Source organism: Christiangramia aquimixticola (assembly GCF_048285835.1).
Classification (GTDB): domain Bacteria; phylum Bacteroidota; class Bacteroidia; order Flavobacteriales; family Flavobacteriaceae; genus Christiangramia; species Christiangramia aquimixticola.
In genome coordinates, this window is record NZ_JBLVTL010000001.1 from 309,315 (window position 1) to 350,189 (window position 40,875).

At 38.6% G+C, this 40,875-nt stretch carries 37 protein-coding genes and 1 pseudogene; 19 read left to right on the plus strand and 19 right to left on the minus strand.

The features are described 5' to 3' along the window. On the minus strand, nucleotides 1–294 hold a 294-nt coding region (locus tag ACNKXV_RS01310), incomplete at its 3' end, for a PepSY-like domain-containing protein (protein WP_417905895.1). 194 nt (nucleotides 295–488) lie between these two features. Between ACNKXV_RS01310 and ACNKXV_RS01315 the strand changes: the two genes are divergently transcribed. The 8 genes from ACNKXV_RS01315 to ACNKXV_RS01350 all read left to right on the plus strand — a co-directional run bounded on the left by ACNKXV_RS01315 (nucleotide 489) and on the right by ACNKXV_RS01350 (nucleotide 7,315). Further along, nucleotides 489–1,295 (plus strand): alpha/beta hydrolase, encoded by an 807-nt coding sequence (locus ACNKXV_RS01315; RefSeq protein ID WP_417905896.1) that lies wholly within the window; start codon nucleotides 489–491, stop codon nucleotides 1,293–1,295. Between the two features lie 7 nt (nucleotides 1,296–1,302). After that, complete coding sequence (locus ACNKXV_RS01320; RefSeq protein WP_417905897.1) at nucleotides 1,303–1,767, plus strand: nuclear transport factor 2 family protein; 465 nt, start codon at nucleotides 1,303–1,305, stop codon at nucleotides 1,765–1,767. 27 nt (nucleotides 1,768–1,794) lie between these two features. Further along, on the plus strand, nucleotides 1,795–2,154 hold the full coding sequence (locus tag ACNKXV_RS01325; protein ID WP_417906338.1) for a cupin domain-containing protein: 360 nt from the start codon (nucleotides 1,795–1,797) through the stop codon (nucleotides 2,152–2,154). Nucleotides 2,155–2,239: 85 nt separating this feature from the next. After that, a complete protein-coding gene (locus ACNKXV_RS01330) occupies nucleotides 2,240–4,144 on the plus strand; it encodes a S9 family peptidase (protein WP_417905898.1) in 1,905 nt (634 codons plus the stop codon). A gap of 51 nt (nucleotides 4,145–4,195) precedes the next feature. After that, complete coding sequence (locus tag ACNKXV_RS01335) at nucleotides 4,196–5,380, plus strand: MFS transporter (RefSeq protein ID WP_417905899.1); 1,185 nt, start codon at nucleotides 4,196–4,198, stop codon at nucleotides 5,378–5,380. Nucleotides 5,381–5,436: 56 nt separating this feature from the next. Next, a complete protein-coding gene (locus ACNKXV_RS01340; RefSeq protein ID WP_417905900.1) occupies nucleotides 5,437–5,895 on the plus strand; it encodes a DUF1801 domain-containing protein in 459 nt (152 codons plus the stop codon). A 148-nt stretch (nucleotides 5,896–6,043) separates the two neighbouring features. Continuing rightward, nucleotides 6,044–6,505, plus strand: a complete 462-nt coding sequence (locus ACNKXV_RS01345) for a DUF4168 domain-containing protein (protein WP_417905901.1) — start codon at nucleotides 6,044–6,046, stop codon at nucleotides 6,503–6,505. Nucleotides 6,506–6,733: 228 nt separating this feature from the next. Then, complete coding sequence (locus ACNKXV_RS01350) at nucleotides 6,734–7,315, plus strand: hypothetical protein (protein WP_417906339.1); 582 nt, start codon at nucleotides 6,734–6,736, stop codon at nucleotides 7,313–7,315. On the opposite strand, the gene ACNKXV_RS01355 is transcribed toward ACNKXV_RS01350, so the two are convergent. Then, nucleotides 7,312–8,847, minus strand: coding sequence for a GH3 family acyl-acid amido synthetase (locus ACNKXV_RS01355; RefSeq protein WP_417905902.1), 1,536 nt, complete (start codon nucleotides 8,845–8,847; stop codon nucleotides 7,312–7,314). The two genes, ACNKXV_RS01350 and ACNKXV_RS01355, sit on opposite strands and share 4 nt — an antisense overlap. 323 nt (nucleotides 8,848–9,170) lie before the next feature. Here ACNKXV_RS01355 and ACNKXV_RS01360 point away from each other — a divergent pair, with 323 nt between their 5' ends. The 9 genes and pseudogenes from ACNKXV_RS01360 (at nucleotide 9,171) to ACNKXV_RS01400 (ending at nucleotide 18,502) form a co-directional block, all read left to right on the plus strand. Continuing rightward, nucleotides 9,171–9,539, plus strand: a complete 369-nt coding sequence (locus ACNKXV_RS01360) for a response regulator (protein WP_417905903.1) — start codon at nucleotides 9,171–9,173, stop codon at nucleotides 9,537–9,539. A gap of 1 nt (nucleotide 9,540) precedes the next feature. After that, nucleotides 9,541–9,783, plus strand: a complete 243-nt coding sequence (locus ACNKXV_RS01365; protein WP_417906340.1) for a DUF3820 family protein — start codon at nucleotides 9,541–9,543, stop codon at nucleotides 9,781–9,783. A 106-nt stretch (nucleotides 9,784–9,889) separates the two neighbouring features. After that, nucleotides 9,890–11,530, plus strand: a complete 1,641-nt coding sequence (locus ACNKXV_RS01370; RefSeq protein WP_417905904.1) for a CTP synthase — start codon at nucleotides 9,890–9,892, stop codon at nucleotides 11,528–11,530. A 45-nt stretch (nucleotides 11,531–11,575) separates the two neighbouring features. Then, nucleotides 11,576–13,426: a membrane protein insertase YidC gene (yidC, locus tag ACNKXV_RS01375; RefSeq protein WP_417905905.1), complete on the plus strand. Its 1,851-nt coding sequence runs from the start codon at nucleotides 11,576–11,578 to the stop codon at nucleotides 13,424–13,426. A gap of 121 nt (nucleotides 13,427–13,547) precedes the next feature. Next, nucleotides 13,548–14,213 (plus strand): toxin-antitoxin system YwqK family antitoxin, encoded by a 666-nt coding sequence (locus ACNKXV_RS01380; protein ID WP_417905906.1) that lies wholly within the window; start codon nucleotides 13,548–13,550, stop codon nucleotides 14,211–14,213. Between the two features lie 33 nt (nucleotides 14,214–14,246). Continuing rightward, complete coding sequence (locus tag ACNKXV_RS01385) at nucleotides 14,247–14,639, plus strand: lipocalin-like domain-containing protein (RefSeq protein ID WP_417905907.1); 393 nt, start codon at nucleotides 14,247–14,249, stop codon at nucleotides 14,637–14,639. A gap of 74 nt (nucleotides 14,640–14,713) precedes the next feature. Further along, nucleotides 14,714–15,937 (plus strand): annotated as a pseudogene (gene mnmA / locus ACNKXV_RS01390) (tRNA 2-thiouridine(34) synthase MnmA); the annotation flags it as partial. Nucleotides 15,938–15,947: 10 nt separating this feature from the next. Then, nucleotides 15,948–17,552: a S8 family serine peptidase gene (locus tag ACNKXV_RS01395; RefSeq protein WP_417905908.1), complete on the plus strand. Its 1,605-nt coding sequence runs from the start codon at nucleotides 15,948–15,950 to the stop codon at nucleotides 17,550–17,552. Then, entirely contained in the window at nucleotides 17,552–18,502 is a 951-nt protein-coding gene (locus ACNKXV_RS01400) for an NAD(P)H-dependent flavin oxidoreductase (RefSeq protein WP_417905909.1), read from the plus strand. The genes ACNKXV_RS01395 and ACNKXV_RS01400 overlap by 1 nt, the downstream gene beginning before the upstream one ends. Before the next feature lie 48 nt (nucleotides 18,503–18,550). Here the strand turns inward: ACNKXV_RS01400 and ACNKXV_RS01405 are convergent, their stop codons facing one another. The 5 genes from ACNKXV_RS01405 to bshC all read right to left on the minus strand — a co-directional run bounded on the left by ACNKXV_RS01405 (nucleotide 18,551) and on the right by bshC (nucleotide 25,704). Then, on the minus strand, nucleotides 18,551–18,952 hold the full coding sequence (locus ACNKXV_RS01405) for an OsmC family protein (protein WP_417905910.1): 402 nt from the start codon (nucleotides 18,950–18,952) through the stop codon (nucleotides 18,551–18,553). Next, entirely contained in the window at nucleotides 18,942–20,897 is a 1,956-nt protein-coding gene (locus ACNKXV_RS01410; RefSeq protein ID WP_417905911.1) for an amino acid ABC transporter substrate-binding protein, read from the minus strand. The genes ACNKXV_RS01405 and ACNKXV_RS01410 overlap by 11 nt, the downstream gene beginning before the upstream one ends. A gap of 31 nt (nucleotides 20,898–20,928) precedes the next feature. Beyond that, the gene (gene guaA / locus ACNKXV_RS01415) at nucleotides 20,929–22,458 is read right to left on the minus strand and encodes a glutamine-hydrolyzing GMP synthase (protein WP_417905912.1); all 1,530 of its coding nucleotides are present in this window, start codon (nucleotides 22,456–22,458) and stop codon (nucleotides 20,929–20,931) included. 266 nt (nucleotides 22,459–22,724) lie between these two features. Continuing rightward, nucleotides 22,725–24,086 (minus strand): pyridoxal phosphate-dependent decarboxylase family protein, encoded by a 1,362-nt coding sequence (locus ACNKXV_RS01420; protein ID WP_417906341.1) that lies wholly within the window; start codon nucleotides 24,084–24,086, stop codon nucleotides 22,725–22,727. A 1-nt stretch (nucleotide 24,087) separates the two neighbouring features. After that, nucleotides 24,088–25,704, minus strand: coding sequence for a bacillithiol biosynthesis cysteine-adding enzyme BshC (bshC, locus tag ACNKXV_RS01425; RefSeq protein ID WP_417905913.1), 1,617 nt, complete (start codon nucleotides 25,702–25,704; stop codon nucleotides 24,088–24,090). 242 nt (nucleotides 25,705–25,946) lie between these two features. On the opposite strand from bshC, the gene ACNKXV_RS01430 reads away from it, so the two are divergent. Both ACNKXV_RS01430 and ACNKXV_RS01435 read left to right on the plus strand, forming a co-directional pair. Then, complete coding sequence (locus ACNKXV_RS01430) at nucleotides 25,947–28,439, plus strand: M14 family metallopeptidase (RefSeq protein WP_417906342.1); 2,493 nt, start codon at nucleotides 25,947–25,949, stop codon at nucleotides 28,437–28,439. A 1-nt stretch (nucleotide 28,440) separates the two neighbouring features. Beyond that, nucleotides 28,441–31,254, plus strand: a complete 2,814-nt coding sequence (locus ACNKXV_RS01435) for a M16 family metallopeptidase (RefSeq protein ID WP_417905914.1) — start codon at nucleotides 28,441–28,443, stop codon at nucleotides 31,252–31,254. Between the two features lie 98 nt (nucleotides 31,255–31,352). Here the strand turns inward: ACNKXV_RS01435 and rimO are convergent, their stop codons facing one another. The 12 genes from rimO to ACNKXV_RS01495 form a co-directional block, all read right to left on the minus strand. After that, complete coding sequence (gene rimO, locus ACNKXV_RS01440) at nucleotides 31,353–32,705, minus strand: 30S ribosomal protein S12 methylthiotransferase RimO (RefSeq protein ID WP_417905915.1); 1,353 nt, start codon at nucleotides 32,703–32,705, stop codon at nucleotides 31,353–31,355. Between the two features lie 106 nt (nucleotides 32,706–32,811). Then, nucleotides 32,812–33,096 (minus strand): hypothetical protein, encoded by a 285-nt coding sequence (locus ACNKXV_RS01445; protein ID WP_417905916.1) that lies wholly within the window; start codon nucleotides 33,094–33,096, stop codon nucleotides 32,812–32,814. After that, nucleotides 33,089–34,717 carry an amidase family protein gene (locus ACNKXV_RS01450; protein WP_417905917.1) on the minus strand — a complete coding sequence of 543 codons (1,629 nt, stop codon included), beginning with the start codon at nucleotides 34,715–34,717 and terminating at the stop codon, nucleotides 33,089–33,091. The genes ACNKXV_RS01445 and ACNKXV_RS01450 overlap by 8 nt, the downstream gene beginning before the upstream one ends. A gap of 46 nt (nucleotides 34,718–34,763) precedes the next feature. Continuing rightward, nucleotides 34,764–35,726: a signal recognition particle-docking protein FtsY gene (gene ftsY, locus ACNKXV_RS01455; RefSeq protein ID WP_417905918.1), complete on the minus strand. Its 963-nt coding sequence runs from the start codon at nucleotides 35,724–35,726 to the stop codon at nucleotides 34,764–34,766. Nucleotides 35,727–35,867: 141 nt separating this feature from the next. Next, nucleotides 35,868–36,017 (minus strand): DUF4295 domain-containing protein, encoded by a 150-nt coding sequence (locus ACNKXV_RS01460; RefSeq protein ID WP_084509775.1) that lies wholly within the window; start codon nucleotides 36,015–36,017, stop codon nucleotides 35,868–35,870. 7 nt (nucleotides 36,018–36,024) lie between these two features. Further along, a complete protein-coding gene (rpmG, locus tag ACNKXV_RS01465; RefSeq protein WP_105004372.1) occupies nucleotides 36,025–36,207 on the minus strand; it encodes a 50S ribosomal protein L33 in 183 nt (60 codons plus the stop codon). Nucleotides 36,208–36,233: 26 nt separating this feature from the next. Further along, the gene (gene rpmB / locus ACNKXV_RS01470; protein ID WP_417905919.1) at nucleotides 36,234–36,473 is read right to left on the minus strand and encodes a 50S ribosomal protein L28; all 240 of its coding nucleotides are present in this window, start codon (nucleotides 36,471–36,473) and stop codon (nucleotides 36,234–36,236) included. Nucleotides 36,474–36,699: 226 nt separating this feature from the next. Further along, the gene (locus tag ACNKXV_RS01475; RefSeq protein ID WP_417905920.1) at nucleotides 36,700–37,959 is read right to left on the minus strand and encodes a competence/damage-inducible protein A; all 1,260 of its coding nucleotides are present in this window, start codon (nucleotides 37,957–37,959) and stop codon (nucleotides 36,700–36,702) included. Next, nucleotides 37,959–38,297 carry an Hpt domain-containing protein gene (locus tag ACNKXV_RS01480; RefSeq protein WP_417905921.1) on the minus strand — a complete coding sequence of 113 codons (339 nt, stop codon included), beginning with the start codon at nucleotides 38,295–38,297 and terminating at the stop codon, nucleotides 37,959–37,961. Before ACNKXV_RS01480 ends, ACNKXV_RS01475 begins: the two co-directional genes overlap by 1 nt. Nucleotides 38,298–38,303: 6 nt before the next feature. Further along, nucleotides 38,304–38,918: a fumarylacetoacetate hydrolase family protein gene (locus ACNKXV_RS01485; RefSeq protein ID WP_417905922.1), complete on the minus strand. Its 615-nt coding sequence runs from the start codon at nucleotides 38,916–38,918 to the stop codon at nucleotides 38,304–38,306. After that, complete coding sequence (locus ACNKXV_RS01490) at nucleotides 38,918–39,694, minus strand: exonuclease domain-containing protein (protein ID WP_417905923.1); 777 nt, start codon at nucleotides 39,692–39,694, stop codon at nucleotides 38,918–38,920. The genes ACNKXV_RS01485 and ACNKXV_RS01490 overlap by 1 nt, the downstream gene beginning before the upstream one ends. A gap of 136 nt (nucleotides 39,695–39,830) precedes the next feature. After that, nucleotides 39,831–40,875: dihydrolipoamide acetyltransferase family protein (locus ACNKXV_RS01495; protein WP_417905924.1), on the minus strand; the 1,045-nt coding region annotated here is incomplete at its 5' end.

A 40,875-nucleotide genomic window follows, 5' to 3' on the forward strand; every position in this document is an offset into this window, starting at 1 on the left:
TATTCCCAGGAAGTTCCCTTCAGAATCAAAGATCAATTCCAGTCCGTTACTCAAATAAACCTCATAGTTATTATTATCCTCGATCTCGGCCTTATGAATGGTTACATTGGGATAATTCAAACTAATATAATTAAGAATCCTCTGGGGAAGACTCGAAGTGCTTACCTGCACATCTGCCTTAACGAATTTTGAATTCAAATCCATCTCCAACTGGGTCACCCCTTCATCATCATTACATGATGCCAGCAACATTAAAGAGCTTAGCAACAGTCCATAGATTTTTAAATTTTTCATACTCCTTATTTTTAATTATTACTATCCTTTCTTTAAACGTAAAAGACTATTCAATTGTTTTCTCTTCAATCAAATTTTAACCTATAAATAAACATTACCTGATGGTTACAAAAAATTCAAATAGAATCTTTTCACATTATTGCAATTTAACCCAACTTAAACTTACTTTGAGTTCTTTAAACTAAAATTTCAGAATGCATCACAAAGTTTTAATTTCCATCCTCCTGTCTTTTCTCACATTTTATGCATTTTCTCAAAGTACCGCTTCTGTAAATGTGAATACTTTTGAGTTAGAAACCGGAGAAGATTGTTTTAAAAAAAAGATATGGATCTATCTACCGGCCGGATATGAGAAAACAGATAAGCACTATCCCGTGATCTACATGCACGATGCACAAAACCTTTTTGATAAAGAAACCTCCTATGTAGGAGAATGGCAGATTGATGAGAGTCTGGATAGCATCCAGGAGCCTAAAGCTATTATTGTGGGGATTGAACACGGTGGAGAAAAACGTATAGATGAATTAACTCCTTTTCCACATGAAAATTATGGTGGTGGCAAGGGTGATGCATATGTGAATTTTATTGTTAGAACATTAAAGCCTTATATAGACGAAAATTACCGAACGCTTAAAGACCAAAGCAACACCGGGATATTTGGCTCTTCCCTTGGTGGATTAATTTCTTATTATGCAGCATTGAAATATCCTGACATATTCGGTAAAGTTGGAGTTTACTCACCGTCTTTCTGGTTTAATGAAAAGATTTATGATTTAACCAAAGAAACTCAATTTGATAATACCACCAAATTCTATTTTCTTGTTGGGACTGAAGAATCTGACGAAATGGTCCCTGATCTAAAAAGAATGGTCAAAATTTTAAATGAGAAAGGTCTAGATCCCGCTCAAATTCAAACTAAAATTATTGAAGGAGGAAAACATAATGAAAGCATGTGGGCTGAAAATTTTACTGAATCCTATTTGTGGTTAATGAAAAATTAATGCCGATATGAAATACTTGCTCTTTCTAATTTGTGCATTTGCCCTGCATAACGGCAGTGCTCAGGTGAACCGGGAATCGGAATTATTCCAGCAATTAAAATCAAGGGATAGTTTACTTTTTGAACGTGGTTTCAATAGATGTGAAATTGATAAAATTGAGGACTTCATTAGTGAAGATCTTGAATTCTTTCACGATCAGGGCGGACTTACAACTAATAAAACCGATTTTTTGAATGCCTTAAAATCGAATATTTGTTCTAACCCTGATGCTAAACCTATTCGAAAACTCAATGATTCCAGCCTTGAGGTATATCCTTTATTTACCAATGGCAAATTATATGGAGCCATTCAAAAAGGTGAACACGAATTTTATATCCAGGAAAACGGAAAATCCTTACACCGTACCAGCATAGCCAAATTCACCCATATCTGGATATTACAAGAGAAAGAATGGATCTTAAAAGAGTATTAAGCTACGACCATAAAATCCCTCAAGATGATGAATAAAGTAAATTTAAAAGAAAAACTGAGTAAATTTTCTGACCATTGGAACCCCAGAATCGTGGGAGAACTGAATGGCCAGCAGGTCAAACTTGCAAAACTTAAAGGTGAATTTATCTGGCATTCGCACAAAGATGAAGATGAAATGTTCCTGATCATTAAGGGAAGGTTAAAGATAGAATTTCGCGACCGCATGGTTGAATTGAACGAAAATGAATTTTTTATAGTACCGCGTGGTGTTGAACACAAACCAATTGCAGAAGAGGAAGTGCACGTAATGTTATTTGAACCTGCTGCTACCAAACATACCGGTGAGGAAGTTCATGAACTTACCAATAACAATCAGAATTTCATCTAACCCCTAGATTTATGAAGGTATAAAAACGCCTGACTTTTTTCGTATATTTATCTGTTTTTCAACTATTAACCAATTTTTATCTCAGATGAAACAGATGAAATACCTCATCTTTTTGCTTACTGCAACTATGATTGCCCAGGAGCAAGAAGAACCGAAAAAATACAGCATTGAACAGTTCTATGAAAATACTCGAATAGGTGGTGGCCAGTTTTCAAACGATGAAACCAAATTACTTATAAGTTCAGATGAGTCGGGTATTTTCAATATATATGAGATAGATCTTTCCGAACAAACCATAAGACCAATTACCACTTCCAAGGATGAATCCCTTTTTGCCGTTGACTATGTTCCCGGAACAAATGACATCCTTTACTCTGCAGATAAAGGAGGGAATGAATTAGATCATTTATACCTGTTAAAACCAGACGGTTCTACCCAGGATCTAACTCCGGGTGAGAAGGAAAAAGCTAATTTCCTGGGGTGGAGCGTGGACAATCAATTTCTGTTTTACTTATCCAACAAAAGAGATTCACGTTACTTCGATCTTTACCGCGCGAAAATTGGAGATTGGGAGCCAGAATTGCTATATGAAAACTCAAATGGTCTTATGATTTCTGATGTATCACCGTCAGGAAAATATATTGTCTTAAATCAACCTATCACGACCAGTGAAAACAAGCTTTTTTTATATGATAAAGCTTCAGATAAATTAACTGAGATATCCAAACCAGGATCTTCCTATTCTCCTACTGGTTTTAATAAAGAAGAAACTGCATTATTCTTTACCACAGATCATGGAGGAGAATTTAATAAACTGATGTCATACGACATATCCACTGAAATTAAAGCTGTTGTCTTCGAAACAAATTGGGATGTGATGTACAGTACCCTAAGCAAAAATGATAAATACCGAGTGATTGCTATTAACGAAGATGGATCAAATAAACTAATCCTTAGAGATGAAAAGAACAATGAGCAATTGGATAGGCCAGAATTTTCAGATGGCAATATAGTAGCTGCAAAATTTTCAGATAGCGAGAATTTATTAAGGCTAACGGTTGGGACTTCTAAAACCCCTAACAACATTTACGTTTATAATTTGATAACTAAAGAGGTACAAAAACTTACCAGGACACTAAACCCGGAAATTGATCCTAATGACTTGGTTGCTGGAGAAGTGGTTCGCTATAAGTCATTTGATGATCTTGAAATCCCTGCGATCTTTTATAAGCCTAAAAATGCATCTCCAAACAATAAAAAACCGGCCCTGGTTTGGGTTCATGGTGGGCCCGGTGGTCAATCCCGGGTTAGTTATTTTGCCTTGATTCAATATTTAGTAAATCATGGATATGCAATACTGGCTGTAAATAACCGGGGAAGTAGCGGCTATGGAAAAAGTTTTTATAAAATGGATGACAAAAATCATGGAGAAAAAGATCTTCAGGATATTATCTATGGTAAAAAATGGCTGCAGTCTCAGGACTATATAAACAAAGATCAAATAGGAATCATAGGTGGTAGTTATGGCGGTTATATGACCATGGCAGCCATGACCTTTGCTCCGGATGAATTTGAAGTAGGGGTAAATATTTTTGGAGTAACTAACTGGATTCGTACATTGCGCTCGATTCCTCCTTTCTGGGAAGACTATAAAAAAGCGCTTTATGAAGAACTTGGTGATCCAAATACCCAAGATTCAATACGATTAAAAAAAATCTCTCCTTTATTTCATGCTGAAAAGGTTAAGAATCCGGTTATGGTGCTTCAAGGTGCTAATGACCCCAGAGTTTTACAAATAGAATCTGACGAAATTGTGGAAGCTGTCAGGGCTAATAATGTCCCCGTAGAATATGTGGTTTTTGAAGATGAAGGGCATGGTTTTATAAAAAAGGAAAATGAGATAAAGGGTTACAAACAGATCCTTCTTTTTCTGAATAAATATTTAAGAGATAAAGATTTGAACCTTAAGGAGGAAAATCTAAAAGATTAAATTAGCTTTCCAAACAATAATAATTAATATCTGAAACAGACTGAATTTCCATTGCCTAAGGTTCCTTTTCAGATATTACCCATTATTGTAATAGCACAATTTTGCTGTACTTCGCTGTGGTTCGCCGGAAATGCGGTAATGCCTGAGCTTATCCAGAATTTTGATCTGCCTGTCACAGCGATGGGGCATCTAACCTCAGCAGTTCAATTGGGTTTTATCCTTGGATCCCTGATTTTTGCATTTTTCACTTTATCAGACAGGTACTCACCTTCCAGATTATTTTTTTTTAGTGCATTAGCCGGGGCACTTTTTAATCTGGGAATTTTATGGCAGGATAATAATCTAATTTCATTGATCATTTTAAGGTTCCTTACCGGTTTAGCACTGGCCGGGATCTATCCCGTGGGTATGAAGATCGCGGCAGATTATTACCGGGAAGGTTTAGGCAGATCGCTGGGTTTTTTAGTAGGAGCTCTGGTTTTAGGAACTGCCTTTCCACATCTTATTAAAGAAGTAACCGGGAAAATTGAATTTAAATGGGATTACGTGATCTTAACTACCTCCCTCCTATCACTATTAGGTGGAATTTTCATTTTACTTTTTATAAAAGACGGCCCATTAATAATGCGAAGAACAACTCCCGATTTTAAACTGGTTTCCAAAATCTTCAGAAACAGGAAATTTAAAAGTGCAGCCTTCGCTTATTTTGGACATATGTGGGAATTGTATACATTCTGGGCTTTTATCCCCGTAATTCTTATTTTATATAGAGAAGTACATCCTTCAGTACATTTCAGTATTTCGTTTTTCTCATTTTTAATTATTGGTGCCGGAGCATTGGGTTGTGTAATAGCTGGTTTTATTTCTGAAAAGGCCGGAGTCAAAAAAACCGCGGGTGCTGCTTTATTATTGTCAGGACTTTGTTGTCTACTTTCACCATTTATATTAATTCAAAATTCAGAAGAAATCCTTGTCATGTTTTTGATCTTGTGGGGAATAATGGTGGTAGCAGACTCTCCTCTTTTCTCCACCCTTGTCGCGCGCAATACAGATCCTGAATCTCGTGGAACCGCGCTTACCATAGTTAATGGAATAGGGTTTTTAATTACGATTTTCAGTATTCAAATCTTTAGTTTTATTTCTGAATTTATTGACCTATACCTCCTGCTTCCAATTCTCGCCCTGGGCCCTGTTTTTGGTTTATTTCACCTTCTCAAAACTCCCCGACGAATCTGAGTTCCTGCTATTTTGGATAAATTATTTTGAGTAACTTTAAAGTTAATCCGGTACTTATGAAAATAGAAGCCTCTTCCCCTGCTGAATATATTTCCCATGCTCCATCAGAGCGACACGATGCCCTTAATAAATTACGGCAGCTTATTAGGGATAATATTCCTGAAGGCTTTGAAGAAACCCTGAGTTACGGGATGATTGGATATGTGGTTCCACATTCAGTCTATCCGCCAGGCTATCACTGCACGCCGGAGCTTCCATTACCTTATATGAATCTGGCTTCCCAAAAAAATTTCATCGGGGTTTATCATTCGGGAATTTATGCCGATAAAGATCTTCATGACTGGTTTTCTTCAGAATATAAAAAACGTGTTGGCAAAAAAGCCGATATGGGCAAAAGCTGTATTCGGTTAAAAAAGTTAGACGAGATCCCATTTGAATTAATAGGTGAACTAGCTGCAAAAATCTCGGCCAAGGAATGGATCGAACTCTACGAAAAAAACATTAGGAAGGAGTAATGGTAATGACCACTGCTCACTTTTCCTTTTAACACCCACGAGTATTTCCCGTTAAATATTACTTAACTAATTGGTTCCTTTTCTTAAAGCCTTGGTTAGGAATATTAGCCTTCATAGTTTCCGTTTTTTAAATTTAAAAGGTAAAAAAATGAAGAAGTTAATAAGCAGTTTATGTATTGTAATGGCACTTGGAACTGCCACCACGATGGCTCAAACTACAACTTTGCCTCAACAGGAATCTGTAGAAGTGAGTAAGGATGAGTTAACCGAATTTGCTCAGGTGTTCCAACAAATGCGCATGGTAAATCAACAGGCGCAGCAACAAATGCTTGCCGTAGTTCAGGAAGAGGATCTTGAATTAAAAAGGTTTAACGCCATCCACGAAGCAAAATCAGATCCAAATAAAAATATCGAAACTACCGAAGTTGAGGATAAAAAATATGCTTTAGTGATCGCAGAATTTCAATCCATCCAGCCTGAAATTCAGAAAAAAATGGAGAACATCATAAAGGAAAGTGAGCTTAGTCTGGAAAGATACCAGCAACTCGCGATGGCCCTTAGAAGTAATGCCGAATTGCAGCAGAGATTGCAACAGATCATGAAAAGCTAAGTAGATTGTCAATTGTAATTATTGAAGGAGCAGTATTTTTTACTGCTCTTTTTTTTGGTTTTAATACTGAATATTTTAAGTCTATTTTAAAATTATAATTTTTAGCAGGCATCAATTTTGTTGTATTTTGAATAAATAGAAAATTATATGGCAGGCTATTTAAAAAGTTTCACATTAATAATCAGCTTTTTGGTATTCTTACCGGCATGCTATGCACAGTCTACACCTATGCAGCAAAAAGATAGTTTAAAGTTCAGTAATAAAATAGTTCCGGAGTCAATCTGGAGGGAAGCCTATGTTGCCCTTGGGCATTATCCAGAACTGAAGGATACTCCTATCGAATTTAAATTTAAAAAGAACATTAAGAAGTCTTTTATGCAGGCTCAGCCAAAACTGGGTGGTCTTTTTAAAAAGCGCAAGAACAGGAGTTATATAATCTACATAAATGAAAAGTTTCGAATTGAAGACGAGGTTTTTGACCTTTCCAAAGTTCCGTCAGATGTTCTAATAGGTTGGTTAGGTCATGAACTGGGTCATATAATGGACTACCGTGACAGGACAGGCGCAGGACTTATCTGGTTTGGGATAAAATATGTTACCTCGAAGAATTATATCCGGGAGGCTGAAAGGATAGCAGATACTTATGCCGTAAACCATGGCCTTGGAGATAAAATAATCGCTACGAAAGATTTTATTTTAAATCATTCCCACCTGTCTGAAAATTATAAGAACAGAATACAGAACCTATATCTTTCTCAGGAAGAAATTATGGTCCTTATCGATGAGATCCATGAAGAAGTGGCGCATTAATTAAGTGCGCCCTTTTCTTTTAAAAACTCATCCCATCGAGCAAGTTTTTCTTCGTTCATTACTTTCTCCATTTTCACCTGCCCGCCTTTTTTCTTATTAACCGCATTCCACTCATGGAACATATTAGGGTCTATGGTAGTTACTTTCACCCCGTGTAAAGCTTTGGATCTGGCAACTTTATAATTCTTATTTGCCTCCATCAATGCTTTATCCAATGCATCGGCAAGCTTTTCGTTATCAGCCTTATCTACAGTTCCCAAATACCAGTAATGGTAATATTCGCCATCTTCTGCCCTTTTTGCAGCTACTACAAACTCCGGGATCTTGATATCGAAAATGTTCTCCAGTTCCTTGACCGCATCATTCATTTTATTTACCGATAGTTGAGATCCTACAACATTGAGGAAAAATTTGGTTCTCCCGGTAATGCGGATCTCATGTTTCTCTTTATCGGTAAACTTGATAGTATCGCCAATAAGATATCTCCAGGCACCGCTAACTGTAGAAATTAACAGCACATAGTCTTTTTCTTCCTCTACATCTTCTAATTGAATAACCGGTGCATCGTCGGTTATAGAACCATCTTCTTTTATATACTCCGGTTTAAACGGAACAAATTCAAAATATATCCCATTATCTGTGATCAACTTCATGGAGGAAGTATCCGGTCTGTTTTGTAAAGCCAGAAAGCCTTCTGAAGCAAGGTAGGTATCAATTACCTGAACCGGTTTCCCCAGTAAGGCATTAAAACTTTTTTCATAAGGTTCGTAAGCCACTCCACCGGAAGCATAAACCTGAAGATTTGGCCAAATATCGTGGATGTTATCTACATTATGATATTCAATTACCTTCTTTAGCATAAGCTCCATCCAGGACGGGATTCCGCTTAAAGCGCCTATATCCCAATCTTTAGCGGTTTCTGCAATTTTTTGCACCCGCTCATCCCATTCATCAATTTTAGCGATCTCCTCGCCGGGTTTATAATAACTTCTGAACCAAAAAGGAATGTTGCTCGCACTAATCCCACTGATCTCTCCCTCTTCATGGTCTCCTTCTTTATGCAGATCTGTAGAACTTCCCAGCATCATGATCTCTTTTTCAAAGAAATCTGCAGGAAGATCAAAATTACTCAATGCGCTCACCTGTTTGATCCCAGCTTTTCTAATAGATTCCACCATATCATCTGTAACCGGGATTCTCTTACTTGATTTCCCCGTTGTACCAGAGCTTAAAGCAAAATATGGTGGTTTTCCCGGCCAGGTAACATCCTCTTCTCCTTTGTGGTAGCGATGCCACCATTCTTCATGAATCTTGTTATAATCAAAATAAGGAACCGTCTCCGCAAAAGTTTTACGTATATCTTCAGATTCCAGAATTTTATCGAATTGGTATGCTTTACCAAAAGCGGTGTCTTTTGCTTTGTTCAAAAGATCTTTTAGCACTTCCAGTTGCTCTTTTTCTGCTTCACCTTCAGAAGTTAGCGTATCTTTTATATCGATCAAACTCTTGATCAGGGAACCAAATATTGCCATATGATTTTATATGATTTTTGAACCTTAAAACTAAAGATACCTTTATAGACCTGCTAAAGATTACGAAATATTTAACGTCAATTCTCACGCTTAGAGGCCTAAAATTCTACCCTCAGCTGTATTTTAAAGTCAGGTTTTCTGTACATCTCTTTAGGAGGATTCAAACCAAAAGAATTCGTATCTTTGCAGCCGAATTAAAAATCCTGTTTGGATGAGATATTCTGAATTTTCATTTAGCTTTAACAGCTAATAGCCTTACAGGTACCAATTTTATTACCCTACCAGGTTTTACCCTTAATAAAAGACTTTAAGGTCTTAATGCCATGAATAAAATTTATCTGGTTGATGATCAACCAATATCCAATTTCATAACAAAAAAATTGCTTCAGCTGGAAGGCTTTACAGATGGAGTTATAGATTTTACCAACCCCGCAGAAGCACTTGATGTTGTAGTTGAAGAAGAAAAAGCTTTGATATTTCTGGATCTTAATATGCCTGAAATGAACGGATGGGAATTTCTGGATGCCATGAGGTTAAGGAAAAAAAGTCATCCTATCATAATTTTAAGCAGCAGCACCAGTAATTTCGATCAGGCTAAAGCAAAAGAATACCCATGTGTAATAAAATATGTCGTAAAGCCCATGAATAAGAAGAAATTTTTAGAAATTTCGGAACATTTAAAAGCTTATTAAACTGCAACCCGATCCTCAAAAACTTCTGGAGCTCGCCTACGCGAAAATGCACTTTGGCAGGTATAAGGGATATTATTTATCTGACATCCCGGAACCTTATTTTGTTTGGTTCAGGCAAAAAGGTTTCCCTCCCGGCAAACTGGGAGACCAGATGCAACAGGTATTTGAACTAAAGGTGAATAGCCTTGAGGGCCTTTTAAGGCAAATAAGAATACGCTATCCCAGCCCATCTTTTCGTAAATAATCTGCTGTTAAATACCTCACAATATTAGCCTTTCTAATTGGCCTGTTTTTCTATTCTTCTTTGTAATTTAGCGCCCTGAATAAAACAACACAACAAAACAACTAAAATGGCCAATACCAAGTATATATTTGTAACCGGAGGTGTGTCGTCTTCCCTTGGTAAAGGGATCATCGCCGCTTCTTTAGCAAAATTATTGCAGGCAAGGGGCTTTAGGGCTACTATTCAGAAACTGGATCCGTATATAAACGTAGATCCGGGAACTTTAAATCCTTATGAACATGGAGAATGCTATGTGACTGAAGACGGTGCAGAAACCGATCTTGATCTTGGTCATTATGAGCGATTCCTGAACGTAAATACCTCTCAGGCTAACAATGTTACTACCGGCCGAATCTATCAGAGTGTAATTGATAAGGAAAGGCGTGGGGAATTTCTTGGTAAAACCGTACAGGTGGTACCGCATATCACTAACGAAATTAAAGAACGTATTCAGATCCTTGGAAACAGCGGGGATTATGACATCGTTATTACCGAAATTGGTGGAACCGTGGGAGATATTGAATCTCTGCCTTACATCGAAGCAGTTAGACAGCTAAAATGGGAACTTGGTGATGATAATGCTCTTGTGATCCATCTAACCCTTGTACCATATCTTTCGGCTGCCGGGGAACTTAAAACAAAACCAACGCAGCATAGTGTGAAAACACTAATGGAAAGTGGAATTAAAGCCGACATTCTTGTTTGCAGAACTGAGCACGAACTTTCTGATGATATAAGACGTAAACTGGCTATTTTCTGTAATGTTAGACAGGAAGCGGTGATCCAAAGTATCGATGCTCCTACCATTTACGACGTTCCAAATATGATGCTTAAGGAAGGTCTGGATACCGTGGTATTGAAGAAATTAGCACTTCCGGATGATACTACACCAAATCTGGAAAGATGGAACCAGTTCCTTAAAAGACATAAAAATCCAAAAGCAGAAGTTCACATTGGCCTTATTGGTAAATATGTAGAATTACAGGATTCTTATAAATCCATCCTGGAAGCATTTATACACGCCGGAGCTGAGAATGAAGTTTCGGTAAAAGTGGAATACATCCATTCTGAATTTATCAATGACAGTACCATTCATAATAAGATAAGTCATCTTGATGGTATTCTTGTTGCACCTGGATTTGGTGAACGAGGAATTGAAGGCAAGATCGATGCGGTAAGATACGCCCGTGAGAATAAAATGCCATTCCTGGGAATTTGTCTGGGAATGCAAATGGCGGTTATAGAATTTGCCAGAAATGTACTTCAGTTAAAAGGAGCCAATTCGTCTGAAATGGATCCGGAAACTAAACATCCTGTAATTGATTTAATGCAGGAACAAAAAGAGATTACCCATAAAGGTGGCACCATGAGACTTGGAGCCTGGGAGTGTAGTTTGCGCGAAAAGTCTACTATCCATGATGTATATGGAAAAGATTTGATCCAGGAAAGACATCGCCACCGTTATGAATATAACAATGAGTATCAGGAACAATTAGAAAATGCCGGGATGGCAAGTACTGGTATTAATCCGGAAACCGGTTTGGTTGAAGTTATTGAACTTGAAGATCACCCATGGTTCATCGGCGTTCAATATCATCCGGAATATAAAAGTACTGTTGCCAATCCACATCCACTTTTTGTATCCTTTGTAAAGGCCGCTCATTTATATTCACAGGAAAATAAAAATGCCAAGATGGCACAGAAGTAAAAGTTGGTCATTTTTTTGACAAGGAAGATTAAGCAAAATTAAATAATGGAAGAAAAGAAAATTGACATTCAATCCATAATTGGATTTATTTTAATTGGAGGTATCCTACTCTGGATGCTTTACAATAACACTCCTGAAGAGACAGATACTAATGAGATCACAACCGAACAGGTTGTTCCTGAAAAGAAGGATACAGAAACCCGTACTCCTGAAATACAGGATAATCGCCCTTCGAATGATTCTACGGCACTGGCAGATGCTCAAAGACGCCTTGGAGCTTTTGGTTATTCTGAAACTCTACCTTCAGCCCAGGGTGGTACAACTACCATAGAGAACGATCTTTTAATTTTAAAGGTTGCCAATAAAGGTGGTTATATTGAAGAAGCCCGATTAAAGAATTTCAAAACTTATGATTCTATTCCGGTTTACCTTATAAAAGACGGGAATGCTTCACTTAATATAACCTTCAGTACTACTGATGGCAGAACGCTTAATACAGAGAATCTATTTTTTGAGCCGGAATTAACCGAAAATAACGGAAATCAGATCCTTTCCATGAAACTGAAGGTTTCAGACAAGGAATATCTGGAATACCGTTATGCCATGAGACCGGGAGAATATATGCTGGATTTCAGCATTAATTCTGAAGGCCTTACCGGAGTTCTTAATTCGTCTGTTACACCTGTATTAGACTGGAAACTAAAAGGTTACCGTCATGCAAAAAGTATTTCTTACGAAAATCGTTATACAGACCTTATTTATGAATATGACGGGGAAGATGATGACAACCTAAGCGGCGGAGACGATGAAGAAGATGATGTTAGTTATATCGCATACAGGCAGCACTTCTTTACCTCTATCCTGCTTACAGATACTCCTTTTGAAAAAGCATATTTTGAAGTAGAGAATCTTGTTGAAGATGAGGAGATCGATACCGTTTACACCAAGACTTTTGCTTCAAGTATTCCTTTGAAACTTAAAGCCGGAGAGCTTAATTATAATATGAACTGGTATTATGGTCCTTCAGACTATAAGATCCTGAACGATTATGACCGTAACCTTGATGAGATCATTCCATTAGGTTGGGGGATCTTTGGATGGATCAATAAATATTTATTCATTCCATTCTTTGCATTTCTTTCAGGAGTGCTTCCAAGCTACGGACTGGCCATTATTGCAATGACGATTGTGGTAAGAATTGTACTGTCACCGGTTACTTATAAGTCTTATTTATCACAGGCTAAAATGAAGATTTTAAGACCGGAGATCAATGAACTTAACGAAAAGTACAAGGACAATGCGATGAAAAAACAGCAGGAAACCATGAAGCTTTATAGCAAGGCGGGAGCCAGCCCTATGAGTGGATGCTTACCGGCGCTTATGCAAATTCCTGTTTTCTATGCCTTGTTCCAGTTCTTCCCAAGTGCTTTCCAGTTAAGACAGAAAGATTTCCTTTGGGCAGATGACCTTTCAAGTTATGATGTAATTGCAGAACTGCCATTCACTATTCCTTTTTATGGAGATCACGTGAGTTTATTCCCAATCTTAGCTTCTGTAGCCATCTTTATTTATATGATGATGACAACGGGACAAAGTATGCAGGCAAATCAGCAACCGGGAATGCCAAACATGAAATTCCTTATGTATCTGTCTCCGCTTATCATGTTAATCTTCTTCAACAACTATGCGAGTGGATTATCCTTGTATTATTTCACATCCAACCTGATCACCATTGGGATCATGCTGGTAATTAAATATGTGATCATTGATGAAGATAAGATCCATGCGAAGATCCAGGAAAACAAGAAAAAACCTAAAAAGCAAAACAGGTTTACCAAGAAATTCCAGGAGATGATGGAACAAGCTGAAGAGCAACAGAAAAAACAAAAGAAATAATAAAAAAGCCCTTGCATTTGTAAGGGCTTTTTTGATGCAGCAAATTACATTTTAAAAATTTGGACTATTTTTTGAATTGGAAAAATCAGCTGTAACTTTAAATTTATAAACCTGCTTTAACATGCACATTCAAAAAATCTTTTTTCTTGTTTTATTAATCATTCCATCATTGGTCCTTTCTCAAACAAATCAACTAGATGCTCAAGGTAAAAAGCATGGTGACTGGAAAGTTTATTTTGAAGGAACGAAAAACCCACGATTTGAAGGCAGGTTTGAACACGGAAAAGAAATTGGTGAATTTAAATTCTACAAAAAAGGATTCTATGATCATCCTGCAGCGATCATGAATTTTGAAAAAAATAAAGATTCTGTAAACGTCACGTATTACACGCAGAAAGGTGAACCCATTAGTAATGGAAAAATGGTTGATCGTAAGCGGGAAGGGAAATGGGTATATTTTCACCAGGCATCAGATAGCATTATGATGACCGAGCAATATCAAGAAGATAAACTTAATGGTTTGCAGCAAACTTATTATAAGAATGGAAAACTCGCCGAAAAGACCACCTATAAGGGTGGTGAAAAAAATGGGACAAGTTTAATATTTGCTGAAAATGGCCAGATCACCAGAGAATTGAATTTCAAAGCCGGAAAATTACATGGAAAAGCAACTTATTTTACCCCGGAAGGAGAAAAAACCATGGAAGGTTTCTATACTGAAGGCAATAAATCCGGAATCTGGAAGTATTATACTGAAGGGAAACTGGTTGAAGAGAAAGAATATTAATTTATATATTTAGTCATCTAAAAAAATCTATTTATGAAAAAGATCTTTATTTTATTAGTGGCAGTTAGCCTGTTCATGGCATGTAGTGATGATGATTCAGCAACAGACGATGGAGCGATCCTTGGTACCTGGTTCATGGTAGAGGCAAATAATGTTCCCGGCTATAGCCTGGATGATTGTTCCAGACAGTCTTATATTACCTTTAATATGGATAAATCTGCCAATTCTGAATTCTATTCTACAGTTGACGGGAATTGTGTATCAGATTCTTCCAGTGGGACCTGGAGCAGTTCTTCAAACTCTCAGTATACCTTCGAGATTCCTCAATTAGGCGAGGTAACAGGGACAGTAAGTTTTAGTAGCGATTCAAGGTTTACTTTCAGGCCAAACAGCCTGCCTACTTCAAGCATAACTTTTGAGAAGTAATATAAATCGAACTTTATAGTAGAAGGTGGCTTTCGCCACCTTTTTTTATTTCGTAATTTTGCCAACGATTATTCGACTCTATCCGGGTTAGAATTAAATGCACAAAAGAGATGAAAAAAGTAGTTGTGGGATTATCAGGAGGAGTTGATTCCAGTGTTTCGGCATATCTGTTAAAAGAACAGGGTTATGAGGTAATCGGGCTTTTTATGAAGAACTGGCACGATGATTCAGTAACCATTTCCGATGAGTGCCCATGGCTGGACGACAGTAACGACGCCATGATGGTGGCCGATAAACTTGCTATTCCTTTCCAGACTGTGGATCTTAGTGAACAGTACAAAGAGCGTATTGTGGATTATATGTTCAACGAATACGAAAAAGGAAGAACTCCAAATCCCGACGTGCTTTGTAATCGTGAGATCAAATTTGATGTCTTTATGAAGATCGCACTATCTCTTGGTGCAGATTACGTGGCTACAGGTCATTATTGTAAAAAATCCCAGTTTGAAAAAGACGGTGAAACCATCTATCAATTAATGGCCGGGGAGGATAACAATAAGGATCAGTCTTACTTTTTATGTCAGTTAACCCAGGATCAGTTATCAAAAACTCTTTTCCCAATTGGAGAACTTCAGAAATCTGAAGTGCGAAAAATAGCTACTGAACAAGGCCTTATTACCGCCGATAAAAAAGATTCTCAAGGCTTGTGTTTTATAGGGAAAGTAAGATTACCAGATTTTCTTCAGCAAAAATTGAAACCTAAAGATGGTGTAATTGTAGAAGTTCCTGCAAGTAATGATGTATATGCAGAGGAAGAACTAACTTTTAATTCAAAACTGGAAGAGCTTAAACACCTTTCTAAAAAATATACCTATCAAAAAGATGATGGGAAGGTTGTAGGAAACCATCAGGGAGCACATTTCTTTACAAAAGGCCAACGAAAGGGTCTTGCCGTGGGTGGAACTCCGGAACCACTTTTTGTAATAGATACAGATGTTGAAGAGAATGTGATCTATACAGGTCAGGGGAAAGATCATCCCGGTATATACCGTCAGGCGCTGTATATAGTGCAGGACGAAGTACATTGGGTAAGACCGGACCTTCGCCTAGCCCGAGATAAAGAAATGAAGGTTAAGGCAAGAATTAGATACAGACAGCCTTTGCAGGATGCTACGCTGCATCAAACCGGGAACGGGATGTATATAGTTTTTGAAGAACCACAAGCTTCGATTACAGAGGGACAATTTGTTGCCTGGTATAAAAACGATGAACTCCTTGGGTCCGGGGTGATATCATAATTCATATTCTATGAGATGGTACCTCATCTTTTTTTTGCTGTATGCCGGAACTTGTTTTGGCCAGACAGAACATGCCCGCATTTATTTTATTGAAAAAGCCAATACTGCGGAGGTTCTACAAAACCCCCAATCAATTCTAAGCGAGAAGGCGGTCCAGAGAAAAGAATTACGGGGTACTCCAATGGATCACCGCGATATTCCAGTAGATGAGGAATATATATCTGCACTTAAGAACATGAATGGAATCCAGGTTCTGGCAAAATCCAAATGGTTCAATTGCGCCCACGTTCTTGGAGAAAGAGCCAAAATCGAGGAACTTGCAGATCTCGATTTTGTTGAATCGGTGGTTTTTGAGAGTGATAACCGCAATTCAGATAGAACTACCCAAAAGCCGTTGCTGAAAAATAAATTGGAAGTAACCCCAAAATTCAAATATGGATTGGCAGAAACCCAGGTAAAAATGCTGGGAGTTGATCATCTTCACAATTATAATTTTAGCGGCCAGGGAATGACCATAGCCGTAATGGATGCCGGTTATCCCGGTGTGGATAAAGCCACAGGTTTCGCGCGTTTAAGAGGCGCAGGAAAACTATTGGGCGGTTATGATTTCACTACCCGCTCAATAAATTACACCAATCCTTCCAGACACAATCACGGGACTATGGTGTTATCTACCATGGCTGGATTTATAAAGGATCAGTTCGCCGGAACTGCACCAGATGCCTCTTACTATTTATTTATAACTGAAGTCGCTGCAACTGAAACCCCGGTCGAAGAATCCTACTGGGTTGAAGCTGCCGAAAGAGCTGATAGTTTAGGGGTGGATATAATTAATACTTCCTTAGGCTATTCCCTTTTTGACGATCCAAAATATCATTATTCTCCTGAAGATATGGACGGAGTAACCGCCTTTATTTCAAAGGGTGCTAATATGGCTTTGGAAAAAGGAATACTGGTAATAAGTTCAGCGGGAAACAGTGGAAATGCAGAATATTTCCATACAGTAGGTGCGCCTGCAGATGCTTCCGGTTTAACCGTTGGAGCGGTTTCTCCAACCGAAACTTACGCCAGTTTTAGCTCCAGAGGCCCTACCGCAGACGGTCGGGTAAAACCGGATGTGGCCGCTCAGGGAATGGACGTGACGGTAATTAACGAAAACAATCAATTTTTACAGGTTAACGGAACTTCGTTTTCTTCACCTTTAATGGCGGGAGCGGCTGCAAGTTTCTGGCAGATCAATCCAGAATGGACAAATTTGGAGGTTTTAGAGATGGTGCGCGAACTTGCACATCTGTATGCTAATCCAAATGTATTCTTAGGCCTTGGAATTCCTGATTTTTCTCTGAGTCCCGACTTTAAAACGGAAGTGGAAATTATCGAAAAAACCGGGCTGGAGCTATTTGTCTATCCCAATCCGGTAGAAGACTTTCTTAAAATTGGGAACTTTAAAAATGATCCTTATACCTTAAGATTGTTCGACATTACGGGAAGGCTGCTTTATATTACAGACCAGAATCAGAAAGAAATTGACCTTTCAGGTTTTTCTCGCGGAATATATATTGCTATGTTTGAAAAAAATAATTCCAAAAAATCGTTTATCCTTATTAAAAAATAATGGCTACTACCAATAACCGCATCACAACCCTTTTTAATATTGATTATCCAATTATCCAGGCAGGAATGATCTGGGCCAGTGGCTGGAAACTTGCCAGTGCAGTTTCTAATGCCGGCGGATTAGGAATTATTGGCGCAGGAAGCATGTATCCGGAAGTTCTTAGAGAACATATTCAAAAGTGTAAAAAGGCTACATCCAAACCCTTCGGCGTAAATGTCCCCATGTTATATCCAGACATTGATAAAATCATGGAGATAATCATTGAGGATGGGGTTAAAATTGTTTTCACCTCTGCCGGGAATCCTAAGACGTGGACCAGGCACCTTCAGGAGCATGGGATCAAAGTGGTCCATGTGGTAAGCAGTGTGAAATTTGCTATAAAATCTCAGGAAGCAGGAGTAGATGCCATCGTTGCTGAAGGCTTTGAAGCCGGTGGCCATAATGGTCGTGACGAAACCACCACTTTCACTCTTATTCCTATGGTTAAGGAAAAGATCGAAATCCCATTGATCGCTGCTGGTGGAATTGCCACCGGTAGAGGGATGCTTGCAGCCATGGTACTTGGTGCCGATGCCGTTCAGGTAGGAAGCAGGTTTGTAGCTACTCCGGAAGCTTCTTCCCATCAAAATTTCAAAGATAAAGTAGTGGAAGCCAAAGAAGGTGATACTGTGCTTACCTTAAAAGAGCTGGCCCCGGTAAGACTTCTTAAAAATAAATTTTTTGAGGAAGTTCAACAACTTTACACTACCTCTCCTACTAAAGAAGATCTTATTGAGTTACTGGGCCGTGCCAGAGCGAAAAAGGGAATGTTTGAAGGAGACCTTGAGGAGGGAGAACTGGAAATAGGTCAGATCTCAGGATTGATCAATGATATAAAACCGGCTGCCCAGATCGTAGAGGAAATGATGGCTGAATTTAAAGCAGCACAAACTGAAGTTGCCTCTTTTTAACAAATTTCAACTTCGTCATAAATTCTCCTTTTAGGATATCAACAAAATTTAAGGGTAGATGAATACGATATTCTTCTCAATCTCCGGGTGTAAACTATAGTAAACCGGGCAGGTTTTAGCTGCATTTTCCAGAATCTTTCTTTCTTTTTCTGAGTGATCGTTATGGAAGTAAATGTTCACCTCAACCCTGGATATTCTACGCGGATTGGAAGCCATGGTTTTTTGAACCTCAGCAGAAGTCCCAACCAGGTCCACTCCCATTTCTTCAGCCTTTATTCCCATAATAGTAATCATACAGGTAGCTAAAGCATTGGCGACAGTATCTGTAGGCGAAAAGGCTTCACCTTTCCCATGATTATCCACGGGTGCATCAGTTAATACTTTAGATCCGCTCTGTAAATGTTCAGATTCAGTTCTAAGATTTCCAAGATAGGTTACTCTAGAGGTCATTAGCTTCAGAGATGGTTAGGTCTTCGTTTAATTTCAGAATATAGATTGCATCGTTTAAATATCCACCATTCGGTTTAGGCATATAATGGAATTTACTCTCGTAATATTCAGTATAACCAGGAAATTTCTCAAAAGATTCATACAGGTTTTGAGAAGATGCCAAGCGTAAAAGCACATCCAGAGTTAGGTCATAACCGCGAATGGCATATTGATTTGGCTGGATTTTATACTTCTTTTCATAATCCTCAATAAAATCCTTTGTTTTTGCTGTATCATACTCCTTATCTACAGATGGGTAATGCATTTGTAATTTACCAAGGTGATTATTTGAAACTATGTCACTTTCGTAACTATTATTTTTATTCGTAGTAAACAGTTTAATATTATGAGCTCTGGCTAAACGGTTAAGCGCAGCAGTTACACTTGAAACAAGATTAATACTTTCAGATTCCAGGATAACCCAGTTTTCTCCCGGTTTCAGCATTTCTGCAAGTTTAGATTCTGCAATATAATTATCTGATGGATTTGCAGCCCGGGCAGAAGGAATCGCGTTCATGATCTTGTTCTTTATGGTATAAGATTTACCATCGGCAACCACGATCACATTTTTTCCGGAAGCATTACGGGCAATATAGTCAACCATTTTCTCCTGCATATATTCTTCATTTGGCCTGGATTGAACAAGATTGGTATAACCCTTCATCTCACGATTGGATAACGGATTGATTACCGGAACATTTTTATTTTGCAACAACGAGGCAGTAGTCTCAGTAACATCTTTCATCAGCGGGCCAATTACTGCATCTACATTATCAAAATTATTGGAGTAAATGATCGATTGGATCTCCGAAGCTTCTCGTTTGGTATCAAACACCCTTAAATTGGTAGAAATTCCCAACTTTTTAGCTTTTTCAACTGCCATAAGCACACCACTGTAAAAGTCAAGGGAAATTCTTAAAACCCTCTCATCCATAATGGCCTTACGGTAAGTTTGCAAGGAATCTTCCTGTACCATATTTAAATGATATGGTAAAAGCAATACAATTTCCTTAGTTTTGCTTCGATTGCTTAAAGAAGTACTAAGATCTACAAGGGTGTTAGCCGTTCCGGGTTGTACCTCAAAATCGGAATCATTTTCAATATCCTCACCCTCTCTTGCCGGAACTTTAAGAACCATCCCGAATTTTAATCCTTCATCCAGTGCTGGATTTAATCTCCTTAATGAATCCTGACTTACTCCAAATCTCTGAGATAAACTGTAAAGAGTTTCCTGAGGTTTTACCTCATAGAATCGAAATCTGTCATCTGTAATTATCACAGGCTCATCTTCCAGAACATTGGTACCAACCCTTATCATCATTCCAGGTTGAAGCACCTCCACCTTAGGATTTAATTCGTTAAGCTCTGTAAGGGTCATCCCATACTTTCTGGCGATCCCGTATTTGGTTTCTTTAGGCAGAACAATATGCTCTCTTGTTTTAAAATTTTGAGAAACTGCTGAAGGTTTTGGCGCTACAGTAGTTTCTTTCTTTGGAAGGACAGTTGAAGGAATTTGCCCAACCGGAATTTGAAGCACTTCTCCCATTTGCAATTCACTGGAATACAAATGTTTGTTATAACGCTTAATATCGTCCACACTCACATTATATTCACGGGAAAGGCTATATAAAGTTTCCTTCTTTTTTACCTTATGTTCTTTAAACTGAACCGAAGTATTTGAAGAAGTTGCATTATTCTCAATTGGAATAACCAGTTTCTCATTTATACCAATGCCTTGTCGAGCATCTGGGTTGTATTTGTAAATATCTTCCTCATCTATACTATAGGACTGAGAGATACTGAATACAGTTTCCCCCTTTTTTACAGTGTGGTATTTAAACGACTGCGCATTAACTGCACTCGTCAAAGACAGAAAAAGAAAACATATTACAAACAAATACTTCATTCTTATAAATTTAAGTTCAAAAGGTAATCTATTATTCCCACTCTATGGTTGCCGGCGGTTTAGAACTAATATCATATACCACTCTATTAACGCCTTTAACCCGGTTTATTATTGTATTCGATGTTTTTTGCAAAAACTCATAAGGTAAATTTACCCAATCTGCAGTCATTCCATCTGTAGATTCCACCGCGCGTAATGCAACCACCTGTTCGTAGGTTCTTTCATCTCCCATCACTCCAACGGACTGGATTGGTAACAGAATTGCACCTGCCTGCCATACTTTATCATACAACATCCAGTCACGAAGTCCCTGGATAAAGATATGATCTACTTCCTGAAGAATTCTAACTTTCTCTGCGGTAATATCACCAAGGATTCTTATTGCTAATCCAGGTCCCGGGAATGGATGTCTACCTAATAAGGTCTTATCTATTCCAAGCTCCTTCCCTACTCTTCTTACCTCATCTTTAAACAACATACGCAAAGGTTCTACAACCTTAAGCTTCATAAAATCTGGTAATCCTCCTACGTTATGATGTGATTTTATGGTTACTGAAGGTCCGTTTACAGAAACCGACTCAATAACATCGGGATATATGGTTCCCTGAGCCAGGTAAACCACATCCTGAATTTCATGTGCCTCATCATCAAATACCTCAATAAAAGTATTTCCAATGGCTTTTCTTTTTTCTTCAGGGTCGCTTAAGCCTTTAAGTGCATCCAGAAATCGTGCCGAAGCATCGACTCCTTTTACATTTAGGCCCATATGCTTGTATTGGTCCAGTACACTTTCATATTCATTTTTGCGCAACAATCCATTATTTACAAAAATGCAATATAGGTTCTTGCCAATTGCCTGGTGCAATAAAACTGCAGCAACGGTAGAATCCACTCCTCCGCTTAATCCCAGCACAACTTTATCGTTACCTATCTTTTCTTTTAATTCTGAAACCGTAAGATCAACAAATGCACCCGGAGTCCAGCTTTGTTCTGTACCCGCAATGGTTACCAGAAAATTTTCCAGCAGCTGTTTCCCGTCTGTTGAATGATAAACTTCAGGATGGAACTGGATGGCAAAAGTTTGTTCCCCTTCGATCCTGTAAGCTGCATTTAACACATCTGATGTGCTGGCAAGCCGAACGGCATTTTCAGGTAAATCGATGATAGAATCACTATGACTCATCCATACCTGAGAATTTTCTTTAATATCTTTAAATAATGGCTCTGCATCCTTAATTACGGTAAGATTCGCTCTTCCATATTCACGGGTATCTGAAGGCTCCACTTTCCCACCATTAAAATGGGCAAAATATTGCGCCCCGTAACACACGGCAAGTATTGGTAATTTTCCACGGATTTGCGAAAGGTCCGGATGAGGAGGATCTTCTGCTCTTACAGAAAACGGACTCCCGGAAAGTATAACTGCTTTAAAACCTGAAAGGTCTTCCGGAATTTTTGAATAAGGATAAATTTCGCAGTAAATGTTGAGCTCTCTAACCCGTCTTGCGATAAGTTGAGTATACTGCGAGCCAAAGTCAAGGATAAGTACGTTGTTTTGCATGCGCAAAAATAGGAAAATGAGGGTAAAATTAAACCCGGGAAAGGATTAAATTTAATTAGTTAGGTTAACATTTTGCTAATAAATAAATCCTTTAATCCCCCAGTAAAATGACCAAAGCCTCATGGTTTTTATCCATGAGGCTTTGATATCGGCTGGCTATTATTCAAATTTACTTATTCACAGCAGAATAATTATTGAATTCTGAAGATACAAAAAAAATCCAATTTTAAATAATAAACATTTAAAAAACAGCTGTTTACCTTTTTCTAAAGGGTTGCCAGTATCTCGTCAATATCTTTTTCGGTAGTATCTGGATTGATAAAACAGAACCTGATTACCGTCTCGCCTTTCCAGCTCGAAGGAGTGACCAGTGCAAATCCCTCATTGTGATTTTTGTAGGTCCAGTCTCTGTAATCTTCAGGTTTCCATCCTTTACGTTTAAATAGAACAACCGATAAACTTGCCGGCCTTACCAGCTCCAGTTCAGGATTATTCTTAACCTTTTCCGCAGCTATTTGTGCCAGTTCTATTCCCCTTTCAATTGCTTCCTTGTATTTATTGGTCCCATGCATGGCGAGAGAAAACCACAGAGGCATTCCTCGTAATCTTCTGGTAAGCTGGATTTGATAGTCGGATGGATTAAAACCCTGCGCCCCTTCATCTTTGAATATATCGAGGTAGGCTCCTTTTTGTGAATGTGCTTTCCTTGCTAAATCCAGATTCTTATAAATAACCGCTCCGCAATCATATGGCGAAAACAACCATTTATGGGGATCTATGGTAATACTGTCTGCTCTCTCAATTCCATTAAATAAATGCCTTACAGAGTCTGCTGCAAGAGCACCGCCGCCATAGGCACAATCCACATGAAACCAAATATTTTCTTTTTCACAAATAGCGGCTATACTATTTAAATCATCAATAATTCCGGCATTGGTGGTTCCTCCTGTAGCTACTACTGCAAAAAGCCTGCGCCGGTCTTTTTCACTTAATCCGGTTATTTCTTTCTCAAGGTCAGTTCCGGAGAGATATTCTTCTTCAGAATCTACTAGTAGAACATCTGCATCCATAACTTTCGCCATGGATTTTATGGAGCTATGAGCCCCGGTTGATGTCAGTAACAATGCTCTTTCCCGGGCCTGATCGGGTTGTTGCTCGCGCCACTCCTCTCTTGCAGTAACCAAAGCCGAAAGGTTGGCCGCTGTTCCTCCGCTGGTAAATACTCCAAAGGCACCTTCAGGTAACTGAGTAAGCGAAACCAGCCATTTCATCGCCTGATTTTCACAAAATATCCCGCCTGCTCCTTCCATCCAGTAGGCACCATGAATACTGGAAGCAGAAGTTACCAGGTCAAACATAATTGCCGCTCTTGTGGGAGCAGCAGGCACAAAAGCAAGGTGTCTTGGATGGTCGATTGGCACGGTTGCTTTAACCAGTACATCGCGAAACAGACTGAATGCGGTTTCTCCACCAATCCCTTCCGGGGTGATGGTTTCTCCTACCATTTTGTACAGTTCCTCCTCCTTTTTAGGAGAACCTAATTCCGGAGTAATATTTGAGATACGGTCGATGGTATATTTCATGACATCAAGAGTCATTTCCACCAGATCCATATCTATGGTATGCATTCTATTCTTTTCCAAAAGTGATGATTTTAAAGTTGGCGTCTAACGGATTCAGCTCTTCGAGCAGTGTATCTATCAATTCCTGCCCATACTCTGCGTAATATTCTGAAAAGTTGGTTTGCCTTTCCTGAAGACCTCTGTTCGGAAACAGCTCATTTTGCAAACTGGCAATACGTTCCACCTCATCTTTAAGTTTTCGCTTTTGAGCTCTAAGCAATCTTTTTTCAAGATTATCAAGACCTTTCAACTGCTTTACTTCCTGAGCTTTCACTGCTCCAAGAAAAGAAGGGTCAGTTTTTTCGGCCAGGTCGTACATATTCTTAAACTGTTCCTTCAGATGTTCCTTTTGTCCTGATAAATCAATATTGATATTCGAGATTTGCCTTACCTTCCTGTTGATAAGCTCATGTTGCTTCAGAAATAATTCAGATAAAGAAATGTTCAGTTTTCGTCGTTTTTCGTCCTGTTTCACTGATTGTAACAGTGCAGAATTACGAAGCAGCAACATAGGAAAAGTAATTTTCTGACTTTTAAAATATTCTTTCAACTCCAGCCAGTAGGCAAGTTCTCCTCCTCCTCCAATGTAACATAGATTAGGTAATATCACTTCCTGATACAGAGGACGCATCATTACATTTGGACTAAAGCGTTCCGGATGTTTATCTACTTCCCCAAATAGTTCCTGCCTGGTACAGGAAATTTCAGTTCCATGAACATAAAAATTATCATCCTGCTTTATGATTCTTTCCCTGAATTCATCCGTGAGGTAAAATAAATTGATTTCCCTTGGATTTACCTGTACATTATACCCCAACTCTTCAAACTCTCCGGCCGTAGAGCTGGAGTATTTATGAGAACTCTGTTCCGCAAATTCGTTCTTGATATAATCACGAAAATGTTTCTTTAAGTCCGGCGTTCCAGCAGCTAAGATCACCAGACCCTGTTCCCCAAATAGTTCATTTGCGATATACCGGGTAGCATCAGTTAAATTGGTATGTTTTAAATATGCATGTTCAAATAATTCTTTGAGATAATCAGCATTGGCACCACCACCAATTTCTGCGGCAAACAGTTTAAAAACATCTTCAAGTCCACTGGTGGACAAACTTCCTACCGCTGCATTCCCGGCCCGAACATCGGCATTATTCCATTTGAATTTTTTCCCGTTCAGGTTAAAAAAATTGATCTCTTCAAAATCGTGATCTTCGGTAGCCATCCAGTAAACAGGGACAAAATCATATTCGGAATACTCTTTTTTTAAGCGTACCGTTAGATTTATGGTTGAAACGATCTTGTAAAGGAAATATAATGGCCCTGTAAATAAATTTAGCTGATGCCCTGTAACTACCGTAAAAGTTTTATCTGATTGTAGCAAGTCCAGATTATCACTAACCGCTGATGTTACCTTAAGATCTGAATATTGTTTCCTTAGAACTTCAACCAGATCCTTACGAATTCCATGATCGTAATTCTGGCGTTTTTCTTCTATCTGAGCCTTAAAATTCTCAGGCTTTGGAAAGCGATTATAGAATTTCTGTAAATCTTTTTTCTCTTCAAGATAATCCAGAATCAGTTTAGTGTAGTAGTTAGTTTCGGAATAAGGAATTTGATCTGTAGCCATCCATCAATTTAAAAATTAGCGTAAAGATAAAACCTTTTGAAGAGGAAACTAAATTATGGCCTTTGCCATCCCCATCCTTTACTATAATATTAACATTCTAACCGGCGTAGGTCCTCAAAAAAATATATATACAGAATTGAAGTAGTAATCAACTTAACATCAAATTTCAACCCGATTACCATCGATCTAAAGACTGAAGGTATTTTTACTTAATTTTGGATTTCATCAATTGAAAACCGAATATTTTGAAGATCAAACCTGCATTCCTGTTCCTTTTTTTAATTTCCGTTTCCCTTAATGCGCAAAATCTTAAAAGTCCGTCAGACTTTTTAGGATATGATCTGGGCAGCCAGTTTACCAGACACGCCCGGGTGGTGGAGTATTTTAATTACATAGCCAGTAATTCTCCTTTGGTACAATATCAGGAATATGGGCAGACCAATGAGAGGCGACCTCTTACTTATGCCGTGATCTCTTCAGCTGAAAATCTCGGTAACATTGAAAAGATTAGATCCAAGCATTTAAAAAACACTCTGAATACAGGAAAAAACGAAAGCGACATTGCCATTGTATGGCTTAGTTACAATGTTCATGGAAACGAAGCTTCCAGTACCGAGGCTGCCATGAAAACCCTTTATACACTCGTAACCGAAAAGCAGGAATATCTGAAGAATTCGGTAGTTATTATCGATCCGTGTATCAATCCTGACGGTAGAGACAGGTATGTGAACTGGTACAATCAGGTCAAGACTGAACCATTCAACACCTCCCAGGATGCAATAGAGCATCATGAACCATGGCCGGGAGGAAGGCCAAACCACTATTTGTTTGACCTTAACCGTGACTGGGCCTGGGCCACACAAATCGAAACCAAAGAGAGATTAAAGATTTATAATAAATGGCTTCCCCATATCCACGCCGATTTCCACGAACAGGGGATCGACGATCCATATTATTTTGCACCAGCAGCAGAACCTTTTCATGAGATCATCACACCTTTTCAAAGAGACTTCCAAACCAGGATAGGAGAAAATCATGCCGGTTATTTTGATGACAGGGGCTGGTTATTTTTTACCGGAGAAAGATTTGATCTGCTTTACCCAAGCTATGGCGACACCTATCCTACTTATATGGGAGCTATAGGAATGACCTACGAACAGGCAGGCCACGGTCGTGCCGGATTGGGAATTCAAACCAACGAGGGGAATGTGCTAACTTTAGAAGACAGAATCGAACATCATTTTACCACCGGAATCTCCACAGTGGAAATAGCATCCCAAAATGCAACTGAACTGAATAATGAATTTCAAAACTATTTTAAACCGGGAGATTATACTTACAAGAGCTATGTTCTTAATGGAAACCCTGATAAAATAAACTCTTTAACTTCTTTGCTTAATAAGCATGAGATAGAATATTCCTTTGGATCCAGTGGAAGCGTTAATGGATACAACTTCAATACTGGAAAGAAAGGAGATCTTAGAACCAGTGATAATTCACTGATCGTTTCTACAGCTCAACCTAAAGGCAAAATGGTCAAGGTGTTATTTGAGCCAAAAACCAACCTGGTTGATTCTTTAACTTATGATATTACCGCATGGAGTTTACCCTATGCTTATGGTCTGGATGCAGTTGCCAGCTCGAAGATTCTGTCCGGAAAATCGGCGACTCCAACTAAAGAAGTACGCAATGGAATATCCTCAACTGCAACCGGTTATATTGGTAAGTGGAACAGTATACAAGATGCTGAATTTCTTGCCGAGCTTTTAAAACAGAGAATTAAAGTAAGGTTCACAGAAGTACCTTTTCAAAATAAAGGTGAAAAATTTGACAGAGGAAGCCTTATCATCTCTAAAAGTGACAACGCAAGGAACCAAGATTTCAATAAGAAAGTTGCGGAAATTGCGAATAAATACGAAAGGAAACTTTTTGCTACTGAAACCAGCTTTGCCGGGAATGGACCTGATTTTGGTTCACCGGATGTAAAAATTACAAATCCGCAGAAAATAGCTGTTTTAAAAGGAGATGAAGTTTCCTCCCTGAATTTTGGGGAGATATGGTATTTCTTTGAACAGGAACTCAATTACCCTATCACTCCAATTGGAATAGGTTATTTTAACCGGATTGCCCTAGAAGATTATAATGTTCTTATAATTCCAGCCGGAAATTACGGAGGATTTTTAACCGAAGAAAATATTGAAAAAATAAAAGGCTGGATAAATAAAGGAGGTAAACTCATTGCAATTGGCAATGCGGTTTCTTCATTTTCCGGGCAGAAAGGCTTTGGAATTACCGAAAATAAACCTGTAAAAGACTCCCTTTCCATTGAACCTAAATTAATCCCTTATGCTAACAGGGAAAGAGAAAGTATAAAGAACCTCATCACCGGGAGCATCATTAAAACCCAGGTGGACAATACTCATCCGCTTGCATACGGTTATACTAATGAATATTTCACCTTAAAGTTAAGCAGTGATAGTTTCTCCCTACTCGATTCCGGATACAACGTCGCCTATATCCGTCAACCTGAGGTAATGTCTGGTTTTACAGGTAGTGAAGCTTTAAACAACCTTGAAAATTCACTTGTTTTTGGCGAGCAACCCATGGGCGCAGGAAGTGTCATCTATATGGTAGATAATCCTTTATTCAGAGCTTTCTGGGAAAACGGAAAATTGTTCTTTGTCAATGCAGTTTTCTTTTCAAATAATACCGGCTACGATTACAAAAAAAATTAGAATGAAAAATTTTTACCTCTTAATAACTATTTGCCTTGGACTTACTTTCAATCTCCAGGCCCAGACCAACTCATCCAAATTTACCGTTGACTTTGAAACTTTCAGCCTGGAAAACGGATTAAAAGTAATCCTGCATCAGGACACATCAGACCCGGTGGTAGCTGTTGCCCTCACCGCTCATGTTGGCTCGGCCAGAGAAAAGGAAGGAAGAACAGGTTTTGCCCATCTTTTTGAGCATTTGTTATTTCTTGAATCTGAAAATTTAGGCAAAGGCGGACTTGATAAACTTTCAGCCAGAATTGGAGGCTCCGGAGCAAATGGTTCGACCAGCAGGGATCGTACAAATTATTTCCAGACCGTTCCAAAAGACGCGCTTGAGAAAATGATCTGGGCAGAAGCTGATAAACTTGGCTTCTTTATAAATACCGTAACAGAACCGGTACTGGCAAAAGAAAAACAGGTTGTTAAGAATGAAAAAAGACAGAGCGTGGACAACCGCCCTTATGGCCATACTTTTTACGTAGTTGACAAAAACCTCTATCCCAAAGGCCATCCTTATAACTGGCAGGTAATTGGGAGTCTGGAAGATCTTCAAAATGCCACTCTGCAGGACGTAAAAGACTTTTACAATCAATGGTATGTTCCAAATAATGTCATCCTTACCATTTCAGGAGATTTTGACAAAGCACAGGCCAGGGAATGGGTTCATAAATACTTTGATGAAATTAAAAGAGGCCCGGATATTCTAAAACTTGAAAAGCAACCCGTAAACCTTGAAAAGACCAAACGCCTATATCACGAAGATAATTTCGCTAAACTTCCCGAGCTAACCCTCACCTGGCCTACAGTCTATTCCTATCATAAAGACAGCTTTGCCTTAGAAATACTGGCCACTTACCTGGCAAAAGGTAAAAATGCGCCACTCTATAAAAAGATAGTTGAAGAGGAAAAACTTTCCGGCAGTGTAAGCATGTTCAATTATACTTCTGAACTTGCCGGACAGCTAATGCTTCAGGTAAGAGCATATGAAGGCAAAGATCTGGATTCGGTGAAAACTGCCATAGATCAGGCATTTAAAGAATTCGAAAAAACCGGAATTCCGCCGAAGGACCTTACCCGTATAAAAGCCGGTCTTGAAACAGATTTTTACAATTCGATTTCCAGTGTTCTGGGAAAAGGATTTCAATTGGCTCAATATGAAATATTTGCCAATGATCCCAATTTCATAAATAAGGAGATCACAAAACTACTGGCAGTGACTCCTGAAGATGTAAAAAGGGTTTACAACACTTATATCAAGGATAAAAACCTTGTTGCCACCAGTTTTGTCCCGAAAGGACAACCGGAGCTAGCCTTAAAAAATTCCACAAAGGCTGAAGTGGTAGAAGAGGTTATTAAAGAGAATACTGAAGATAATTTCGACGCGAGCAAAACTGCAACTTACAAAAAAACCAGATCTTCATTTGACCGAAGCAAAGAACCAGCTTATCATGGAAAGCCGGAACTGGAGTCCCCCGATATCTGGACCGCAAATATGCCAAGTGGAATGAAAGTTATGGGAATTACCAATAATGAAGTTCCCCTTATTAGGTTTAGTCTTGAGATCAAAGGAGGTCAAATGCTGGAACAGGTTAACAAAGCCGGAGTATCCAATTTACTGGCCGGGCTTATGACGAAAGGAACTGCCAGCAAAACTCCCGCTGAACTGGAAGAAGCTATAGAGATGCTTGGTGCTTCGATTAGAGTAAATGCTTCCGAAGAAAAAATTAGCATTTCGGGGAATACACTTGCCCGCAATTATTCCGAAACCATGGAGCTGGTAAAAGAGATTTTGCTTGAACCAAGATGGGATGAAAATGAATTTTCCCTGTTAAAGCAACAAACTTTAAGTGATCTTCAGGAACAAGAGGGTGAACCGCGAAGTATTGCCAGAAATCAATTTAAAAAACTGGTATTCGGCAGTAATATTTTATCCTTTAACCAAAAAGGAACTCAGGCTACAGTGGAACAACTTACGCTGGAAGATCTCAAGAAATATTACCATGAAAATCTTTCTCCAATGATGGCTACTTTTTTAAGCGTTGGAGCTGTAACCAAAAAAGAGGCTATTCAATCCCTTAAATCCATTTCAGCAAATTGGGCTCCCAAACCTGTAAGTTTCCCGGATGTCCCTGAATTCAAAGCTCCGGCTAAATCCAAAATCTATTTTTATAATGTTCCCGGCGCCAAACAATCTGAGTTATTTTTTGGGGCTCCGGCCCTCCCGGCTACCAATGAGGATTTTTATCCTGTTGAAGTAATGAATTACCGGCTTGGTGGCGGAGGATTTGCTTCAAGACTTACGCAGGAATTACGTGAAGGCAAGGGTTACACTTATGGAATAAGATCTGGCTTTAGTGAAGGGACTTATAAAGCTCCCTTTTTCATTACCAGCGGGGTTCGAACCAATATCACTTTTGAAGCAACAAAACTAATTCAGGATATCTTAAAAGAGTATTCCAAAAGTTTTAGCGCTGAAGATCTTGAAGTGACCAAAAGCTTTATGATAAAAAGTAACGCCCGCAAATTTGAAACCCTGACATCTAAACTTAGAATGCTTCAGGATATTAGCGCTTATGGTTATTCTCAAGACTATATTAAGGAAAGAGAAAAATTAGTAGAAGAACTAAGTGTCCTTGAAATCCAGGATCTGGCAAAGAAATATATCAACCCTGATAAAATGTACTTTTTAATAGTTGGAGATGCTGAATCCCAATTGAAAAAATTGGAAGAGCTTGGTTATGGAAAACCAGTCCTCTTAAATCCTGAAGATTAAAACAGAAAAAAGTCGGACAATCTACTGTCCGACTTTTTTTATTCTAATTCCTGAATGCACCATCAAATAATTGAATAATTGACTTTGCAGCTGGAATATTAAATTGTTTTGATCTTCAATTCTTTTCTCGAAGGTTTTTCTGTAGTAACATTTAAAGGCTCCCCGTAAAGGTCAAAATCTGCCGCCTCGGTGATCTTCACCTCATAGTAATCCCCGGTTTTTAAATAAACCTTGCTAGCGTCAATCAATACTTCATTATCCACATCTGGCGAATCAAACTCGGTACGACCAACAAAGTAATTACCTTCTTTTCTATCTATGATCACCTTGAACACTTCTCCTATCTTCTGTTGATTCAATTCCCAGGAGATCTGAGACTGAATTTCCATGATCTCATTTGCTCGCTCCTGCTTCACTTCTTGAGGCACATTATCCTCCAGATTATAAGCATGCGTATTTTCTTCATGAGAATAGGTAAAACAACCCAAACGCTCAAAACGCATCTCCTGAACCCATTCTTTCAATTCCTGAAAATGTTCTTCAGTCTCTCCGGGATAACCTACAATAAGTGTGGTTCTAATAGCCATTTCCGGAACTCTTTTTCTGAATTCCTTTAATAGTTTAGTAGTCTTCTCATGCGTGGTTCCACGTCTCATGGATTTTAAAAGCTCATCAGAAATATGCTGAAGCGGAATATCCAGATAATTACAAATCTTAGGTTCGCGTTTCATTATTTCCAGCACATCCATAGGGAAACCGGTTGGAAAAGCATAATGCAACCTGATCCACTCAATACCTTCAACCTTTACAAGGTTTTCAAGTAATTCGGCCAGGTTTCGCTTTTTATAAAGATCAAGCCCATAATAAGTAAGATCCTGAGCTATAAGAATAAGTTCTTTAACACCGTTAGCCGCAAGCTTTTCAGCTTCGGTAACCAAATGTTCTATAGGAGTGGATTTGTGCCCTCCACGCATTAACGGGATCGCACAGAATGAACATGGACGATCACAACCTTCAGCAATTTTTAAATAAGCGTAGTTCTTTGGAGTTGTAGTAAGACGTTCCCCAATAAGTTCATGTTTATAATCGGCTTCCAGAGCGCTTAATAAACCCGGTAATTCGGTAGTTCCAAAATACTGATCTACATCTGGTATTTCCTTTTGTAAATCCGGCTTGTAACGTTCACTTAGACATCCCGTCACAAAAACCTTATCCACATCTCCCTGTTGTTTCTTTTCAACAAATTCAAGAATGGTATTTACTGACTGTTCTTTGGCATTATCAATAAAACCACAAGTGTTTATCACAACAATGTTTCCTTCTTCTTCATGGACAACATCCTTATCGTTGGCCTTAAGCTGGCCCATCAATACCTCACTGTCATATACATTTTTACTGCAGCCAAGGGTGACTACATTAATCCTGTTCTTCTTGCTTGATTTTGTTCTCATATAATTGTCCTCTTTATTGCTGAAAATACTCCGGAAGAATATTTAAAGCGGGTGCAAAGATACAATCTATAATTAGATATACCTGAAGGTCTTTAGTCTGAAGATTTTAAGCGAATTTTTCCTGAAGCTGAAGCATCCAGTCCAGCTCATAGTACCTTACCACACTAATAAGGATCACACCTGCAATTACATAGGCCCAGTGATACCTGCTATTTTTAACTATAAGTCCACCAATCACCGCGAAAATTAAATATGGCAGGGAAAGAATTAAGTGAGGAACTACCCAGGGTCCCTGGACCATGGCAATGGCTTTCATGATCACATAAAACACGCTGTAAAAAAATATAATTTTGGTAATTAGTACCAGATATCTGTCTGAAGCTTTACTCATTATAATTCACAGGGGTTTTTCGGCGTTTGCTATTCTTTTCAAAAACGTAAGCGAAACTTAGAAGTTCTTTTTCTGATAATGGTTTACCAATAAAGGTAAGTCCCATGGGTTGATTATCTGATTTATATCCCATAGGAACAGTGATCGCAGGATAATGTGCCACAGCAGCAAATCCCGCATGAGAATTATTTATAGAAATTATGGCGTCCAGATTATGGTGCTGCATGGGCTCACTTAAAAATTTGGTACCGCTTAATCTAAGACTGTCTTTAATGGCTCTGAATTCTTCAGAAGAAGCGGAATCTTTTAGGATCCCCAGAAATGAAGCCTGTCCATAAGGAGCACGTTTTAGCGAATCAAGATTATTATAATCCACTATTTCCTGAACATTCTTCACTTTTGAAGTTCCCCCATAATTTTTGAAATAATCCGGCAGGTCTTTTTTCATGTCATGATTAAGCAATCTTACAAAATTTGTTAGCTTAATATCTTCAGCTTCAAATTCAACGATCTCCGCTCCGGCCTTTTCCAGATCGGCAATTGCTCTTACATACAGGCTATCCTTTAGCAGGGATTTAAAAACTCCAAACCTCTTGCCTTTTATATCAGAATTCTGGATTCCGCTTAAATATGAATTGTTATTTTTTTTGGCAATGCCAGATGCAGGGTCAGAATTATCAACTCCGGTCATGGCCGATAAAAGGATAGCATTATCTATCACATTTCTGGTCATGGGTCCCGGTGTATCTAAAGTACCTGAAATAGGCACTATTCCTCCTCTGCTCAATAAACCTATGGTTGGTTTTAAGCCTACGATGGAATTAGAACTGGATGGAGAAAGGATAGATCCTGCAGTTTCAGATCCTACTGCAACCGGCGCCAGATTAGCTGCAACCGCAACGCCGCTTCCTGAACTTGAACCTCCGGTATCATGGATCTTTCTTCCATAAGGATTAAGAGTTTGTCCCCCTATGGCAGAATAACCGCTTGGACAATCTCCACAAAAGAAATAAGCCCATTCACTAAGATTCGCTTTCCCGAGGATCAAAGCTCCATTAGCCTTTAACTGCTTAACAATAAAAGCATCTTTGGTCTTGTTGTTTTTAAGCACCTCGGCTCCCGCAGTTGTGGGCATTCCTGCCGTATTGATATTATCTTTTAATAATACCGGAATACCATAAATTGGGTGTGAATTTTTTGAAGATTTGCGTTGAAGATCTTTTTCCCGGGCCTGCTTTACCAGATCGGGATTTAGAGAAATGACTGAATTCAGTGAAAGTTCATTTTCCCGGTCATATTCCATGATACGGGTAAGATAGAATAACGCAAGTTCTTCATAGGTAAGTTTTCCCGAGTTAACCGCTTCCTGAATCTCCGGAATTGATTTTTCAAAAACAAGAGCTTTCACTTCTTCATAAACTTCAGCTGAAAATCCCGCTAAATCCTCTTCAAAAGGTTTCCATAAACTGTCGTTAACAATAAACTTCGAGTCTAAAACCTTATACTCCCTTTTTTCAAGAGTATCGATCTCTTTTTCAGGAACCATTTCAGGTTCTGTTTCAGGAGTATCTTTACAACCGGTCAAAAAGATAAGACCTAAAAGGAAGAATAGTTTTTTCATGCTTTGGGATATTGGAGGAAATCTATGGAAGTAAAGAATTTAAGAATTAAGACTGCTTCTTAAAAAAGGAATCTACGAATTCATATTTATTAAAGACCTGTAGATCTTCAATCCCTTCACCTACTCCAATATATTTAACCGGGATCTGGAATTGATCGCTAATTCCAATTACCACTCCACCTTTGGCAGTACCATCAAGTTTAGTCACAGCCAGAGAGGTAACCTCTGTAGCAGCTGTAAACTGTTTAGCCTGTTCAAATGCATTCTGGCCGGTAGAACCATCCAAAACCAGCATAACCTCATGAGGCGCCTCAGGAATGGTTTTTTGCATCACTCTTTTTACCTTGGTAAGCTCCTTCATAAGATTCACTTTATTATGAAGTCTTCCGGCAGTATCTATAAGTACGATATCTGCCCCCATTTTTACCGCACTTTGCACAGTATCAAACGCAACTGAAGCCGGGTCACTTCCCATTTTTTGTTTTATAATTGGAACATCTGTCCTGTCTGCCCAAATTTGAAGCTGATCAATAGCTGCCGCTCTAAATGTATCTGCTGCTCCTAAAACAACTTTCTTACCTGCACTTTTAAATTGATGAGCAAGTTTCCCGATAGTAGTGGTTTTTCCTACTCCGTTCACTCCTACAACCATGATCACGTAAGGAGTTTTATTTTTAGGAATAGATATTTCTGAAGCTTCTCCTGTGTTGGTTTCAGATAATAATGCTGCAATCTCTTCGCGAAGAATTTTATTCAGTTCGTCTGTCCCAAGATATTTATCTCTGGCCACACGTTCCTCAATACGGTTTATGATCTTTATGGTAGTAGCAACACCTACATCACTGCTTACCAGTACATCTTCAAGATCATCCAGAACTTCATCATCTACGGTAGATTTTCCGGCTACCGCCTTACTCATTTTATCAAAGAAACTATTCTTGGTTTTCTCCAGACCTTTATCCAGATTCTCCTTTTTTTCTTTCGAAAATATCTTTTTAAATAAACTCATTTTAAATGGAAGGTTTAAATCACAAAAGAAGGTTACAACCCTCTCTGAACGCGGCAATAAATATACACAAAAAGAAAAAGCCGCCCAGATTAAATCCAGGACGGCTTTTTAAGATTATTTAAAATCGTTTGTGAACGATTCTTACTTCTTCAAGAAGTCGTTTACGTCTTCCGGAGCCATGATTTGTTCTACAAAAGTGTAGGCACCGGTTTTCTCAGATTTAACCATTTTGATTGCTTTGGTTAATCTTTTAGATCCTGTTTGAATAGATGCTACTGATTTCTTTGCCATGACTCAATTATTTTATTTCTTTATGAACCGTCATTTTCTTAAGAATAGGGTTGAATTTTTTCAACTCCATTCTATCCGGTGTATTCTTCTTATTTTTTGTAGTAATATATCTTGAAGTACCTGGTTGTCCAGAAGATTTATGCTCTGTACATTCTAGAATTACCTGAACTCTGTTACCTTTCTTTGCCATTGTGAAATATTTTTAGGTGCTATGGATTACTTCTGAAGAAATCCTTTTGCTTTAGCTTCCTTAATTACGGCAGAAATGCCTTTTTTATTGATATCTTTTAATGCAGACGTACACACTTTAAGTGTTACCCATCTATCTTCTTCAGGAAGAAAGAAACGTTTTTTAACTAAGTTGGCGTTAAATTTACGTTTAGTTTTATTCATGGCGTGAGAAACATTATTCCCAACCATTGCTTTTTTCCCGGTAAGTTCACAAACTCTTGACATTGCTCTATACTTTTCTCGTTATTTCAAAACAGGCTGCAAATTAACGATTTTTTTACCTAACCGGCAACAAAATCAAAAAAAATATTTACAACTTGGGTAAATTAAAATTTATGCGACGCAGGACGCCATTTTTCTGCTAATTCTCCTGCAAAAATATATAATTAAAGCAAAGAGAACAAGAAGTTTTTACTACTAAAAACCAGATATTTAAATTTTAAAGGAAAATTTACAAACCTCTTTTATAATCATTCAATGCCCGTTGAAGCAGTTCCAGGCTTTTATTTACAGATTTTCCTATCACTTTTTCCCGATGGTTACCAAACATAAATTCATGAGCCTCCACTCCTTGTGGAGTCGCAATCCCAATAAAAACAGTACCAATATCGGCTTCACTGTCTCCTTTGGTTGGCCCGGCATTTCCGGTTGTTGATATTGCAAAATCTGTATTAAATCTTTCTCTGGCTTTCTCGGCCATAGCCTTAGCAACTTCGGCACTTACTACGGACTTTTCTTCGATCAAATTTTCAGGCACACCCAGAATATCGATCTTAGATTCAGTCGCATAGCTAACAATACTTCCCTTAAAAGAAGCAGAAGAACCCGGCGCATAGGTAAATTTAAAAGCCAGTCTTCCACCGGTACAACTTTCAGCAGTTGAGAGTGTCCATTGATTTTCTGCCAGCATGCGGCCTATTACAACTTCTGTGGGATCCACATCTTCAAAACCGGCAATGATATCACCAATGAATTCATGAAGAGCGGTCACCTGGTTATCGATAAGGTTTTCTAAATATTCCTTATCCTCACCATGCGCTGTAAGTCTTAACCTTACCCTACCCGGACTTGGCAGATAGGCTAGTTTGACCACTGCCGGTAAATTATTTTCCCAGGTTTCAATTTTTTCAGCCAGGGCACTTTCCCCTAAACCATAAGTAATTACTGTTTTATGTACAATGACAGGTCGGGAAAATTCCCGCATTAGTTTAGGAATAACCTCCCGTTCCATAAGGCCCTTCATTTCGTAAGGCACACCGGGCAGAGAAATTACCACTTTTCCATTTTCCTCAAACCACATTCCCGCTGCCGTTCCATACTCATTATGCAAAGCAGTGGCTTTAGAAGGCAACAAGGCCTGATCACGGTTTAGCTGAGAAATAGGAGTATCAATATATTTTTCGAAAAGCTTTTCTATATGAGCCAGCACTTCATTATTCAGCACCAATTCATCCTCGAAGAATTCACACAGGCATTTTTTAGTAATATCGTCTTTGGTGGGCCCCAGCCCGCCGGTAAATATTACCACATCAACCCGTTCTCTGGCTTCTTTTAAAGTTTGAAGAATATGGGCCGCATCATCCTGAATGGTTGTAATTTGATGCACATTTATCCCGATCTTGATTAGTTCTTTGGCAATAAATACCGAATTGGTATCCATGATTTGCCCAATTAAGATCTCATCTCCAATAACAACAATCTCGGCTTTCATTACAAATTGAAATCTCTCTTTAACGCCGCTACGGCCACGTTTACTTTCTGGGATATCTTATCGGCTGCTTCCGGCACATCGTCTTTTTGACGTCCATGTTTGGACCAGGCTTCGATAATTTTTATTTGTTCCATCAATTCCAAACCGAACAACTGTAGGTTGGGTTTCATTTTATGAGCAAATTGATAGGCCAGTGATGGGTTGTTATTATTGATAGCTTCGTTCATGGCTGCAACATCTGGCGGAATTTCTTCCAGAAATGTTTGTACTACGACTTGCATAAAGTCCTCATCACCCCCAGCCATTTCCCTTACATCGTTAAGATTGTAATTGCTCATTAAAATTTATTTTACTTTAATTGAAAACATCTTTTTGTCTTCCAGGTAACCGGTTAGCCTTTCGTCTGGAGATACTTTTCCAACTCCTGCCGGGGTACCGGTAAAAATAATATCACCAATTTTCAAGGTGAAATACGTCGAAATATAAGCAATTAATTCGTCAATTTTCCAAAGCATATGCGCAGTTGTGGAGTTTTGAACGATTTCATCATTTTTCTCCAAACGGAATTTCAGATCATTTAAATCACCTAAATCTTTCTTATCCAACCATTTTGGAGAAACTACAGCCGCTCCGTCGAAAGCCTTGGCTTTTTCCCAGGGCAAGCCTTTTTCCTTCAATTTTTGCTGAAGATCACGTGCGGTAAAATCTATTCCCAGACCAATTTCATCATAATATTTATGAGCAAATTTTTCCTGAATATGCTTTCCTATCTTCTTGATTTTCACCAAAACTTCAACTTCATAATGCACATCATTAGAAAAATCCGGTATAAAGAAAGGCTGCTTCTTTAAAAGAATAGAAGTATCCGGTTTTTGGAAAAGCACCGGTTCTTCCGGCTTTTCATTTTCTAATTCGGCAATATGATCTGTATAATTTCTTCCTACGCAAATGATTTTCATCAGGACAATTTATTGTTCAGTTTACGTAATTTAATTGCGGTTAACACCTTTTTGGTATAAAGTGGAAAATCTGCGTTCTGGATCCAGCCAAAATATCCCGGTTCTTCTTCCAGGACCTGTTCTACTAATTTCCCTTTATATTTTCCGAAGGCAAAAACTTCTCTTCCCTTTTTATCATAGCTTATAAAGCCTGCAAAATCTGCGAATTTCTTTCTTGCACTAAAATCAGCAAGCCATTTCATATCGTTTTCCAGATCGTCGTATTTATCCAGCTGGGATTTAAGGACTTCATAGGTAGCTTCGGTATCTGCCTCAGCACCGTGAGCACCTTCAAGTTCTTTCCCACAATAGAATTGATAAGCCGCAGAAAGGGTTCGCTGTTCTTTTTTATGAAAGATCGTCTGCACATCCACAGCAACCACATTTTTCATTTCAAAATCTATACCTGCTCTCAACAATTCCTCCACCAGCAAAGGGATGTCAAATCTATTGGAATTATATCCTCCAAGATCGCAACCTTTTATAAGGTCGTGGATCTTCCCGGCCAATTGTTTAAAAGTTGGCTCGTTAGCAACTTTTTCATTGGTAATACCGTGAATAGCGATGACCTCTGCAGGAATTTCCCGTTCCGGATTTACCAGCCAGGTATGACTTTCCTTATTTCCATTTGGAAAAACTTTTAAAATAGCGATCTCTACGATCCTGTCTTTTGAAATATTTGTCCCGGTAGTTTCCAGGTCGAAAAAGCAAATTGGCTTGGTAAGCTTAAGCTCCATAGATAAAAATTTCAGTAAAGTTAATATAATTTGAGCCCGTGGATAAACTTCAATTAATTTATAAACAAACTTGTATTCAAACTTAAAATAAAGGAGCCGGAATAAATCCGGCTCCATCATATTTTTTTATTGAATTTTAGATCTCTCTTTCTTTATCAAAGCTTTCCAGATATTGCGCAACACGTTGCACAAATTGTCCTCCAAGAGCTCCGTTCACTACTCTATGGTCGTAACTATGAGACAGGAACATTTTGTATCTAATTCCAATGAAGTCTCCATCCGGAGTTTCGATAACCGCAGGAACCTTTCGTATAGCTCCAAGGGCAAGAATACCCACTTGTGGCTGATTGATAATTGGAGTACCCATGATGCTTCCAAATGTCCCCACATTGGTCACGGTATAAGTTCCACCCTGGATATCATCCGGTTTAAGTTTATTATTTCTTGCGCGATCTGCCAGATCATTTACGGCCTTGGCCATTCCTACCAGATTCAATCTATCTGCGTTCTTAATCACAGGAACTATCAGGTTCCCGTCTGGCAATGCAGCCGCCATTCCCAGGTTGATGTTCTTTTTCTTGATCACCTTGGTCGCATCTTCGCTAACCGAGATGTTTATCATCGGGAAGTCACGGATGGCCTTCGCTACTGCTTCCATAAAAATTGGAGTGAAGGTAAGTTTCTCTCCTTCTTTCTTTTGGAATTCGTTCTTATTCTTATTTCTCCAGTTCCAGATATTGGTAACATCTACTTCTATAAAAGACTGAACATGAGCAGATTTTTGAACACTTTCCACCATATGATGTGCGATCATTTTACCCATACGGCTCATCTCAATGATCTCATCTTCACCGCTAACAACCGGTTCCGGTTTACTGGAAACAGTTTTTTCCATTGCTTTATCCGGCCTTGACTGAGATTTTGCCGGAGCAGCCTGCTGTGAAGCACTTCCTCTGTTCTCTACATATTTAAGGATATCGTTTTTCGTAACCCTTCCATCTTTCCCTGTACCTTCAAGCCTATCAAGCTCTTCAAGAGAAATACCTTCTTCCTTGGCAATATTTTTTACCAGAGGAGAATAAAACTTATCAGAGTCAGAATAATTAACTTCTTCCCCGGCTGAAGCTGTTTGCTTCGCTGTTTCTACTGTTTCTTCAATTTCTTTTGCTGTTTCAGGCTGT

Coding starts and splice junctions, on each gene's coding strand:
- ACNKXV_RS01445 (WP_417905916.1), bottom strand. CDS start 33,096: ATGAGTAAAGCTTCAGACAGATATCTGGTACTAATTACCAAAATTATA.
- ACNKXV_RS01340 (WP_417905900.1), top strand. CDS start 5,437: ATGAAAATAGAAGCCTCTTCCCCTGCTGAATATATTTCCCATGCTCCA.
- ACNKXV_RS01485 (WP_417905922.1), bottom strand. CDS start 38,918: ATGAAAATCATTTGCGTAGGAAGAAATTATACAGATCATATTGCCGAA.
- ACNKXV_RS01395 (WP_417905908.1), top strand. CDS start 15,948: ATGAGATGGTACCTCATCTTTTTTTTGCTGTATGCCGGAACTTGTTTT.
- guaA (WP_417905912.1), bottom strand. CDS start 22,458: ATGCAAAACAACGTACTTATCCTTGACTTTGGCTCGCAGTATACTCAA.
- ACNKXV_RS01385 (WP_417905907.1), top strand. CDS start 14,247: ATGAAAAAGATCTTTATTTTATTAGTGGCAGTTAGCCTGTTCATGGCA.
- rpmG (WP_105004372.1), bottom strand. CDS start 36,207: ATGGCAAAGAAAGGTAACAGAGTTCAGGTAATTCTAGAATGTACAGAG.
- ACNKXV_RS01360 (WP_417905903.1), top strand. CDS start 9,171: ATGAATAAAATTTATCTGGTTGATGATCAACCAATATCCAATTTCATA.
- ACNKXV_RS01320 (WP_417905897.1), top strand. CDS start 1,303: ATGAAATACTTGCTCTTTCTAATTTGTGCATTTGCCCTGCATAACGGC.
- ACNKXV_RS01400 (WP_417905909.1), top strand. CDS start 17,552: ATGGCTACTACCAATAACCGCATCACAACCCTTTTTAATATTGATTAT.
- ACNKXV_RS01480 (WP_417905921.1), bottom strand. CDS start 38,297: ATGAGCAATTACAATCTTAACGATGTAAGGGAAATGGCTGGGGGTGAT.
- ACNKXV_RS01420 (WP_417906341.1), bottom strand. CDS start 24,086: ATGCATACCATAGATATGGATCTGGTGGAAATGACTCTTGATGTCATG.
- ACNKXV_RS01345 (WP_417905901.1), top strand. CDS start 6,044: ATGAAGAAGTTAATAAGCAGTTTATGTATTGTAATGGCACTTGGAACT.
- ACNKXV_RS01405 (WP_417905910.1), bottom strand. CDS start 18,952: ATGACCTCTAGAGTAACCTATCTTGGAAATCTTAGAACTGAATCTGAA.
- ACNKXV_RS01355 (WP_417905902.1), bottom strand. CDS start 8,847: ATGGCAATATTTGGTTCCCTGATCAAGAGTTTGATCGATATAAAAGAT.
- ACNKXV_RS01380 (WP_417905906.1), top strand. CDS start 13,548: ATGCACATTCAAAAAATCTTTTTTCTTGTTTTATTAATCATTCCATCA.
- rimO (WP_417905915.1), bottom strand. CDS start 32,705: ATGAGAACAAAATCAAGCAAGAAGAACAGGATTAATGTAGTCACCCTT.
- ACNKXV_RS01450 (WP_417905917.1), bottom strand. CDS start 34,717: ATGAAAAAACTATTCTTCCTTTTAGGTCTTATCTTTTTGACCGGTTGT.
- ACNKXV_RS01475 (WP_417905920.1), bottom strand. CDS start 37,959: ATGAAAGCCGAGATTGTTGTTATTGGAGATGAGATCTTAATTGGGCAA.
- ACNKXV_RS01325 (WP_417906338.1), top strand. CDS start 1,795: ATGAATAAAGTAAATTTAAAAGAAAAACTGAGTAAATTTTCTGACCAT.
- ACNKXV_RS01370 (WP_417905904.1), top strand. CDS start 9,890: ATGGCCAATACCAAGTATATATTTGTAACCGGAGGTGTGTCGTCTTCC.
- ACNKXV_RS01435 (WP_417905914.1), top strand. CDS start 28,441: ATGAAAAATTTTTACCTCTTAATAACTATTTGCCTTGGACTTACTTTC.
- ACNKXV_RS01330 (WP_417905898.1), top strand. CDS start 2,240: ATGAAACAGATGAAATACCTCATCTTTTTGCTTACTGCAACTATGATT.
- ftsY (WP_417905918.1), bottom strand. CDS start 35,726: ATGAGTTTATTTAAAAAGATATTTTCGAAAGAAAAAAAGGAGAATCTG.
- ACNKXV_RS01350 (WP_417906339.1), top strand. CDS start 6,734: ATGCAGCAAAAAGATAGTTTAAAGTTCAGTAATAAAATAGTTCCGGAG.
- bshC (WP_417905913.1), bottom strand. CDS start 25,704: ATGGCTACAGATCAAATTCCTTATTCCGAAACTAACTACTACACTAAA.
- ACNKXV_RS01490 (WP_417905923.1), bottom strand. CDS start 39,694: ATGGAGCTTAAGCTTACCAAGCCAATTTGCTTTTTCGACCTGGAAACT.
- rpmB (WP_417905919.1), bottom strand. CDS start 36,473: ATGTCAAGAGTTTGTGAACTTACCGGGAAAAAAGCAATGGTTGGGAAT.
- yidC (WP_417905905.1), top strand. CDS start 11,576: ATGGAAGAAAAGAAAATTGACATTCAATCCATAATTGGATTTATTTTA.
- ACNKXV_RS01460 (WP_084509775.1), bottom strand. CDS start 36,017: ATGGCAAAGAAATCAGTAGCATCTATTCAAACAGGATCTAAAAGATTA.
- ACNKXV_RS01315 (WP_417905896.1), top strand. CDS start 489: ATGCATCACAAAGTTTTAATTTCCATCCTCCTGTCTTTTCTCACATTT.
- ACNKXV_RS01410 (WP_417905911.1), bottom strand. CDS start 20,897: ATGAAGTATTTGTTTGTAATATGTTTTCTTTTTCTGTCTTTGACGAGT.